The following is a 56,552-nucleotide window of genomic DNA, read 5'->3' on the forward strand; positions in this document are numbered from 1 at the left end:
TGGGCGTCGAGATCAACGAGGCGGCGATCCAGGCGCAGAGCTTCCGCTTCTGGGAAGCGCCTCACCTCAAGCGCCGCGATGGTTCAGTTACGAACTGGTAGTTCAATTCCAACCGGAGTCCATTATGACGCATACTCCCGATATCACGCTGCGGCCGCCAAAAGACCTGATCGACGCGCTAAGGGAGATTGGCGCCGCGACGGTTGCCGGCACGCTTGGCCACATGGGCTTCCGCAATCCGCACATGGTCGGTCCGGTGGCGCAGAACCACGGCAAGTCGATCGTCGGGCCGGCGCTGACGCTGCAATTCCTGCCACAGCGGCCCGACCTCTTCAGCGAGGGAGAATACGCCGACCCGGAAACGCAATTGCACCGGCACGTGCTCTATCACGCTCAGGAGGGCGATGTGGTGGTGGTCGACGCGCGCGGCGACATGAGCTCCGGCGTCTTCGGCGATATGATGTCGACTTATTTCAAGGGCAGAGGTGGCGCGGGCATCGTCATCGACGGGTGCATGCGCGACCGGCCCAATGTCGAGAAGCTCGACCTCCCCCTTTGGCTGCGCGGCTGGACACCAAATTATCATGTGCAGACCAGCATCTACCCCAATGCCGTCAACGTGCCGATCGCCTGTGGCGGTGTCACGGTGATCCCCGGCGACATCATCGTGGCCGACGACGACGGGGTGGTGGTGCTTCCGCTCGCAATGGCCGCAAAGGTGATCGAAGAATCACAGAAGCATCACGAGTGGGAGGAGTTCTCGCGCATGAAGCTGATGCAGGGCGCGCCGCTGCAGCGCTACTATCCGCTGCATGACGATGCCCGCGGCGAGTATGAGGAGTGGCGCAAAGCCAATCGCCCGGCGGATTGACGTGGGACCACGCGGCGTAGGTCGACTACCCACTCCGGCGTGACAGCATTCGGCACCCGAGCCGTTCAAGAGGCTATTGCGGCCTCGCAAGCAAGGGACCGGCTTGGCCGGCGGCCCCCGCCAAGCGCAAATGCGCTCTTACTGATCCGTCTCAGCCGGGACCGCGTCGCCGACGAGCTTCCCGTTCAAGGAAGGCGCTTTCTTCGGGCGTGGCAGCAGCACCGACACGGAAGGCGAAGGACGTGACCCGCGTCGCATTGGTGTCGATTCCGCACCGGAAGCTCAGATGGTACCATGTCGTTGCCGTGCGGAATGCGGTGTCGGGGGCGTCAAGAATATCGCCGACTTTCAGCGGGATAACTGGGATCAATTGGGGAAAATTGGACGCGTCCTTCAGCTCCTGCTCCAGAACGCTGGCGCAAAGTTTGGCCGCTCGCTGGTCGCGAGGCACGTCGGCCATCGAGTTCGTTGCGAACACATCACCGGTAGCGCCTTGTGAAAAGAGCTTGCGGACGCCCGGAAGGCCCGAATACGCCCGTGATGTGGCTGCGGCCACCTCCGTGGAGCTTGGCTCTCCGGTGCTTCCGCGTCCTGACTTCGCAGCCTTGGAAGGGCGGGGTTTCGGCACATTTTCGGGTCTGGTTTGAGGCGCCTGAGCCGACGCTGGAAGCTCGATCTCACCGTCGTCACCGGGGTTGGTCAAAGGCATTGCTGCCACGGATGCCTGCTTGTCCGCGTATGGAGCCCCCGCCTCCTGTTTGTCTGCTTCCGGCTTCTCGTCAACCTTAGCTGACTCTGCCGGCCCTCCGGCGTCTGGCGCCGGAGCGGGTTTGCTCTCTCCATCCTTTGGAGCGGCAGCCGGCTTTGGCTCGTTATCCTTGGCGGGCGATGGGGCATTAGCGCTGCCTCCATCCAGGGATTTCCGGGGGCCGGTATCCTTATCACCGAACTGGAAAACGGGCTTCAGCACCTCGATTGGCGGCAGCTTTTCAGGCGCCGGCTTTTCAACCTTCTGTTCGGGAGGCTTTTCCGCCTCGGGTTTCGGTGCAGGCGGTGTGGGAGCAGGTTTCGGCTTTGGCGGATCGGGCGGAGGTACGAGCGCGACGTTAACCGGTTGCTCCTCCTGCGGCTGTTCCGGAGACGTAGGCAGGCCGTAAATAAGGAACGCGGCGATGAGCGCGTGCAGGATCAGCGATGCGGGCAAGGCCCACAGCAAAGTCCGACGCCGCTCAAATGTCTCGTCCTTCATGCCTCACGATGTGGAGCGAAACTGCGGCCGCATCAAGCGTTGCCGCCGCATTGGCGCATTTTAGCCGCAGCCCCAGCGCGCTCGTGCTGGGGCTGCGGCCGTTCCGCATCGTGCGATGCTGACGGCCTTTGAGCGCCCACGCGTGGCAAGAGCGCGCACTGGCTGGTTGCTGTCAAAAGACACCACGACCACGCGACCAGCATTGCTACGGGGCTCGCCAATCCCAAAAGATTGAGCTGGGACACGTTCAAGAGTTGCAGGCGTATATGGTACGAGCGCCACATCTTGTCTTGCCGCAAAGTTCACCCTCTGATTCCCTGCGCCAAGGCTGTAAAAGCTGATTCTTGCACCTGGCGTGTTCAAACGGCGCGTTCCGGGATGAATCTTTTGTCGATCAATTCCAAGGAGACAAGACGATGAGCACCGCGGCAAGGCCCATCATCTCTGAAATGCGGCCGAAGATAACCGTTGTCGGCGTCGGCGGTGGTGGCGGCAACGCGGTCAACAACATGATTGCGGAAAATCTGCAGGGGGCGGAATTCATCGTCGCCAACACCGATGCCCAGGCTCTCACCATGTCGAAGGCATCGCGGCTGATCCAGTTGGGAGCCCATGTCACGGAAGGCCTGGGCGCCGGATCCCTGCCCGCGGTCGGCCGTGCCGCCGCCGAGGAATCGATCGACGAGATCAGGGACCACCTTGCGGGAACCCATATGTGCTTCGTGACCGCCGGCATGGGAGGCGGCACTGGAACCGGTGCCGCGCCCGTCATAGCGAACGCTGCGCGGACAGCCGGTATCCTGACGGTGGCGGTCGTCACCAAGCCATTCACCTTCGAAGGAAAACGCCGCATGCAAGCCGCCGAAGAGGGCATCGAGCGGCTTCGCGAATGCGCCGATACCGTGATCGTTATTCCGAACCAGAACCTGTTCAGGATCGCCGACGCGAAGACGACTTTCGCGGACGCCTTCGCCATGGCCGATCGCGTCCTTTATTCCGGCGTAGGCTGCATCACCGACCTCATCGTCAAGGAGGGGCTGATCAATCTCGACTTCGCCGATGTGAAGTCGGTGATGCGCGACATGGGCCGCGCGATGATGGGTACCGGGGAAGCCACGGGCGAGGACCGCGCCAAGAAGGCCGCCGAAGCGGCTATCGCAAACCCGCTTCTCGACGAAGCCTCGATGATCGGCGCCAAGGGCGTCCTGGTCTCGATCTCGGGCGGCATGGACATGACGCTGTTCGAAGTCGACGAGGCCGCCACCCGTATCCGCGAGGAGGTCGACGCCGACGCCGACATCATCGTCGGCGCCATATTCGACCGGGCACTTGCCGGAAAATTCAGGGTCTCAGTCGTCGCCACAGGATTGCGGCCGGGACTTGAGATGCCACAGTAAGCAAGGGTCCGGTAGCTCACCTAACGGAGCTACCGAGGCGGAAGCCGCTGCGACGAGGCCGATCAGGGGCGAAGGCTCCTGCTCGAACGCGCAAGATGACGTCCTTCATTCCACGCTTCGCTGGTCGGGAAAACCCGAACAGGCACGAGGCGTGCTATTCGCTCTGGCGTTGAGCCTGACAACGTCGCTGTCGGCCACCGCGGAGCAGGTTTCCTCGGTGGATATCGAGCTGCAGCGGGAGGATATGTCAACGCACTGCTCGATGCCGCAGTGTTGCAGTCCATTGTGTCCGGCCGGCGTGGCAATGCCCATATCTGTCTCCTTCGACCAATATGAAAATCATGGGCCGTCGTTCAAAGGAATCCTGAATCCTTTAAATCGCTGGCACTAGCCAGATGGCGGGGCAACCACAGGGTGGACATTTCAGCCCACATGGAAAATGATCATGTTGCCATGCACAATACTGCAGGGCTCTGATATCGACGAGAAGCCTGAGCGTAGAAGCGGATCAATCGACCCTCCGGGTCCAGCGAGTGGGGACGCAAATGGACACCCCCGAGAATGGGCAATTGCATCGCGACGCGGGCGGGCGACCCCGTCAATCGGCCGGCTGGCTTGCCCGCGCCATCCTGTCGGCGACATTCCTGCTCGGCATGGCTTTCGGCAGCACTGCGTTTGCGCAGGACCAGCAGCTACCCGTGGTGACGGCGGCCAAGCCGGTGGTCCGTGACATCGTCGAAGACGACGAGTTCGTCGGGCGCTTCGAAGCCGTTGACCAGGTCGCCATCCGTTCGCGCGTCAGCGGCTATCTGGACAAGGTCAGCTTCCAGGATGGCGCACTGGTCAACAAGGGCGACCTGCTCTTCACCATCGACCAGCGTCCGTACCAGGCGGCTTATGAAGCCGCCAAATCGCAAGTGGACGTCGCCAAGTCCCTGCTCGAATTCTCCAAGATGCAGCTGGATCGCGCCGACGAACTCGCCAAGACCGGCAATATCTCAACCGCGACGGTCGACGACCGCCGGCGGGAATACCTTTCGGCAATGGCGCAGATGCAGGGCGCAACGGCTGCGCTGACGTCGGCCAGCCTGAATCTGGAATTCACCGAGATCAAGGCGCCCTTGTCCGGCCGCATCGACCGCCGGCTGGTGTCGGTCGGCAACCTCGTACAGCCGGATTCCACCTTGCTGACGACCATCGTTACCCGCGATCCGATCGATTTCTATTTCGACGTCGATGAGCGCCTGTATTTCAGCTACGCCCGCGACGCGAAGGAGCGCGGCGGCTCGATGCAGGAAGGCGCCGGCGGGCTCGAGGTGGTGGTTCGCGTCGCCGACCGCGCGGAGGCGGTCTTCAAGGGCAAGCTGGATTTTGCCGAGAACCGGATCGACAACGCGACCGGCACCATGCGGGTGCGTGCAACGTTTCCCAACGCCGACGGCGTTCTCCAGCCAGGCATGTTCGGGCGCATCAACGTGCCGGGGTCGCTGCCGCATAGCGGCGTGCTGGTGCCCGACGAGGCGATCGGCGCCGATCAGGATCGCCGCATCGTGTTCCTGGTGGATGAGGCCGGGATGGTATCGGCGAAGCCCGTGCGCACCGGCCCGCTTCTCGACGGCTACCGGGTGATCCGCCAGGGCCTGACCGGCAACGAGACGATCATCGTCAACGGGCTGATGCACGCCAGGCCCGGCACCAAGGTGAAGGTCGAGATGGTGACATTGCCACCCAAGGTCGAAACCGCCGGGTTGCAGCAATGAGGTTCGCACATTTCTTCGTCGACCGTCCGATCTTCGCATCGGTCGTTTCGATCGTTCTGCTCATTCTCGGCGGGATTGCTTATACCCAGCTGCCGGTCGCGCAATATCCCGAGATCGCGCCGCCGACCATCGTCGTTCGCGCGCAGTATCCGGGCGCCGACGCCGAGACGGTCGCAGCGACGGTGGCAACGCCGATCGAGCAGGAGATCAACGGCGTCGAGGGCATGCTCTACATGTCGTCCTATTCGTCGGGCGACGGGGCGATGGCGCTGACCATCACCTTCAAGCTGGGCACCGATCTCGACCAGGCGCAGGTGCTGGTGCAAAACCGCGTGTCGGTCGCCGAGCCGCGCCTGCCCGAAGAAGTCCGCCGCCTCGGCATCACCACCACCAAGAGCTCGCCCGACCTGATGATGGTCGTGCACATGCTGTCGCCCGACAATACCTACGACCAGCTCTACGTCTCGAACTACGCCCGCTCGCGGGTGCGTGACATACTGCTCAGGTTGGACGGCGTCGGCGACCTTATCATCTTCGGCGAACGCGAATATTCGCTGCGCATCTGGCTCGATCCGGAAAAACTGTCGGCCCTGGGGATGACCTCGGGCGATGTGGTGCAGGCGCTGCGCGACCAGAACGTCCAGGTGTCGGGCGGATCGATCGGCGCGCCGCCGACCAACATGGGCACGGCGTTCCAGTACACGGTCACCACGCAAGGCCGCTTCAACGACGCGCGCGACTTCCGATACGTGATCGTCAAATCGACCGAAGACGGCCGCCTGATCCAGCTGCAGGACGTGGCGCGCATCGAGCTCGGCGCCAAGGATTACGTCACCAACTCCTATCTCAACGGCAAACCGGCGGTGGCGCTCGCCATCTTCCAGCGGCCGGGCACCAATGCGCTCGCCGCAGCCGCGGAGATCCAGGACAAGATGAAGGAGCTTTCCCGGGACTTCCCGAAAGGGTTGAGCTACGACATCGTCTACAATCCGACCGAGTTCGTCGCCGAGTCGATCCACGAGGTCTACAAGACGATCCTCGAGGCGATGGTGCTGGTCATCATCGTCATCATCGTCTTCCTGCAATCGTGGCGCATGGCGATCGTGCCGATCGTGGCGATCCCCGTGTCGCTGATCGGCACGCTGGCGGTGCTTTACGCCGCCGGCTTCTCGCTCAATATGCTGACGCTGTTCGGCCTCGTTCTGGCGATCGGCATCGTCGTCGACGATGCGATCGTCGTGGTCGAAAACGTCGAGCGCAATATCGCCAGAGGGCTGGCGCCCAATCCGGCGTCGCACCTGACCATGGACGAAGTCGGAACGGCCGTCATCGCGATCTCGCTGGTGCTGATAGCCGTGTTCGTACCGACAGCCTTCATCCCCGGCATTTCCGGGCAGTTCTACCTGCAGTTTGCGATCACCATCGCGGTGTCGACGGCGATCTCGGCATTCAATTCGCTGACGCTTTCGCCGGCGCTGGCCGCACTGCTGTTCAAGCCGCACCACGCTGCTGCGGCGCCGCCACGCTTTTTCCTGGCGCGGTTCGGTCAGGCGCTCGCCGACGGCTTCAATCGCGGCTTCGACAGGCTCGCCCATTGGTATTCGAGCATCATCCGCGTGCTGGTCGGCTCGCGGATAGCGATCGGCGCCATGCTGGCCGTTTTTGCGGCCCTCATCTACGCCACGGTCTATATGGCGCAGACGGTGCCGCGCGGTTTCATTCCGTCGCTCGACCAGGGCTACGCGATCGTCGTCGTCCAGTTGCCGGACGGCGCCTCACTGTCGAGGACCGATGCTGTCATCCAGCAGGCGTCGCAGATCATCCAGAAAACCCCAGGCGTCGACTACGCAGTCGCCTTCGCCGGCTTCTCCGGCGCGACCTTCACCAACGCCAGCAACGCGGGCGTGATCTTCGCCAGGTTCAAGCCGTTTGACGAGCGACTGAAAGCTGGCCAGTCCGCGACCCAGGTCATCGGCAATCTGTTCGGCAGCCTGCAAAGCATCAAGGAGGCCTTCATTATCGCACTGCCGCCGCCGCCGATCCGCGGCGTCGGCAATGCCGGCGGCTTCAAGCTGCAGATCCAGGAGCGCAACAGCGCCGACATGCGGCAGATCCTGGCGCTTGCCTACGAAATCGCCGGCAAGGCCAACAAGACGCCGGGGCTGACGGGCGTGTTCACCACCTTCTCCGCGTCGAGCCCGCAATTCTTCCTGGCGATCGATCGCGACAAGGCGCGCATCCTGAACGTGCCGATCCCCAACATCTTCGAGACGCTGTCGATCAATTTGGGCACCGCCTACGTCAACGACTTCAACGCTTTCGGGCGCGTGTACCAGGTGCGGGCGCAGGCCGACCAGGCGTTCCGCCTCGATCGCGCCGACATTTTGAAACTGAAGGTGCGCTCGGCGACCGGCGCGCTGGTTCCGCTAGGCACGTTGATCGAGATCCGCGACGTCACCGGCCCGGCGCTGGTCCAGCGCTACAACATGTACGTTTCGGTGCCGCTGCAGGGCAACGCCGCGCCCGGCGTTTCCACGGGCGACGCGCTGGCATTGATGGAAGGGATCACCGCAAAGACGCTGCCGGCCGGTACCTCCTATGAATGGACCGAGCTCGCCTATCAGGAGCGCAACACCGGCAATGCCGCTGTCTATATTTTCGCACTGTCGGTGTTGTTCGTGTTCCTGGCGCTGGCGGCGCAATATGAAAGCTGGGTGCTGCCGTTCGCCATTGTGCTGGTGGTGCCGCTGGGCGTGCTCGCGGCGTTGCTCGGCGTGTCGTTCCGAGGGCTGGACAACAACATCCTCGTGCAGATCGGCCTCATCGTGCTGATCGGGCTTGCCGCCAAGAACGCCATCCTGATCGTTGAATTCGCGCGGCAGGCACAGGAACGCGGCCTGTCGGTCGCCGAGGCTGCCGTCGAAGCCTGCCGGCTCAGGCTGCGACCGATCCTGATGACCGCCTTCGCGTTCATCCTCGGCGTCGTGCCGCTGATGATCGCAACGGGCCCGGGCGCAGAAATGCGCCAGTCGCTCGGCACCGCGGTGTTCTCCGGCATGCTCGGCGTCACCTTCGTCGGCCTGTTCCTGACGCCGGTGTTCTACGTCACGCTCAGGTCGCTGTTTTCACGGCGCAAGCCGCGTGCCGAGGCCGAGCCTTCGACGCCGGCAGAGGCGCCCTCGGAGACGGCCGCCGAATAGGGTTACGAATTCGCCGCGTCGGGCGCGGCTTATCACTCCAGAAAATCGGCGCGGCAACGGCCACGATCTACGCGACCGCGGCGTCGAGGTGCGGCGGAGACCCTGGTTTGCCTGCTGTGAGCCGCCAATGTCGCTGCTCCGTTGCGAGCTGTTCATAGGCGCCGCGAGCGGTGGCGTCTCTGCCGTGTCGGCTCGGATAGGCAATCTGGAACGAGCGCCACATCCAAGAGCCGGCCGCATCTACTCCGCGGCCTGAAACCGATTGACCTGGATGATCGCCCTGATCTCGGCCCGGCAGGAGCCGCAATTGGTGCCGGCCTTCAGGGCGCCGCCGATGGCATCGACGGTCGCGCAGCCGGCCGTCACTGCCGCCACGATCTGGTTGACCCCAACGCCGAAACAGGAACAGACGATCGCACCGGCATCTGGCCGTTCGGCTCCAGCGCGGCCGGCGACGATGCGGAAGCGTTCGCGCTGGCTGGCGTGCACCTCCTCGAGCTGTTGCGCTGCCCAGCCGCGTGATACCGCGACCGGGCCGGACGCAACGAACAAGGCCCCGGCGAGGTGCTTGCCATCGAAGGCGGCGATACGGTGCTGGCCCGCGTCGCGGTCGTGATAGGCGAGCATTTCGGTTTCCGGCGGCGCGCCGAACAGGGACTGGGCAAAGCCTGTCCAGTCGATCTCCGCCTCGGCGAAAGCGAGTTCGATGCGCCAGCCACCCCGGCAGCGGGCTGCTGCCCAGTAGTCGGCGTCGATCGCCTCGGGACGTCGCCGCGTCACGGCGAAGCCAAAAGCTTTTGCGGCGAATTTCTCAAGCCGAACCGCGACGTGTTTCAAGGCGGGCTGACCGGAAACGGGGTCGGTGAGCGACGCGGTCAACGCGTCGAGCCGGCCCTTGGCGGCGAACTGATCGGTCCAGTGCATCGGTGCAAACAGACTGCCACGGCGCTGGCGGGACGTGATCATTGCGCGCACGAGCACCTCGCCGCGCGGGCTGGAGATACGCACGATGTCGGCGTCGCCGATGCCGTAGCGCTGCGCATCCGTCGGGTGAATCTCGACGAAGGGCTCCGCGATGTGCTGGGACAGACGGGAGCTTTTGCCGGTCCGCGTCATGGTGTGCCAGTGGTCGCGGACCCGGCCGGTGTTGAGGATGAGCGGATAGTCCGGATTGGTGCGGCTTTCCGTGGCGGCCCGAATGGCGACGAACCGCGCCTTGCGGTCGGCTGTGTAGAAATTGCCGTCGGCGAAGAAACGGGTGATGGAGGGACCAGGTGCGGTCTTCTGGGAGCTCGACGCTGGCCACTGGAAAGGCGCCAGCGCGTGATAGTCTTCTTCATCGACAGCTGAATAGGCACCGATATCGAAATCGCGCGCGCCGTCATTCTCGAAGCCCGACAGCGCGGCGTGTTCGGCGAAGATTTTCGCCAGCGACGAATAGGAAAATGCTTCGCCAAAACCCATCCGCTTGCCAACCTCGGCGACAATCCACCAGTCGGGTCGCGCCTCGTCGGGTGCTGGCAGAAAGGAGCGCTGGCGCGAGATCCGGCGCTCTGAATTGGTGACGGTGCCGTCCTTCTCGCCCCATGCGGCGGCGGGCAACCGGACATGGGCATGGCGGACCGTGTCGGTCTTGGCCAATACGTCCGACACCACGACGAAGGGGCAGACCTTGATTGCCGCTTCGACGGCGTCGGCATCCGGCATGGAATCGACCGGGTTGGTGGCCATGATCCACAGCGCCTTGATGCGCCCGTCGGCGAGCGCCTGAAACATCTCCACCGCCTTCAGGCCAGGCTTTTGCGCAACGGCCGGCGCGTTCCAGAAGCGCTGCAGGCGGTCGCGATGCTCAGGGTTTTCGATCTCCATATGGGCGGCCAACATATTGGCCATGCCGCCGACCTCGCGGCCACCCATGGCGTTTGGCTGGCCGGTCACCGAAAACGGCCCTGCCCCGGGTTTGCCGATCCGGCCAGTGGCGAGATGGCAGTTGATGATGGCATTGACCTTGTCGGTGCCCGACGAAGACTGATTCACGCCCTGGCTGTAGACGGTGACGGTCTTCGCGGTGGCCGCGAACAGGCTGTAGAACCGGGTGAGCTCATCCTCGCTGAGGGCGGTTGCGGCTGCGACACCGGCAAGGTCGAGTTTCGAGGCGGCAAAAAGGGCCTGGCCGAAACCCGCAGTGTGCGCAGAGATGTAACCGCGGTCGACCGCGTTGTGCTGGCCGAGATAAGCGAGCAGCCCCGTGAACAAAGCAACGTCGCCATCCGGCGCGATCGCCAGATGCATGTCGGCGATGTCAGCAGTCATGGTACGCCGCGGGTCGACCAGCACGATCTTCATGTCGGGCCGCTTTTCGCGGGCCGCGGCGATGCGCTGGTAGAGCACGGGGTGGCACCAGGCGAGGTTGGAGCCGACCAGCACGATCAGGTCGGCGAGCTCGAGATCCTCATAGGCGCCCGGCACGGTGTCGGAGCCGAAGGCACGGCGGTGGCCGGCCACCGATGAGGCCATACACAGCCGCGAATTGGTGTCGATGTTGGCCGAGCCGACAAAACCTTTCATCAGCTTGTTGGCGACATAGTAGTCTTCGGTCAGCAACTGTCCGGAAACATAGAAGGCGACCGAGTCCGGGCCGTGCTCGGTGATGGTTTTTGAGAAGGTCGAGGCGACGCGGTCGAGCGCTTCGTCCCAGCCGGCGCGGCGCCCGTCGATTTCGGGGTGGAGCAGCCTGCCGTCGAGGTCGATGGTTTCGGCCAGGGCCGAGCCCTTGGAGCAAAGCCGGCCGAAATTGGCAGGATGGTCGGGATCGCCGCGGACCGACACTTGCCCGTCCGCGGCGACCTTCGCCAGCACGCCGCAACCCACCCCACAATAGGGGCAGGTGGTCCTCACCTCGCGCGCTGCGTCGATTTCCATGATTCAGGCCGCGCGGCTGGCCAGCGCTTCCAGCGCAATGAACAGATGTTCGCCATCGATGCGCACCGGAATGGTGCGCACCACACCCTCATCGGCGCCGAGCGCCTTGCCCGTCTCCAGCGAGATCACCCAATTGTGCAACGGACAGGTGACCGCGGTGCCATGGACAATGCCTTGGCTCAGCGGTCCGCCTTTGTGCGGGCAGTGGTCGTCGATTGCATAGACCTGATCGTCCTGGGTGCGGAAGACCGCGACCTTGCCTTCCGGCGTGGCGACGCAGCGCGCCCCACGGCGCGGAATGTCCGAGAGCGAGCCAATGGCGATCCAATTCATCATGCTCACTCCGCCGCCTGCGCAAACCCGACCGAAGCCATCGGCCTGAACTCGTGCTTGTCCTTGCCGGAGACGCGCTCCGACCACGGGTCGACCTGGGCGAATTTCTGGCTGAAGACGAAGCGGTCGTAATAGGCTTTGCGCTTGTCGCCATCGTCCATGATCTGGCGCTTGATCTCCGGGATGCCGATGCGCTTGGCCCATTTGTAGATGCGTTCGAGATAGCGGCCCTGCTCGCGATACATCTGCGTCAGCGCCACGATATGTTCGAGCGCCTCGTCTTCTGTCTTCACAAGGCCGAGCACCTCGGTGCCCTTGATGTCGAGGCCGGCCGCGCCGGCAAAATGGATCTCGTAGCCACTATCGACGCAGATCACGCCAACATCCTTGCAGGTTGCCTCGGCGCAGTTCCTCGGGCAGCCCGACACCGCCATCTTGACCTTGGCAGGGGTCCACGAGCCCCACATGAACTTTTCGATGCGGATGCCGAGGCCCGTCGAATCCTGCGTGCCGAAACGGCACCAGTCCGAACCGACGCAGGTCTTCACCGTGCGCAACCCCTTGGCGTAGGCATGGCCGGAGACAAAGCCGGCCTGGCCGAGATCGGCCCACACCGCCGGCAGGTCTTCCTTGCGGATACCGAGCATATCGATGCGCTGGCCGCCGGTGACCTTGACCATGGGGATCTCGAACTTGTCGACGACATCGGCGATGGCGCGGAGTTCCGCGGCGTTTGTCACGCCGCCCCACATGCGCGGCACCACCGAATAGGTGCCGTCCTTCTGGATGTTGGCGTGGACGCGCTCGTTGATGAAACGCGACTGATAGTCGTCGGCATAGTCGTCCGGCCAGTCGCAGACGAGATAGTAGTTGAGCGCCGGCCGGCATTTGGCGCAGCCGCAAGAAGTTGTCCATTCCAGCTCCTGCATGACGGCCGGAATGGTCTTCAGGCTCTTGGCGATGATCAGCCGGCGCACCTCGTCATGGCCGAGCGTGGTGCAGCCGCACATAGGCTGTACTGCTGCCGGGTTGTACTTGTCGCCGATGGTCAGCACCATCAGCTTCTCGACCAGCCCGGTGCAAGAGCCGCAAGAGGCCGACGCCTTGGTGTGGGCGCGCACGTCGTCGAGCGAGGTCAGGGCCTTGGCCGTGATCGCGCCTGTGATCTTGCCCTTGCAAACGCCGTTGCAGCCGCAGATTTCCGCATCATCCGGCAAGGCTGCAACGGCCGCCATAGGGTCCAGCGGGGCACCCCCCTGGTACGACTGGCCGAAGATCAGTGTGTCGCGCATCTCCGATATGTCGGTCTGCTTCTTCTTGAGATCGTTGAACCAGGCCCCGTCCGCCGTCTCGCCATAGAGCACGGTGCCGATGATGCGATCGTCCTTCAGCACCAGGCGCTTGTAGACGCCGGCCGCGGCATCGCGCAGCACGATCTCCTGGCGGTCCTCGCCCTCGGCGAAGTCGCCGAGCGAGAACAGGTCGATGCCGGTGACCTTGAGCTTGGTCGGCGTGTCCATATGGACGAAAGCGGCTGCCTCGTCGCCGGCAAGCTGGCGGGCCGCTACGCGCGCCATCTCGTAGAGCGGCGCTACCAGGCCATAGACCTGTCCGTTGACCTCGGCGCATTCGCCGACTGCGTAGATATCAGGATCGTTGCTGCGCATGCCGGCATCAACGACGATGCCGCGGTTGACGGCGATGCCAGCCTCTTTGGCCAACGCCGAATTCGGCCTGATACCGACGGCCATCACCACCAGCGTCGCCGGAATGACGGTGCCGTCGGCAAGTTCGACCTGCGCGACCTTGCCGTTGCCTGTGATCGCCTTTGTGTTGGCCTTTGTGATAACCTTGATGCCGCGCTGTTCGACGGCGCGCTGCAGGAGATAGCCGGCGGCGGGATCGAGCTGGCGCTCCATCAGCGTCGGCATGACATGCAGCACGGTGACGTCCATGCCTTGGGCGTTGAGACCGGCCGCAGCCTCGAGCCCGAGCAGGCCGCCGCCGATGACCACGGCCTTGGCACGCGACTGTGCGGCGAGCATCATCGCCTGCACGTCGTCTAGGTCGCGATAGGTCAGCACGCCCGGCAGATCATGACCGGGAACCGGAATGATGAACGGCACCGAGCCGGTGGCGATGACGAGCTTGTCGTAAGGCTCGGTGACGCCATGATCGGACGTGACGGTCTTCGCCGTCCGGTCGATCGCGATGATCTTGTGACCCTTGTAGAGGGTGATGTTGTTGGCGATGTACCAGCCGTCGCCGTGGATGATGATTTCCTCATAGGCCTTTTCGCCCGACAGAACCGGCGACAGCATGATGCGGTCGTAGTTCACGCGCGGCTCGGCGTTGAAGATGGTGACGGTGTAGCGACCGGGAGCTTGCTCAAGCAGATGCTCAAGCATGCGCCCTGGGGCCATGCCATTGCCGATGATGACGAGTTTTTCGCTCATGGCGTTACTCCGCGGCTTCGACAAAGCGGTGGCGTTCGTAGAGGAACTTCAGCACCGCCTCGCGGCAGCGCAGGAAGGTGCGGTCCGAAGAGAGTTCGATGCGCCGGCGCGGACGCGCCAGCGGCACCGCAAGCACCTCGCCGATGGTCGCCGCCGGGCCGTTGGTCATCATGACGATACGATCGGACAACAGCACTGCCTCGTCGACATCGTGGGTGATCATGATCGTCGTCGAGCCGAGCCTGGAATGGATGTCCATCACCGCATCCTGCAGATGGGCGCGCGTCAGCGCGTCCAGCGCGCCGAACGGCTCGTCGAGCAGCAGGATCTTCGGTTCCATGGCCAGAGCCCTGGCGATGCCGACGCGCTGCTTCATGCCGCCCGATATTTCGGCTGGCCGCTTGTCCTTGGCATGCGCCATCTGGACGAGATCGAGATTGCCCATGATCCAGTCATGCCTCTCGGCCCTGCTCTTCGAACGTCCGAGGACTTTCGATACCGCCAGGTTGATGTTTTCGTAGACGGTGAGCCACGGCAGCAGCGAATGGTTCTGGAACACCACGGCGCGTTCGGGTCCGGGGCTGTCGACTTCCTTGTCTTCGAGCAGCACGGCACCGGCGGAAACCTTGGTCAGCCCGGCGATCAGGTTGAGCAAGGTCGACTTGCCGCAGCCGGAATGACCGATGACTGAGACGAACTCGCCCTTGTCGATAGTCAGCCTGATGTCCTTCAGCACCTCGCTGACCTGATTGCCGCGGGCAAAGGATTTGTCGATATGATCGAGTTTCAGATAGGCTTTCATCACCCTCTCCTCACTTTGCCGTTGTGCCGCGGGTGACGAAGGCGCCGACCGCCGCGACCAGACGGTCGAGGCAGAAGCCGGTGACGCCGATATAGGCGAGCGCGACGATGATGTCGGGCAGCCGCGACGAGTTCCAGGCATCCCAGATGAAGAAGCCGATGCCGACGCCGCCGGTCAGCATTTCGGCGGCGACGATGGCGAGCCAGGACAGGCCGATTCCGATCCTGAGACCGGTGAAGATGTAGGGGGCCGCGGCCGGCACCATGATCTTGACGAAGAATTCGAACTGGTTGAGCCGCAGGATGCGCGAGACGTTGCGGTAGTCCTCGGGAATGTTGCGCACGCCGACTGCGGTGTTGATGATGATCGGCCAGATCGAGGTGATGAAGATGACGAAGATCGCCGACGGGCTGGAATCGCGGAACGCTGCCAGCGACAGCGGCAACCAGGCCAGCGGCGGCACGGTGCGCAGGATCTGGAACACCGGATCGAGACCGCGCATTGCCCAGATCGACTGGCCGACCAATGCTCCAAGCGCGACGCCGACGACCGCCGCCAGGCCAAAGCCGATGGCGACGCGCTGCAGCGAAATCAGCACCCGCCACGCCAGCCCGATATCTTGCGGACCGTTGTTGAAGAACGGATGGGCGATCAGGTCATAAGCCTCGTTCCAGACCTGGCTCGGCGGCGGCAGGCTGGCGGTGGGCGACGAGCAGGCGATCTGCCAGACGACCAACATAAGGGCGATGACGATCGCTGGCGGCACCAGCGCACTGGCCAGTTTGCCGGCGATCACAATCGGATCAATGCGGCGCCGCGCCTTGGCGGTGAAGGCGATGACCTCCGCCGGCTTCGCGGGGAACGCCTTCACTGTTGTGTCCTCGATAGTCTGAATCGACATGTCTGGGAAAAACTCCTTGGGGCACTGGCGCCGACGATTAGGCGGAGGCCTTGATCTTCAGGCTGTCGAGATAGGCGGACGGGTTGGCAGGATCGAAGACCTTGCCGTCGAAGAAGGTCTCGACGCCGCGCGATGAAGACGCCGGGATGTCGGCCGCCGCAACGCCGAGATCCTTGGCCGCCTCGCGCCACAGATCCTCGCGGTTGACCTGATCGACGAGTGCCTTGATGTCGGTGGTCGGCGCGAATTTTCCCCAACGGATGTTTTCTGCGAGGAACCAGCTGTCGTGGCTCTTGAAGGGATAGGAGACGCCGCCGTTCCAGAATTTCATGTAGAGATCGGTGCCGGAGGCGACGCGGCCATTGCCGTAATTGATGTCGCCCTTGAGGCGGCCGATGATGTCGGCGACAGGGACGTTCATCCATTGCCGCTTGCCGATGATGGCGGCCATCTCGTCCTTGTTCTCCATGGCCTCGCACCATTGCTGCGCTTCCATGACGGCCATCAGGATCGCCTTGGTGGCGTTCGGGTATTTGTCGATGAATTCGGCGCGCAGGCCGAGCGCCTTTTCGGGATGGCCCTTCCACAACTCGCCTGTCGTGGCAGCGGTAAAGCCGACACCCTGATGGACGAGTTGCTCGTTCCACGGTTCGCCGACGCAGAAGACGTCCATGTTGCCGACCTTCATGTTGGCGACCATCTGCGGCGGCGGCACCACGATGGTCGAAACATCCTTGTCGGGATCGATGCCGCCGGCGGCGAGCCAATAGCGCAGCCAGAGGTCATGCGTGCCGCCCGGGAAAGTCATGGCGGCCTTGATTTCCTTGCCGGCCGCCTTCTTGGCGGCGAAGGCGTCCTTCAGCTTGGAGGCATCGAGGCCGACACCGGTGGCGGCATATTCCTGCGCCACCGAAATGCCCTGGCAGTCGTAATTGAGCCGCGCCACGATCGCCATCGGCATCGGCTGGTTGTTCTGCGTCACCTTGCCGGCGTGCATCAGGTAAGGCAGCGGCGTCAGGATGTGGGCGCCGTCGATGCCGTTGGCGTCGCCGCCGAGCATCAGATTGTCACGCGTCGCGCCCCAGGAGGCCTGCTTCAGCACCTCGACATCGGGCATGCCGTATTTGGCGAACAGCCCCTTCTCCTTGGCGATCATCAGCGGTGCCGCATCGGTCAGCGCGATGAAGCCGAGCTTGGCGCCAGTGACTTCCGGAGCAGTCGTGGCGGCATAGGCGCCCGAGGGGAAGAGCTTGCGAGCTGCTATGAACAGACCTGCGGTCATGGCACTGCTGACAAGAAAATCGCGACGCGTCACATCCTTGAGCGACGTGCCTGTGCCGATCCATTGCTTCATCGTCTTCTTCATCGTCGTCTCCGGTTGAACGCGAGGGCGTTGGCCCAAAACAAAAAAGCCACCGTCCAGGCCTCGCGCGTCCGTACATCCGGGATCGCGTTTTGACCTGAGCGGCAGCCTTGCCTGTGGCGCCCGCCATTGGACGCCTGTTCCGTGACCCGCGAAGGGCCTGATCATTACAAAGCAGGAACCGTGCCAGTTTTGGATTGAAGGAAAAACATCAATGAAATCAGTAGTCCGAAGCAATTCCCATTGCGCCGGCGCATAGGCTGGGAGGCCAAAGATTGTTCATTAGAGCAATTGCAACGCACAATTTTTGTGCAATGCACAAGAACGGCGCAGAATTGATCAGGCGGGATGCAGGCCTGATTTTTGACTGGCGACATAGGCGTCGATCTCATCGGGATCGAATATCTGGCCATCGAAGAAGCCGTCCGGGCCGAGCACAAGACTGGCACCCGCCGAACCGACAGGGGTTGCCGCCTTCAGCGCGCCTTCGACCTTGGCATTGGCGCCGGGCAGCGCCACGCCGAGCGGCTTCAACGCCGCGCGGTAGAGGTCGGGCCGGTAGCAATCCCTGGCGATGGCGAGATTTTCCGGCGTGTGCGCGACGTCGCCCCAGCGCACCATCTGCGTGTAGAACCACAGCGCATGGCTCTTCCACGGAAAGTTCGCCGCCTTGTCGAAAGGCACGAAGAAATCCTCGACCGTCCGCTTCGCGCCGCCGCCAAGGTGGAGATGTCCGGTGAGGACAGGCATCTGGATCGCCGATGGCTGGCCCAGGAAGCGAGGCTCCGCCATCAGCGAGGCCAGATCCCCTCGGTTTGCCGCATCCTGACACCAGCGAGCGGAATGATGCAGCGCTCTCAAAAGCGCCGCCAGCGCCTGCGGGTTTTCCTCGGCCCAGGCCTTGCGGGCGCCGATCACCTTCTCCGGGCTGTTCTTCCACAGCAGCGCCTTGACGGTGACGATATGGCCGGTGCCGGCAGCCACCGCGGCGCTGTTCCAGGGCTCTCCGACGCAATAGCCGTCGATACGCCCGGTGGCCAGCGCGTCGGCCATGAAGGGCGGCGGCACGATGACGATCTCGATCTCGCGCTCTGGATCGATACCGCAAGCAGCAAGCCAGTAGCGCAGTTCGTAATTGTGCCCGGAATGCGGGTGCACGACGGCGAAACGCAGCAGCTCTCGTCCCGCTGCCGCCCGCTCGCGGATAAATGCGCCAAGTGCTGCCCCGGCGCGCGCCGGGTCGAGATCCGGCTCGGCGCCATGTGCTGCCATGCCGCCCCAGACGGCGTTGGAGACGGTGACGCAGTTGCCGCCCAGGCCCAATGAGAACGGCACGACGGTGTCGGATGCGAGCGGCGTCAGGCCAAGACTGCAGGCGAGCGGCATCGGCCCCAGCATGTGGGCGACGTCGAAATGGCCAATGGCGATGCGGTCGCGGATGTTGGCCCAGGATGTCTCGCGCTGCAGCTTGAGTTCAACCCCTTCGCGGGCGGCAAAACCCAACTCGCGGGCAGCGACCAACACGGCGCTGTCGAAAAGCGGCATGAAGCCGGCGGTGATCTGGTGCGCAGCAGTCATGCTCATTCGTCCCCCATCGGCCCTAGTAGCCCGGCGGCGGTCACCAGGCTCTGGGCGATGTCGCTGATCTTGCGGTTCTGGTTCATCGCCGTCTTGCGCAGCAGCGCGTAGGCCGCCTCTTCCGTCAGGCCGCGCGACTTCATCAATATGCCCTTGGCGCGATCGATCACCTTGCGGTTCTCGAGCTCACCGCGAACCTCGTCCAATTCGCGCGCCATGCGCGAGAAGGCGTTGAAGCGGCTGACTGCCATGTCGAGGATCGGCTTGACGCGCTCCTGCCTGAGACCGTCGACGACATAGGCCGAGACGCCGGCATCGACTGCTGCTTCGATCGAGGCCTGGTCCGAGCGGTCGACGAACATGGCGATCGGCCGCCTCACCGCGCGCGACAGCTGGAACATGCTTTCCAGCATGTCGCGATTCGGATTTTCGAGGTCGATGACGATGACGTCCGGCTCGATCTCGGCAATGCGGCGTGCGATGCCGATCACGTCATGAATGATAGTGACCCGCTCATGCCCGGCCTCGCGCAAGCCTGCCTCGATGATCGAGGCACGTATGCGGTTTTCGTCGATCACCAGGACGGCGAGTGGGGAGCGGACCATGGCTTCAATATCTCGAAGCGATGGGATTGTGCAATGCGGGATCATCGACCGGTCACAGGCCGATTCCCTGGTGCGTCGAGCTTGCCGCTATACGATCGATCCCATTTATATGAGGAAGGGCACTGACAAGTTTGAAACTTTTCAAAATGGCCGGGAAAATTGCGGGCCAGATACTTTCCGGCTTCGCAACGAAGGTAATCAGAAGTTCAACCTACCTCGGTCGGGGCCCCGGCCCCTCTTGCCTTCGCAAAGTGCGTTGACGAAGTTCAAACGGGAACGCGATCTGACAAAAAGCGGCGCCAGCCGCCGAATGACGAGATGTCGGAAGCGCCGAGCAAGCCCACGGATTCCACCAGAAAGCCTTTGGCGGTGCTGCCGTCATCAAGCTCTATACTGCCAATGCCCAGCGGCGGCGGGATGGCGGCCACAAAGTGGCCGAAAGCGTCGGCAGGCAGCCGCCAGACCTCCACCTCGATCGCAGTGCCGTCATTGCCGACACGGACCAGTCCTGGCTTGGGCGTGGCTTGGCCCGCGAGCTCATAAAGCTTGTATGAAGAGGCCGTCCTCATCGCCCGGCAGAACCGGGCACCAGCCTCCCTGAGCTGGCCATTGAGCGGCATTCCCGAGAGGTGAGCGCCGACCACCACCAATTCGATCGTGCCGTCTTCGGCCGATGCGCCGACAGGCTGCGCGCCCGGCTGCCGCCAGCCAGTCGCGCCGAGGGTGAGGCCGCTCGCGGCATGGAGATCGCGCGCGACGGACGCCACAAGGCCATCCAGCCCGGCGGCCGCAAGCAGCGTCACACTCATCGGCAGGCCGTCATCGCGCGTGCAGGTCGGTACGGCAATGCCGCACATATCGAGCAGGTTGACGAAATTGGTGTAGGTGCCGAGCCGGCTGTTGGTCTCGACCGGATCGGCAACCACGCCGGCAGTGGTGTAATGCGTCGGCGCGGTCGGCGCGCAGAACAGGTCGACCGAGGCGATGACCGGGGCAAGCTTCGCCTTGTAGGCCTGCAAGGCATAGAGGCCGCGAAAGGCGTCCGCCGCCGACAGACTTCTGGCGCCGCCGATGATCTTGCGCGTCACCGGATGCATGGCGGCTTCGTTGGCGTCCATGAAATCGCGGATCGCGGCGTAGCGTTCGGCCACCCAGGCGCCCTCGTAGAGGAGGTTGGCGGTGGCGTAGAAATCGCCGAAGGGAATCTCGACCAGCCGGCAGCCGAGCCGCGACAGCATGGCAAGCGAGGCCTCGAAGCCATCCTGCATCGCCGCATCGCCGAAGAATTTCAGGTCGGCTTTTGCCGGGATGCCGACGTTCAGCACCGGCGGGCGGGCGGCGAGCGGCTGGACGGCGATGTCGCGCGAATAGGGATCGGCCGCATCGCGCGCGGCTGCGACCGCGAACACCCGATAGGCGTCGTCGACGGTCAGCGCGAACACCGAGACGCAGTCGAGCGTGCGGCAGGCCGGCACGACGCCGGCCGTCGACAGCGCACCGACGGTCGGCTTCAGCCCGACGATGTTGTTGAGGCCGGCCGGGATGCGGCCGGAGCCGGCCGTGTCGGTGCCGAGCGCGAAGGAGACGATGCCGCGCGCCGTCGCCACCGCCGACCCCGAGGAGGAGCCGCCCGGCACCAGCTCCGCGTCGATGGCGTTGCGCGGGATCGGCCAGGGCGTGCGCACGCCGACGAGGCCGGTGGCGAACTGGTCGAGATTGGTCTTGCCGACGACCAGCGCGCCGGCGGCCCTGAGCCGCGCCACTACGGTGGCGTCACTGTCGGGCCAGTAGGTGTATTCGGCGCAGGCCGCCGTCGTCGGCATGCCGGCGACGTCGATGTTGTCCTTGACGGCGAAGGGAATGCCCCAGAGCGGTTTTCCCAGCGGGTCGAACGGGCCGAGCGCTTCGGCCGCCGCAAGCAGATCCGCCCGGGCGGCGAGATGGATGAAGATGCCCGGATCGTCAGCCGTCTCGATGCGGGCATAAATCGTCGCGATCACATCGCCAACGCTGACGCCGTCTCGATAGGCCGCGTGCAGGCTCGCTATGTCGAAGTGGATGTCGCTCATCTCGCCTCCCCCAGAATGATCACCGGCAGGTCCCACTGGATCAGCACGACGCAGCCGTCCTTCGTCCACACCGAATGCTCGGTCCCGACCGGATTGAGGATCACGCTGCCGGCAGGATAGTCACCGTTCTCGTCGCTCTGGATGCCTTCCAGCACGACGATGGTCTCCAGCCCGACATGGCGGTGGCGTGGCACGCCGGCGCCAGGCTGGTAGCTGAGGATGGCGACCGAGGGTTCGACCGGTCCGCCCTTGAGCAGCCAGTGCACGCCGATGCCGTCGCGGAAGGGCTCGAACGCCAGATCGCGCCAGCCGCCGTCGAGCAGGCCGGCAAAGGCAAGATTAGGCATTGGCAATTCCCTCGAGCACCTGGTCGGTCGTTGCCGTCCAGCCGACGATGGCGCCCTGCGCCCTGATCATGGCGATTGCCGCCGCCTTGAACTCGGGAAAATAACTTTCCGTCGCGTCCTCGGCGAGCAGGCACTCATAGCCGCGATCGTTGGCCTCGCGCATCGTCGTCTGCACGCAAACTTCGGTCGTCACGCCGGCAAAGACGAGTTGGCGGGCGCCGATCCACTTGAGGTCGTTGCCGAGGCTGGTCGCATAGAAGGCGCCCTTGCCGGGCTTCTCGATGACGATCTCGCCGGGCAAGGGCGCAAGCTCGTCGAGGATCGCGGTGCCGGGTTCGCCCGCGATCAGTAGACGTCCCATCGGGCCCATATCGCCGATGCGGATCGACGGATTGCCGCGGTCGCGCTTGGCCGGCGGCAGGTCCGAAAGGTCGGGCCTATGGCACTCCATGGTGTGGATTACCGGCAGGCCGGCGGCGCGAAAGCCTTCGATCAGCCGCTTCACTGTCGGCACGATCGCGGTCACGCGGCCGACGTCGTTGCCGAGACTGGCGCCGAAGCCGCCGGGCTCGGCGAAGTCTCGCTGCATGTCGATGACCACCAGCGCCATGGTCTGCCGCTTGAAGGTGAAGGAAAACGGCAGCGCATCGATTTCCGCCATCAGTGATGTCCCGCCATGTGTTCGCCGATGGTCTGCACGCTGGCCTGCGCAATCGGCGTCTCATAGACCAGCGCGCCGTCCGACATGACGAAGATGCGGTCGGACAGTTCGAGCAGTTCGTCGAGGTCTTCCGACATCAGAAGCACGGCGGCACCCGCATTGCGCGCTTTCATGATGCGGGCGCGGATTTCGGCCACCGCCGAGAAGTCGAGGCCGAAGCACGGGTTGGAGACGATCAGCAGATCGACCTCGCCGGTGAGTTCGCGGGCAAGCACGGCGCGCTGCACATTGCCGCCCGACAGCGAAGCGATTGGCGAGGCAAGCGAGGCGGTCTTGACCTTGAACTGCTCGACCAGCCTGGCGCTGAATGCCTTGATGGCGCCGGCGCTGATCCAGCTCACCGGCTTGCCGTTGCTGTCGATGTCGAAGGTGCGGAAGGAGATGTTCTCGGCCACCGTCATCTTCGGCGCGCAGGCGTTTTTCAGCGGCTCTTCCGGGATGAGCCGGACGTTGAGCGCACGCGCCTCGGCGCGCGTCGCCGCATAGGCGGTACCGCGCACCATGACTTCGCCGGCATCGCGGGGGCGCTGCCCGGCCAGCACTTCGAGGAATTCCTTCTGGCCGTTGCCGGAAATGCCGGCGATGCCGACGATCTCGCCGGAGCGCACGCCGAGATCCTCGATCCGGATCGACTTCAGCCCGGTGCGGTCAGGCGCCTTCAGCGCCTTGACCTTGAGCACGATCTCGGCGTCCAGCCTGGGCTCGGCGCGGCTGTCGAGCGCGGCGATCGGCTGGTCGCCGATCATCATCGCCGCCATGGCTTTGCGGTCTAGGTCGACGACGCGGCCGGTGCCGGTCAGCCTGCCCTTGCGCAGCACGCTGACGTCGTCGGCGAACGCCGTCACCTCGTGGAATTTGTGCGAGATCATCAGCACGGTGAGGTCGCCGGCTTTTGTCATGTCGCGCACAAGGCCCAGCACTTCCTGCGCCTCGCCGGGGGTGAGCACGGAGGTCGGCTCGTCCAGCACCAGGAAGGAGCGGCCAAGATAGAGCTGCTTGATGATCTCCAGCTTCTGCTTCTCGCCGGCCGCCAGTTCGGCCACCTTGACGTCGAGCGGCAGCTTGAACGGCATGCGATCCATGAACACGGCAAGGTCGCCGCGCTCCTTGCGCCAGTCGATCACGCCGGGAACCTTCTCGCGCGAAATGACCAGGTTTTCGGCGCCGGTCAGCGACGGGACAAGCGTAAAATGCTGGTAGACCATGCCGAGGCCGAGCGCCGATGCGTCCCTGGGGCTGGCGATCGCCACCTCGTGGCCGTCGACCAGAATGTCGCCGGCGGTCGGGTGATAGAAACCCATCATGCATTTGACCAGCGTCGACTTGCCGGCGCCGTTTTCGCCGAGCAGGGCGTGGAAAGAGCCGGCCGGCACCTTGATCGAGACATCGCCCAGCGCCGTGAAGGCGCCGAAGCGCATGGTCATGCCGATGGTCTCGACGCCGACGGCCTTGCCGGTGATCGCGCTCATCCTGATTTCCTCACGGCAGTTGGGCGACGAAGGACGCCGCGTTCGACACCGCGCCGAAGACGCCGCCCTGCATCTTGATCATCTTGATCGCGGCGAGATGATTGCCGTAGTCGGTCGCCCCGCAACAATCCTCCAGCATGACGCATTCGAAGCCGCGGTCGTTGGCCTCGCGCATGGTGGTGTGGACGCAGACATCGGTGGTGATGCCGGTGAGCACGATGTTTTCGATGCCGCGCTGGTTGAGGATCAGTTCCAGGTCGGTGGCGCAGAACGAGCCCTTGCCCGGCTTGTCGATGATCGGCTCGCCCTCGATCGGGTAAAGGTCGGGAATGATGTCCCAACCCGGCTCGCCGCGCACCAGGATGCGCCCGCAGGGGCCAAGGTCGCCAATGCCGGCATTGATGCGGCGCGAGCGCCAGCGCTTGTTGGCGGGCAGGTCGGCGAGGTCGGGCCGGTGGCCCTCGCGGGTGTGGATGATGGTGTAACCTTTCGCGCGCATGGCCGACAGCACCGACTTGATCGGCTCGATCGGCGCGCGCACCAGCGAGAGGTCGTAGCCCATATGGTCGACATAGCCGCCCGGTCCGCAGAAATCGGTCTGCATGTCGATGATGATCAACGCCGTGTTGTCGGGGCGAAGTTCGCCATTGTAGGGCCATGGATAGGGATCCGCGTCGATGTAGCGCTGGGTGATCTCGGCTCTGGCGTTCATGGCAAAAAACTCCAGTTATTTGGTGATCGACAATTCCCCCGGCGCGCCGGCAAGCGAACGGGTCGGCGACGAGGTGGCGATCATGATGATCAAGGTGAGGATGTAGGGGGCGGCGTAGAACAGGTAGTATCCTTGCGTGACGCCGACCGACTGCAGCGCCGGTCCGAGCGCTCCGGCGCCGCCGAACAGAAGGGCGGCGGCAAAGCAGCCGAGCGGATTCCAGCGCGCGAAAATGACCAGTGCCACCGCCATCAGCCCCTGGCCAGACGAGATGCGCTCCGTCCAGCTGCCGGGATAGTAGAGCGACAGATAGGCGCCGCCGATACCGGCCAGCGCGCCGCCGAGACCGGTGGCGACGAGGCGCACCGTGTTCGGGTTGAGGCCCATGGCGCGCGCTGCGTCGGAACTGTCGCCGACGACGCGCACGATGAGGCCGGCGCGAGTGTTGCGGAAGGCCCACCACAGGACGAGCGAAAGTGCCGCCCCGATCAGGAACAGGACGTTGACGTCGAGCGCCGCCTGCACCTGCGGAATGTCGGACCATGCGCCGAACGGAATGGCCGGAAGGTTGGGCGCCTTCGGCTTGATGAACGGCTTGCCGAAGAAGAAGGCGAGCCCCGAGCCGAACAGCATCAGCGCGATGCCGATTGCGATGTCATTGACTTTCGGGAATTTGCAGATCCAGCCATGGAACAGGCCGAAGCAAAGGCCGGCGGCCGCGGCGGCCAGCAAGCCGAGCCATGGCGAGTCGGTCATCACCGCGACCGCATAGGCGGTCATGGCGCCGAAGACGAGCGTACCTTCGAGGCCAAGGTTGATGCGACCGGAGCGCTCGGTGATGGCCTCGCCCAGCGAGACGAAGATGAAGGGCGTCGACACGCGGATGGCACCGCCGAGGATGGCGAGCGGCACGCCCCAGAGACCGATCTCGGTTGCGTCCATCAGGCGGCCCTCTGCCACAGGTCGGGATTGAAGGCCTTGAAGCGGCCGTACAAGGTCTCGCTGAACAGGATGACGATGAACAGCATGCCTTGCAGCACCAGCACGGTGGCGTCGGGCAGGTCCATGCGGCGCTGGATCAGCCCGCCGGACGCGTCGATGCCGCCAAGCAGGATGGCGACCGGGATGATGGCCAGCGGGTTGTGGCGAGCGAGGAAGGCGACGAGTATGCCGGTGTAACCATAGCTGGCGGCGAGCGAGCCGTTGGCGCTGCCTTGCACGGCCGCGACTTCCAGCATGCCGGCAAGGCCGGCAAAGCCGCCGGCAAGCGCGGTAAAGCCGACGATGAGCGGTCCGACGGCCAGCCCCTGCACCTGCGCTGCCCTGACATTGCCGCCGGCGATACGGGCGGCGAAGCCCCAGCGGGTCTTTTCGATCAGCACCCAGGAGAGCACGCAGGCGACGATGCCGACGGCAAGCCCCCAATGCACCTCCATGCCCGGAATATTGCCGATGCGGTAGATGTCGGCGAGCGGCTGGGTCGAGGGCTTGTTGAGCGAAGCCGGGTCGCGCAGCGGTCCTTCCACCAGCTGGTTCATCAGGGCGATGGCGATGTAGGCCATCAGCAGGCTGGAGATGGTTTCGTTTACGGCCCGGTAATGGCGGAGCGCGCCGACGGCACCTATCCAGATGCCGCCGGCGGCCATGCCCGCCACGCCCATGGCAAGAATGACGATTGAGGATGGCGCGCCGCCCAGCGCCACGCCGATGGCAGCGGCGGCGACGCCGCCGAGAACGATGGCGCCCTCGCCGCCGATGACGACGAGGCCGAGCCGCGCCGGCAGCGCCACGCAGAGCGCGGCGAGCAGCAGGGGCGCTCCGCGCGACAGCGAGTTCTGGATGGAGAACCACGAGCCGAAGCCGCCGCGCCACATGGTTTCATAGAGCTGGACCGGCGACTTGCCGACCAGCGCAATAAACAGGCTGAACAGGACCATGCCGACGACCAGCGCCGCGAGCGGAATAACGAAGGCTTCCGCCCGCCTGGCGATCCATTCGAGCGCCGCCGGATATCCCCTGGCGCCGAACACTGCCGGCGCCTCCGCACTGCTGGTCGTATCCGTCATGGTCCCCGTCTCCGCGCTCCAGGTTCAGGCGGTCGAGCCGACGACGCCCTCGACGAGATAGTCCATGCTTTCGAGCTCGATGGCGGTCTCGGCGAAGGCCTGGCCTTCCGTCGCCACGACGGCGCCCTTGTTGCTCTTCAGCGGACCCTTGATGACGGAGAAGCCGCCTTTCATCATTTCGGCCAGGGTGGCGTCGAACTGCTTGCGGGCCGCCTCGCCGACGGCGGGACCCAGCGGGCTCATCTTGACGAAGCCGTCGGCCAGTCCGCCGCGGGTGAAATTGGGCAGCGGCGTGCCGGCGATGAGGTCGTCGACGAACATCTTGTAGACCTTGGCCCAGTTCCACTCGGCACCGGTGAGGTATTTTTCCGGCGCCAGCGGGCTCTGGTTGGCGTGATAGCCGCAGACGAAGGCGCCGCGGCCGGCGGCCGTCTCGACCACCACTTTCGGGCTGTCGACATGGCAGGTGATGACGTCGGCGCCCTGGTCGACCAGGGCGTTGGTGGCTTCCGCCTCCTTGACCGCCAGCGACCACTCGCCGGTGAAGATGACCTGGCAGGTGATCGTCGGGTCGACCGAGCGCGCGCCGAGCAGGAAGGAGTTGATGTTGAGCAGCACCTGCGGGATCGGCTTGGCGGCGACGAAGCCGAGCTTTTTGCTCTTCGAGGTGTGGCCGGCGACGACGCCGTTGAGATACTGGCCCATGCCGATATAGCCGAAATAGGAACCGGCATTCATCGGATGCTTGTCCTTGTTCCACATGCCGCCGCAATGGCGGAACTGCACGTCGGGGAATTTCGCGCACATGCCCAGCATGTGCGGATCGAAATAGCCGAAGGAGGTCGGGAAGATCAGCGAGGCGCCATCGAGATTGATCATCGATTCCATCGTCTTCTGGACGTCGACCGTCTCGGGAACGTTTTCCTCCTCGACGATGGAGATGCCTTCGATGCCCTTCAGCGACGCCGCCCCCTCGGCATGCGCCTGGTTGTAGCCGTAGTCGTCCTTCGGGCCGACATAGATGAAGCCGACGGTGGCGGCGGCGGCGAAGGCACGGCTGATCGGAAAGGATGCCGAGGCCAGGCCGAGTGCGGCTCCCGCGGCGGAGGTCTTGAGCAGTTGGCGGCGGTTAAGCATGAATCTGTCGGTCATAGTGAATGCTCCCCTTTGGGACCCTTTTCCGGGTCGGTTAACATGCCGTCAAGAAAGTGCATGCAATCACCGTGCCAGTTTTCAAATTGAAATTTATCCAATAAAATCAGTTATCATATCGAAGGATCGTGCTCACAGCACAGGCAATTGCATGCACTTTTTGCCTTGAAAATAGCCAGTTTGACAGGCAGATTAAAATAGAGGCATAGAGGGCATATCGAGTCGAAGGACCGACGAGTCGGCCGACTCCACGAGAAGACGCGACGGAGGAAACTTGTCGGGGAAGCGCAGCTTGATCAGGTCGGGCACGACCGTGGATCAGATGGTGCGGGCGATCGGCGACCGGATCGTCACCGGCTACCTGCGCCCCGGCGAAAAGCTGGACGAGGCCTCGCTCGCCGCCCGCTTCGACGTATCACGCACCCCGGTCAGGGAGGCGCTCGGCCAGCTCAGCGCCATGGGCCTGGTCGAGAGGCGACCCAACAGGGGCGCTATCGTGGCCGTCGTGACGCAGGAGCATCTCGCCTCGATGTTCGAGAGCATGGCCGAACTGGAGGCGATCTGCGCGCGCTTCTCGGCCGAGCGCATGACCAGCAGCGAGCGCCGCGGGCTCGAGACCGAGCACCAGGCTTCAGCGCGGATGGTTCAGCTGGGCGCCGAGGAGGACTATGAGTATTTCAACACCGAGTTCCATAGCCGGCTTTATCGTGGCGCCCACAATACGCATATCCACGATCTCACCGTGATGACCCGCAGCCGGTTGGCACCCTTCCGCCGCGCGCAGTTCATGCTGCCCGGACGGCTGGCCAAATCCTGGCAGGAACACGACCTAATTGTCACCGCAATCATGCGCGGAGACAGCGTTGCTGCGGGCAAGGCCGCCAGGGACCATGTCTCTATCGTCAGCGAAGCGAGCGCGGTGTTCGCGACTGACGATCGCAAGCCAATTCGGCGGGACGTGGCCTGAAAATTTCCGGACAGCCCGAATGGATGTCGCTTCCAGGCAGTGCAAAGTTTCACTCCAACGACCGTGATGCGACCCAAAGCTGCATCCGGTATAAGGTGACCCTATTGGCGAATGGCTGAACCAGCGTCTTGTCGACCTTGGCGAACCGCTTCGTAACCTATTGGCGGATAACGATTATTTTAGCCGCGGAGGGTCCTCGTTTTCTACACAAGATCAATATGCTAGCGGCTGGTTCGCCAACCCTAGGCAGATGATGGACGTTCTCGGCCACAACGACATCGACCATGCGGAACTCTATCTTGGGAGGCTTTTTCGTGGGCCAAAATCAGAAGTCCTCCCGTCTGGCTTCCGCGACCGAGCTCGTCCAGTCGAATTAAACGGCCTATACGCGCCCAGGAGAAACCCTGAACTGAAGTCAGGGACCGCGCTCAGAAACGCGCAGCTTTTGATCAGCCCCGGCCATTGGCGCAAAATCGTATTTGGCCAGCACCCCAGCTATCCTGGCAAAGCCGACAAATGCCTGCCGCGCCTGATCGGTTGTCATCTGACCAGCAATCGCGGCGTTGCAGCTTCTCACCGCGCAGCTGTATACCGGTCCCCGACGGGCCCTTGGCCATTGATTCAAGAATACCAGCGCCTCCCGCACCGAGTTGATGTCGTGTATCACGTCACTGGTCTTAACCTGCACGGGGGCACGGAAAGCCAGACTGGTCATTTGTTACCTCCCTGGGATTGCAAGGGTTGCTTCAGCATCACATGATGCGGCTCTTTCGTTTGAGGCTGTCGAACGCCATTTGACCATCCTCGCTGTCTGCGGAGGCCAGGACTCGACGAGCCCCGGCCTTCCTTCGCGAACCTCATTTGCTGCCGTTGATTGCAATGCGTTTGGCGCTTGCCTGCGCCTTTTTGGTCTTCGGCAGTGTCACCGTGAGCACACCGTTCTTGAACGTGGCCACCACCTTGTCGTCTTCAACCTCACGGCCGAGACTGAAGCGCCGCTCAAAGCGCCCATAATAGCGTTCGCTGAACTGGCGGTCCTTGTCCTCGGTTTCTGCTTTCTTCTCGCCGCGAAGCGTCAGAACACCATCATCCAGCATGACCTCGACGTCGTTTTCATCGAGGCCCGGGATTTCGGCGGTCACCCGGATTTCCTTATCGGTTTCCGAGAACTCCACGCTTGGCCAAATGCCATTGAGAGAAGGCACGCGGCCAAGAACCGAAGGCGTGTCAAAACCGCGGAACACCTCGTCGAACAGCCGGTTGACATTGCGGTGCAACGACAGGAACGGATCCATGTCGTCACTGCGATAAATGCTCGGTGCCTGGCTGCCGCCACGGCTCCAGGGAATCAAGTCACGTACGCTCATTTGTCCTTCTCCTTTCCGTTTTATGGGTCGCACCCGGACCCCATCCACGACAGGGTGTCTGCTGCAGGCCGACCGCCAAAGATCAGGCCGCCGCGCTTTCAATGCCCTTGGAGGCCGCATTCTTGCCGGTATCGACATTAATCGCGATCCGGCGCGGCTTCATCTCCTCGGGAATTTCCTTCTTGAGGTCGATGATCAGCAGACCGTTTTCGAGCTTTGCCCCGACAATGGTCACATGATCGGCGAGCTCGAAGCGGCGCGCGAACGACCTCAGCGCCAAGCCATGATGGAGGTACTGAACCCCGTCATTCTCTGTCTTGGCGCCCTCGATCACGAGCATATTTGGCTCATGCGTGATCGTAAGCTCGTCTTCACCGAAACCGGCGACCGCGAGGACAATGCGATAGGTGTCTTCGCCGAGCTTGGCGATATCGTATGGCGGCCAGCTATCCGCGTTCTGCGGGGGGCTGGCGTTTTCGAGCAGGTTGAAGATGCGGTCAAAGCCGATGCTCGACCGATAGAAGGGGGAAAAGTCCAGGTTCGTTCTCATAGCTACATCCTCCTTGGAGCAACATAGATACGAGGGAACGCCAAGAAGCTCCGGCGCTCCCTGACACATCGGCCCCTTGCGCGGCGACCGACAAAGATGAGTTGGGAATCGATTTCGGCCGTGTCAAGAGCGACCGCTAAAGCAGTTTCGCGACCGCCTTCGGATGGCAGGGTGGCAAGCTCTCCAGCGAATGCCCCATCTACTTCGCAGGTATTTCGAACGGAGGAAAAGGATGACTATGACAAGCCAAGACGTCTCGGTCCTCGGATTCATGGACGACGTGACGATTGCGGAGATCATCGCGTCCGGTGCCTCGCTCGAGGAATTGAGAAGACTGGGCCTGGGCCTTCCGTGATGAGGCGCTGATGAGCCAGGGACGACCATTGCCGGGACACGGGTGGCAGCGCAAGGGAACCGGGACGAAGCGTGAAGATGCCGGCAGGTCCTGCCATTCAGGCAGACGTGCTTAGTCGTGCGATCCGCTTGGAAAGTTGTCCGTGCTGGAGGCATCTATATGACAGACAACGACAAGGGGCTCGGCTTCCCGCTCCCCTCGCCTCGGTGACGCACCGCTTTGATGCTGCGGAGATTGCCGCCGCAGCACTAGCCCTGACTATCTAAAGATGGTCTATTTTGCTGATCTTCGGCCCTGTCATCCACTGCGGCGCCGCGGGCAGATCCTCGATGACGGCGACCCTGCGTGCCCAGGTCATAAAGGCCCTGTTCGCCGCCTCCACAGGCTTCCGGCCATCGTACGCGGAGTAGCATGCATCCGACGCCGCAGCGTGGAGGAGGCCGCGCCTTTCAACCGGCCATTCTTCCAGAAACTCTATCGCATCCATGACACAGCCGATCTTTTGGACAACATGGCTCTCGTCTCTTACGAAAACCGGTTGTTTGAACGTCGCGCTTTCCATAGTGACCTCCCTTCAAACCGTGGCGCAACTGGATCTTGCCTCCCCGTGCGCGGCTCCCGGCAAACGATGTCGGCTAGCTTGGCGAATGCCACGGCAAACGGCGGAAACCGGATTTTCAAAGAGCATCGTTTCCATGCGATCCTTCGGCTCCTGCTAACCCGATATCCGGCAAGCCGCGCTGGACACATAAAGAGATTGGAAACGCCACTTTCCAGTTCAAGGGGAGCGGACCCGGCTATTGAATTGTGAAGATGCCGTCTACGGCCTGCCATTCGGAAGGCCGGATAAGGCGGTGATGGGCGACTCGCACGGAATGCAGCGCTCCTTCGAGTTCGCGCTCCCAGTAATCCAGAAACCCCTTGAGGGTCGGGAATTCCGGTGCCAGGTCGTATTCCTGCCAAACGTAGAGCTGCAAAAGGCTCGGATGATCGGGAAGGTGGTAGTGAATTTCCGCAGTTGTGAGACCGTAGCCCTCCATCTGCAGCCGGAATTCCCTGCTGACCATGCGTCTCTCCTATCGCGCGCGTTCAGGCATCAAGTCTTTGCGGGCGTTCTCGGGCACGCCGTTCCTCGAGGTCACAGCCTACCTCGGCGCGACTATCGTCCAGTCGGCGAAGTGCATCCATGACGGCGTCAAATGTCACCGGGTTCGCAGCACCCGGTGGCTTTCGCAGCGCAGGCATGGAGTCGACGGCGCAAGCATCAGAAGCCCATGAGGCAAGAATGGCGCGCTTCTCCTGAGTGTCGAGGGTGCGGTCGCCCACCACCTCATCGGGGTGGCTAAAGTGCCGCGCCGGAAACAGCAGGCGGTCAAGCGAAGGATCAGTGGTTTCAGGGGCGATCGAGGGGATGTTTTTTGGGAAAGTTCGTTCCATCGACAGTCTCCGCTTCCTAACAATCTCCTTGGCATTATTGGTGTTGCAGTGACCCTTTTCGGGGTCTCCAACCGCAAAAAATTTCGTGGAATTCGGGCCGAATTTCAAGACCTGAAAATCGCGCGCCCCGCAAAAATAGCTGCATGAATTCATGCGGCTAGCACTCCGGAATGCCGAGTGCCAAATTTTTTTCAGCGACCTCTTGAAACGCAGAAAATGCAAAACTAGTTCGATATGCGCGCGATGCCTGAAAAGGGTCGCGGCGCCCCGCACTGGCCCGATATTGCCGGTCCGGTGTGGAGGAACTCAAAAATCTGTTTGTCCTGAAGGAGAACGATATGACGTTCCGTCCATTGCATGACCGTATCCTGGTCCGCCGCATCGAAGCCGAGGAGAAGACGGCTGGCGGCATCATTATCCCCGACACTGCCAAGGAGAAGCCGCAAGAGGGCGAGGTGATTGCCGTCGGCCCAGGCGCCCGCGACGAGAGTGGCAAGCTCACGCCGCTCGACCTCAAGATCGGCGACCGCATCCTGTTCGGCAAGTGGTCCGGCACGGAGATCAAGCTCAACGGCGAAGATCTGCTCATCATGAAGGAAAGCGATGTGATGGGCGTGATCGAGCAGACCGCGACGGTCAAGAAAGCCGCCTAAGCGAGGCTCTGGTCCAACCGCAATCCAGTCAGTGAACTGCCTAGTGAAGGAGTGATCCAATGGCTGCCAAGGAAGTGAAATTCCATTCCGACGCCCGCGAGCGCATGCTGCGCGGCGTCAACATACTCGCCGACGCGGTGAAGGTGACGCTGGGCCCCAAGGGCCGCAACGTCGTCATCGACAAGTCGTTCGGCGCCCCGCGCATCACCAAGGACGGCGTCACCGTCGCCAAGGAGATCGAGCTTGAAGACAAGTTCGAGAACATGGGCGCGCAGATGGTGCGCGAAGTCGCCTCGAAGACCAGCGACATCGCGGGTGACGGCACTACCACCGCTACGGTGCTCGCCCAGGCGATCGTCCGCGAAGGCGCCAAGGCGGTCGCCTCGGGGATGAACCCGATGGACCTGAAGCGCGGCATCGACAAGGCCGTAGAAGCCATCGTGGCTGAGCTGAAGACCAATGCCCGCAAGGTGACCAAAAATGACGAGATCGCCCAGGTTGGCACCATCTCGGCCAATGGCGACGTCGAGATCGGCCGCTTCCTTGCGGAAGCGATGCAGAAGGTCGGCAATGAGGGCGTCATCACCGTCGAGGAAGCCAAGACCGCCGAGACCGAGCTGGAAGTCGTCGAGGGCATGCAGTTCGACCGCGGCTACCTCAGTCCCTACTTCATCACCAACCAGGACAAGATGCGCGTCGAGCTCGAAGAGCCCTATGTGCTGATCCACGAGAAGAAGCTGTCCAATCTGCAGGCGCTGCTTCCGGTGCTGGAAGCTGTCGTGCAGTCGTCCAAACCGCTGCTGATCATCGCCGAGGATGTCGAGGGCGAAGCGTTGGCGACGCTGGTCGTCAACAAGCTGCGCGGTGGCCTTAAGGTCGCCGCCGTCAAGGCGCCCGGCTTCGGCGACCGCCGCAAGGCAATGCTGGAGGATATTGCCATCCTCACCGGCGGCACCGCGATCTCGGAAGATCTCGGTATCAAGCTGGAGAATGTCACGCTCAACATGCTCGGCCGCGCCAAGAAAGTGGTGATCGAGAAGGAGAACACCACCATCGTCGACGGCGCCGGCTCGAAGAGCGAGATCCAGGGCCGCGTCAGTCAGATCAAGGCGCAGATCGAGGAGACTACCTCCGACTACGACAAGGAAAAGCTGCAGGAGCGGCTGGCCAAGCTCGCCGGCGGTGTCGCCGTCATCCGCGTCGGCGGCTCGACCGAGGTCGAAGTCAAGGAGCGCAAGGACCGTGTCGACGATGCCATGCATGCGACGCGCGCCGCGGTCGAGGAAGGCGTGTTGCCAGGTGGCGGCGTGGCGCTTCTGCGTGCGGCCAAGGCACTGGACGGCGTGCAGGCCGAGAATGAAGACCAGAAGCACGGTATCGAGATCGTGCGCCGCGCGATCGAAGCGCCTGTGCGCCAGATCGCCGAGAACGCCGGCGCGGAAGGCTCGATCATCGTCGGCAAGCTACGCGAGAGGCCGGAATTCGGCTGGGGCTGGAACGCACAGACCAACGCGTTCGGCGACCTCTACAACGAGGGCGTCATCGATCCGGTAAAGGTGGTGCGGACCGCGCTCCAGGATGCGGCATCGGTTGCCGGCCTGCTGGTGACGACGGAAGCGATGGTTGCCGAGAAGCCGAAGAAGGAACCCGCCGTTCCGGCAATGCCGGCTGGTGGCATGGACTTCTGATGGTAACGGCTGTGTCCGCGCCCGGTGGGCGCGGACACCCTGACAAATGGGTAGAGCCATGAACGTGATGAACTTGAACGTAATCCCCCCGCCGTCGCGGGCGGCCACCGATCTGAACTACGAAGCAGACCTGAAGGTTGCGCTTGACCCGATATTGGTCGAGTTGCTCGACAGAGCGGAGGCCGCGGGTTGGGATCGGCGCAAAGCCGCATACACGGTGATGTTTCTGGCCGCGCGGAATCTTACCGACGGCAAAGGCCCACCTGGAAACGGGAGTTCGGCAGGCTAAGGCGCGACGCACGCAACCTATCGCGCACGCGCCGTGGGAAAGGCTTCCGATCGATTGAGCTAACCACGTGAACGGAGGAAAACATGGAACACAGTCAATTTCAGCATCCCGTGAGGGTGCTCGTGGGTCTTGGGTTTCCAACCGACATTCAAAGCGTAAAAGACGCCTTCGTCCTGCTGGATGAATGGCCGCCATCGAAGCGAAACCCTGCTCATGGCGTCGCGCTCAATGCCTGTCGGGCAGCCCTTGCCGGCGAGGTGGATGCCGAAACCGCTCGCAGCACTTTTGTTGCCTTCGCCCGCCGCATGGATTTGCTTGTACAGGCCGCAGGCGACATCGTCGCGGCCAAGGCAGTCGGCACCTTCGGATTAGCTGCGGAAGGCCATTTCAACAAATCGATGTAATCGATCTGTCGGAACGGAGGAAACCATGAGGGATATTCGATTTCCCGAACCAGTGAGACTGCGCGTGAGACCCTCAAGGGAGCGGGTGGTTGCCAGCAGTTGGGAAGCACTTGAGTGCCTTCAAGACCATTGGCCAGAATGGACGAGAGGACCAAGCTATCGAGCAGCCTGCCGCACTTGCCGCGACTCCCTGGACGGATGGCGGGCCCCACAACAAGCAAGAAGGGCATTTTTGAAAGCAGCCCGTCGTGCAGGTTTGGTCCAGGCTTCATAGTGAGCTCAGATGCGCGCGAGCCGTCGCTGGAACAAAGCGGAGAGGCCTCGCGCCAGATCTGCGCAGGCGAGACCTCAACGCCTACTCGGATGAGCACGATCCGCCTGGACGTCGAACTGCGCGTCACCCCGGAGGACTTACTTACCCCCTCGCCTCCTGCCAGTGGGGATAGGTGACATAGGCGGTGACCGCGCCTTGCTCGTGCGAGCGGATCGTGACCTTCTGGCCTTTGGGCATATGGACGATTTCGCCCGGCCCTGCGGTGACGCTGCCTGACTTTCCGGACACCGACAGCCGCCCCTCGAGGACGACCATCACATCATCGACGGCCATCGTCTCCTCCAGTGTCTGGTTCGGCCCATAGCGCCCATACCCTCTGGTGATCGGGGAGGCATGGCGCTGGTCGACCAGATTGCCCACAAATACCTCTCCGCCCTGCCCCGGGGAACGCCAGCACTGCGTCGGTAATGTTGAACTTGCGAACCTTCACGGGAATTTCTCCTTCTAGCTGGTGTGGTTCAGCGCTAGCTGGTGTGGTTGAGCGGTTAGCTTGAACTCCTGAGTCTCAACGCGGAGTCCACAGGGCAGCCTCCTTCATGTCGTCCTTTCCTCCGCGTAAATCGGGTGCGCTTATTCATCAGCCCGACCCTGTCAAGGGCGGGGCTTGGCGCGAAAGGCTGTGTGTGGCGCTCGATGCATTGCCGAGCACGCAATTGGCCTGCTTGCGAGCATCAAGTCTGCTCAGGCGGTTGCGCCACCGTCGGCGGTCAGGATGGCGCCCGTGATCACGCTCGCGGCGGGACTTGCCAGAAAGACCACAGCGTTCGCGATTTCGCGCGGCTCGGCGTAGCGTCCCAGTGACGTCAGGCTTCGCTGGAAATCGGCAGCTTCCCCATCCGCCGGATTTGCATCCGTATTGGTCGCCCCGGGCTGCACAAGATTCACGGTGATGCCGTTCGGGCCGAGTTCACGCGAAAGACCGCGGGTAAAGGAGGTAAGTGCCGCTTTGGACATCGCGTAAACTGTTATGCCTGGGAACGGGACCCGCTCTCCGAGGGCCGAACCGATCGTGATGATGCGTCCCCCTTCGGGGAGATGCGGAATAACTGCCGTCGCAAACAGCACTGGCGCTCGCACGTTGACGTCCATCACGGCCTGATAGTCGTTCACGTCGATCTCGGCGATCGTTCCGGTGTGGCCGATAGCCGCGCTGTTGACGAGGATATCGAGTCCACCGAGCGCCGAGACGGCTTGGCTCACTGAGCGCGTGATGGCCTCCGGGGCGGCGCTGTCGGCTTGGATGGCGACTGCGCGACGCCCCATGCTTTCGATGGACCTGACCACCGCATCAGACTTCTCGGCGGAGCGCCTATAAGTAAATGCAACGTCGGCGCCGTTCTCCGCCAGTGCTAACGCGATCGCGGCCCCGATGCCCCGCGATCCTCCAGTCACCAATGCACGCTTCCCACTCAGATCGATCATGTGTCCGTCCTTTTCTACCAACTTTGTTCAGGCATCCAATTTGGTTCGCGTAGGATGCGACACCCGCTCGACGGCCTGATCCGGGATTTGGTGTTCGACATCGGTCCCGATTAGTGTCGAGAAGTGCCAAACTGTGTTGCGGGGGGAGGAACGCCGCCCGATGGCTCACGAGGCAGCCATGGCAATCATCCTCAGGAGCGATGGCCGCTTCGTCCTGGAGCCTAGGAAGCCACGAGCCCGTTGGGGCTCGGGTAAAGCCAGCCATGTCTGGATCCCGAACAGGCTGTTCGCACCGCCTCGGGCGGCCGCTGACGTGCGCTCCGGATGGGTGACACCGCGCCCGCCCAGGGCCTTGAACGGTTCGCGTATTAGGGGTCGAGACCCCAAATGTCCGGATTCCGTGCGAAATACTCGATCAGCATTTCGGTGAGAACCCGCACTTTCCGCGCGGGATGCTGACCCGGCGGGCGGACGACATACGCGGCCCCCGGAGGCACCGGATAGCGTGTCATGATCGGAACCAATGCACCGGAGGCCACATATCCATATGTGATGCAATCGGGGAGCCAGGCGATACCGAGGCCTGCCGCCGCAGCAGCGGCAAGCGCCGTGGCGCTGTCGGCCTTGAACCTGCCCTGCGGCTGAACCGTGACGATCCTGCCGCCATCCATGAACTGCCAGGCTTCCGTTCCCTGCATGAGGGCCTGATGGGTGACGAGTTCGTCCAGCGTCTGAGGTGACCCATGCGCTTTGATGTAATCCGGGCTTGCGACAAGCTTTCCATGGATCGGCCCAACGCGCTTCGCGATCAAGTTGGAGTCCTGAAGGTAGGCGCCCCGGATCGCGCAATCGAAACCCTCCGCAATGAGATCGACGAAGCGATCGCTGTAGGAGGTATGGATTTGAAGCTTCGGGTGCAGACGCGCCATTTCCGCGATCACCGGGGCGAAGTGGGTTGGGCCGAAAGTAAGCGGCATGGCAACCCTCAGGCGGCCGCGAAGGTCGCCGGTCGGGAGGATCGTTTCCCTGGCGGTGTCGATCTCGGCGCTGGCCCGGGCCGCATGGTCCCTGAACGTGATTCCCGCTTCCGTGAGCGCGGCGCCGCGGGTCGTTCGCGCAAGAAGCTGGACGCCAAGCTCCGCTTCAACCCGAAAGAGCCGTCGACTGACAATTGACTTGGAGACGCCAAGCCGGCGCGCGGCGGCCGATACGCCCCCTGCATCCGCTACTGCGACGAATGTCTGCAGATCTTCGATGTCCAACTCGGTGTTCCTAATTTCGCGACACAGATTGCCTGACTATGGCACTACCGCATCGTCAAAGGGAACAGCAAATTACATCCAGGCAACGTCGCCTGCTGGCGCATGTCTCCCGTCGAACCAATTGCCGTCTATGGCAGCAGAGAAAGGAAGTCTTGATGATCCTTCGTAATGGCCTCGATTCGCTTCTTCGTCCTGAAGACTCGGTCCTCGTTCTGATCGACCACCAGCCTTATCAGCTCGCAAGCCTGAACAGCCACGATCCCCACATGGTGGTCAACAACACGGCCGCGCTGGCGAAGCTGGCAAAAGCTTTCAATGTTCCGACCATTCTCACCAGCGTGATCGCGGCGCGCGGTGGACTTCTCTTCAAGCAGATCACCGACGTATTTCCAGGCCAGGAAGTCATCGATCGCACCTGGGTGAACACCTGGCAGGACGAGAATGTGGTGAACGTCGTCAAGGCGACCGGCCGCAAGCAGTTGATCATCGCCGGCCTGTGGACCGAGGTCTGCGTCGCAATGCCAGTGATTCAGGCCGCCGGCGAAGGCTGGGACGTGACCGTGATCACCGACGCGTCGGGCGGGATTTCGAAGGAGTCTCACGAAGTTGCCATCCAGCGAATGATCGCGGCCGGCGCGAACGTAATGACCGTGATGGCGCTCGCTGGCGAATGGCAACGCGATTGGGCGCGCACCGAGCATGTCGAGGAGTTGACCGAGATTCTCATCCAGCACTTCGGCGGCAGCGGCATCGCATATCTTTGGGAGCAGCAGCTTCTCAACACGTCGGTGCCGAACGCCGCTAGCTGATCTCTGCCGAGGATGACCGGGATTTCGAGCGACGGATCGCTCCTCGTCCGGCGTCATCCCTTTCCAGCAAGGCCGCCGTCCATGTTGGACGGCGGCCTTACCCAAGCACCACTCTCACCGACCGCCAGATGCGGCCACAGCCGGCTTGGCCTGGCCATTTACCGCCTCGGAGAAAGGACTTTGAAGATGTCGATGGAGAATTTCCCTATCGGACAGGAGATGGACGTCACCTATCCGAACTTCAAAGTGAGTTTGACGCTTCTCTCAGGCACGCAACTGAGATCAAGGAAGGATCGTTCGCCCGGACCGAGACCGTCGATATTCAGGTCGTGCCGCTCGGCAACGGTATCTTTGCCGTCAGTTGGCAGGAGATGGACGGTGCGACTGTCATGAATGTTCAAATGGGCCGAGAGCGGAAGGGCAGCTTCGAGTCCGCGGATATCGAAAGCGGACATTCACGTCGATGTGGGCATGACCATGATCTGACCCCGAACAGACTGGGAGCGAGGTGCCAAAAGCTTCAACGCCGAAGAGCGATGTAGGTCAAATCAGACGACCCTCATTATGACATCGATGTTGCCCCGTGTCGCTTTGGAGTAAGGACAAATCTCGCGCGCTTCATCCACCAGAATTTGCACCACATCGCGCTCCAGACTCGGCACGGCAATATCCAGTTGGACGCTAAGAAAGTGGCCGTTTTCCCCGTAGTTCAGATTCACCTCGGCCTCGATGCTCATCCCTGCAGGCAGCGCCATTTTTCGTTCGTGGGCCGCAGATGCGATTGCGCTTGCGAAGCTGGCCGACCAGCCGGCTGCGAGCAACTGCTCCGGATTGGTGCCGATGCGCGCCGATCCAGGCGTCGATAGCCAGATGTCCAGAAGGCCGTCGGAACTGCGCGAGGCGCCATTTTCGCGGCTGCCCGTGGTTGCGGTCCTTGCCGTATAGACAACCCTTGGAATGTGGCTCATGGGCATTCTTTTGCTGGTAGCGGTAACCGCCGCTTGGGCGGTTGCCGCGAACTCGATCAGGCGTCGACTTCGACAACGGCATCGGCAAAGGCCTGCGGCGCTTCCTGGGGCAGGTTGTGCCCGATGCCGCCGGTGACGACCCGATGCGCGTATCTGGCCCGGAACATGGCGGCATACACGCTGGCGTCCGGATGCGGCGCGCCATTGGCGTCGCCTTCGAGGGTGATCGTCGGCACGCCGATGACCGGTGCCTGCGCGAGTCGCTCCTCGAACGTGTCGTATTGCTGCTCGCCGGCGGCGAGTCCGAGCCGCCAGCGATAATTGTGAACCACAATGGCCACGTGATCGGGATTGTCGAAGGCAGCGGCGCTGCGCTCGAATGTGGCATCGTCGAAATTCCACTGCGGCGACGCGAGTTGCCAGATCAGCCTGGCGAAATCCCGTGTGTATTTCTCGTAGCCGGCGCGGCCGCGATCGGTGGCGAAGTAATATTGATACCACCATTGCAGCTCGGCCTTGGGTGGCAGCGGCAGCTTGCCGGCTTGCTGGTTGCCGATGAGGTAGCCGCTCACCGAGACCATCGCCTTGCAGCGTTCAGGCCATAGTGCGGCAATGATGTTCGCGGTGCGGGCGCCCCAGTCGCAGCCGCCAATCGTCGCCTTTTCGATGCCCAGTGCGTTTATCAGGGCGACAATGTCCGCGGCAATCGCAGACTGCTGACCGTTGCGCATCGTGTCATCCGACAGGAACCGGGTCGTGCCGTATCCGCGCAGGTAGGGAACAATCACGCGGTGGCCTTTCGCTGCCAGCAGAGGGGCGACATCGGCATAGGTGTGGATGTCATACGGCCAGCCATGCAGCAGGATGACGGGCGGGCCGTCGGTCGGTCCAAGTTCCGCATAGCCGACGCTCAGCACGCCGGCCTCGATCCGCTTCAAGGGCCCAAAGGACGCCGCAGGCTCTCCAGTCGTCTGCTGCGCTTGCGCCGGGCCGATCAGGCCGAACTGAGTGGCGGCGACGGCTATCGCGGCGGCGCCAAGGAACCGACGGCGATCTTGGTCGATCTCATCTGGGATATTGAGCGAATGCATTTGGGAACCTCTATCCTTGCGCGTGCGATCAGCCGAACGTGAATGCAAAAACCTCCACGCCCGAGTCGAGAAACTCGATCTGGAACTGCCGATCGACGATGGGTTTCGATTGTCGGATCAGTTGGTATAGGCGCTGCTCTGTCACTGCGCCTTCGCCCTTTTCATTGGCGTCGATGCCGTGAGCCGTGCCTGGCGGCTGTCCGTCGATCAGCACGCGAAATCTCACAGACGTTCCCGGCGCTGCCGGACCCATGACCAGATGAAGGTCGCGCGCGTGAAAACGGTACGCGATGCCGCCATCGGACTTGTTCAGTACGGCGGTTTCTTTCCTTACCGTCCACCTGCCAGACAGCCCCCACTCATTCAGGTGTAATCGCGCCGGCACGTCGTAGATGTGCGGCGCGTCCAAGACCGCTTCACCGCCGGAGGCAAAATTCTGGGTGCGTTCGTAGCCGATATAATTTTCCGGAGACTTGAGGGTCTCCCAATCGGCCGCGGCTTCGATGCCGCGGGCATCCACCGACACAGGCTCACGGTCGAATCCGCCGGCGCCAGCCTCAGTCAGCAATTCCTGGATGACCATTTCCGACTGTTGGTATGAGCCCTCGCCAAAGTGGTGATACCGGACGCGTCCCCGCGAATCGACGAAATAGAGTGCCGGCCAGTACTGGTTGTTGAAAGCCCGCCATATGAGATGGTCGTTGTCGACGGCGATCGGGTAATCGATCCCCAGGTCTTTCACCGCCCTGTGCACGTTGTTCAGGTCTTTTTCGAACGCGAACTCCGGCGCGTGGATTCCGATCACCACCAAACCATGCTTCCGGTATTTCTCGTCCCAGGTCTGAACGTAGGGAAGCGTGCGTAGCCAGTTGATGCAGGTGTAGGTCCAGAAATCGATGAGGACGACCTTGCCATGCAAAGCCGACGCCGTCAGCGGCGGCGAATTTATCCACTCGTTCGCCACGCCAAGCGAAGCAAGCTCGGATTGCCCCTCAAACTGGTCGGAGGAAAGTCCGTGAAGAAACGGAACCCTCATCGGTGTGGAGACTATCGGCTGAGCCACATTCGTGTCTCCCAGAAAACTGGTAATCGGAGCCCCGATTGCCATTGCGAGCGCCACGGCGACGAGCAGTTTGGTTGCGTTCATCGACGACGCCTTTTTCAGTTTCGATCGATATCGCCGCGCAGACGGTTCGGCGGCGCGCTGCGCGCTGAATCCTTCAAAGCGGAAGCTCTTTGCCTGCCTGCTCAGCCACCATGTATTCCGCGTACCAGTCCGGCCAGTTCTCATCGCGCTGGCCGCCGTTGCGCTTCTCATGCTCGCCGTGGGCCTCCGACGCGCGTCGCAGCGCGGCAGCAATATCCGCTCCGGAAGCGTAGGTCGTGGTGCCGGAGTCGATGCGACCGGGAAAGCGGGTGGTAATTTCCTGCAGCAGCCATTCGTTGCCGTCCGGGTCCTTGAACGTCGCGAACGAGGAGTAGCTGCGCCGCTCGGGATCGCGCCCCTTGACCGTCGGCTTGCCGGGACCTGTGCGGTGAAACGCTTCGTTGACCTCGACGCCGTGGCCAATGAGCTCGGCGCGCGCCGCCTCGATGTCCGACACGACAAGATAAAGTCCGCTTGCCGAGCCGGGCGCCGACTTCGTGATCCCCTTGCCGAAGTGGATCGAGGCAGGCGAGCCCGGAGGTGTGAACTGCACACCCCGGAACGTATCGCCGACGACGAAATCGCCGTCGAGCCGCCAACCCAGGCCGCTATAAAAGCTCTTGGCGCGATCAACGTCCGAGACGGGGATGACCACGACCTCGAGCTTCATGTCGAGCGCCTGCTTTTTGAGGGTCCCCGTCGCAGTTTCGCGCATTTCGTCACGGGGCGTTTTCATGGTTTGAGACATTTGTCGTTCCTTTCTAGTGAGGTCGTTATTTGGTTTGCCGCAGCGGCCTGAAGGCAGCGCGCAACTCGGCGGAGAAGAGTTCCGGCTGCTCCCACGCGGCGAAGTGGCCGCCTTTGTCGACCTGATGGAAGTAGATCAGGTTGGGATAGGCGCGCCGGGCCCACGTCTCGGGGGCCTGATAGCCTTCCCCTGGAAAGACCGTGATGGCGACCGGCACCGAGATTTCGTTGGTCTTCTCCGGGTCGGCAAAAACGGGACTGCGCCCGCCGCCGTACTCCCAGTAAATGCGCCCCGACGAGGTGGCGGTGTTCGTCAGCCAGTACAGAGTTATGTCGTCCAGCACCTCGTCCAGCGACTTTTCAGGGTCGCTTTTGTCGTAGGTCCAGCCCGAAAAGCCCGGATGCCCGAGCATCCAAGCGGCCAGCCCTGCGGGGGAGTCATTGATGGCGTAACCGATCGTCTGGGGCCGGGTGCCCATCATCGTGGCGTAGGATCTGTTCCCCATCTTGGCCGCCATGCTGAGCGCATCGAACGCCGCGCGCTCCTTGTCCATGAGCCTCGCCGGCGCCGGTCCGCCGGCGGCGAGCACCGCGGCAATCTCTGGGGGTACGACAGCCGGCAGGTTGACATGAATGCCGAGCAGGCCTGCCGGGGCCAGACGTCCCATCGCATTCGAAACGGGAGAGCCCCAGTCGCCGCCCTGGGCGACATACTCTGTGTAGCCAAGGCGCTTCATCAGCTCTGCCCAGGCTCGTGCAATGCGGTCTGTATCCCAGCCGGTATCTGTGGGTTTGCCGGAGAAGCCGAAACCCGGCAACGAAGGCAGTACGAGGTCGAATGCGTCCTCAGGGCTGCCGCCATGCGCCGTGGGATCGGTGAGCGGGCCGACCGTTTTGAGCAGTTCCAGCACCGAGCCAGGCCAGCCATGCGTCATGATCAGCGGCAGGGCATGGGGATGTTTCGAGCGAACGTGGATGAAGTAAATGTCCACGCCGTCGATCGTGGTCATGAACTGAGGCAGGGAATTCAGCCTCGCTTCTGCTGTCCGCCAGTCGTAGGCCGTGCCCCAATACTCGACGAGCGGCCTGATCTTCGCGAGCTGTATGCCCTGCGACTGGTCATCGACCGTCTCCCGGTCGGGCCACCGTGTCTGCGCAATGCGACTGCGAAGATCATCGAGCGGCGCTTGCGGCACATAGACTTTGAAGGGCCGGATCGAGCGATCCTCAACCGGGTTGGCGGTGGCGGGCGCGGAAAGGATGCAAAGCCCGAATGCCAGCACGGCCGCCAGTTGGTCGAGCCTCATAGCTGCACCTTCTTGTCCGGAGTATGGAACGTCACCGTTTGTTTGGTGAAGACTTTGCCTTCGGGATCCACCACCTCGATCAGCACCTTGTGCTGGCCGCTTGGCATGCCGACCAGGATGATGGTGTTGCTCTGACCGTAGTCCGCCCACGCCCAAGGCAGGTCGTCGATGGTGACATGCAGATGCCCGACCCGCGGAGATACGTTGCGCGCGGCCGCCCCGCCCACAGGCAGGATGCGCAAGTTCTCCACCCGGTACGGGATGAACACGACGCCGCCGGCCAGCGGACCCGGAAGCGGCGGCTCCACGATCAGCTTGGGTGCGGGCTCGTTGTCGATGGGAACGACGGTGCTCTGGGCAAAAGCGCCCGTGGCGAGCACGGTGCAAGCCGCGAATGCGGCGAGCGTCTTGATGAGGGGGTTCATTGCAGTCGCTCCCTTCGGAGGTTCGCTACGCAGCTATCGCTGGGCGGAAGATGACGCGCGTCCGGTGCGCCATCCCCCCGGCAACACGTCATGTCTGCAACGTCTTGAATGTTGCGCGCACCTCTTCGGTGAAACTCTTCGGCTGCTCCCAGGCGGCGAAATGGCAGCCCTTGTCCGTGCGGCCATAGTGCAGGAGCTTCGGGAACGCGCGTTCGGTCCAACTCTTCGGTGCGGTGTAGATTTCGCTGGGGTTCGCAGTCGCACCGACGGGTATGGTGATGCCCTTGGCGTCGAAGAAGCCGGCCTTCGCCGTTTGCGTATGTTCCCAATAGAGACGTGCCGACGAGATCGCCGTGTTCGTCAGCCAGTAGAACGTGATGTTGTCGAGGATGTCGTCGCGGGTAAGGCCCTCCGGCTCTCCATCGAAGGAGCGGGCGATCAGCGCATAACTGTCCGCATCGTGATCGAGGATCCACGCCGCCAGGCCGGCCGGTGAATCGACGATCCCGTAGAGCGTTTGCGGACGAAGAGCCATCTCGTTGGCGTAGCCCAGGCCGTTTTTGTAGAAGAACGCTACCTGCTCGTAGGCACGCTTCTCGTCGGGGCCAAGATCAGCGGGGGGCGGACCGCCGGAGGCCAGCGCCTTCACGATCTCCGGCGGAATGGTCCCAGGCATGTTCGTGTGGATGGCGACCAGCTCAGGAGGTGCGATCAGGGCCATCTGTTCCGTGATGAGTGCTCCCCAATCGCCGCCCTGCGCGACGTAGCGGTCGTAGCCGAGGCGTTTCATCAGCACGATCCACGCCCGCGCGATGCGCCCCGGATCCCAACCGGTTTCGGTGGGTTTGCCGGAAAAGCCGTAACCCGGCATCGACGGGATCACCACGTCGAACGCCTCCGCCTCCGTGCCTCCGTGTGCGGTGGGATTGGTGAACGGGTCGATGATCTTCAACAGTTCGATGACCGAACCGGGCCAGCCGTGCGTGATGATGACAGGCAGGGCGCCCTGATGCTTTGACTTCACATGGATGAAGTGGATGTCGAGCCCATCGATCTCAGTGACGAAATTCGGCAGCGCCTTCAACTGCGTCTCGCACTTGCTCCAATCGTATTCCGTTCCCCAGTACTGCATGAGCTTCTGCATTGTGGCGAGTTGCACGCCCTGCGTTGGCCCTACAGTTGCTGGGGTCGACCAGATCCGCCGGGACGCCTCGTCGGAGACGAGTTCGCGCTCGGGCCAGCGCGTGGCGGCGATGCGCCGGCGAAGCTCATTGATCTCCTCCTGCGGAAAACTGACAGTGAAAGGGCGGATGGCATCGCTCGTGGATGCGGCGGCCAATTGCGACGGGAGCAGGCTCGCCGCGCCGGCGGCGGCGATGCCGGCCGCCGCAGTGCCCAAAAGTCGCCGGCGATCCTGGTCGATTGCTTCTGAGGTTCTGGTCGTGTCCATGGGTCTCTCCTGGGTTGATGGGTTTGCGATCCAAGGTAACTTGAACTACGCCCAGGAGGCGGGATTAGCCCGTTATGCGTCGTGAGCTTGTGTTAGCCGCTGCCGGCCTGCCGCTTTTTTGAGCAGATAGGAGGCGCCTGGACTCTGAGACTCCCTATGGTGCAGGGGCGCTCCTTGACTTAAACTGCGGCGCGGGTGCAGGCGGCTCCAAAAGAAGACGCCATGACGACAACGGGAATACAAGCCAAAGACAGATTGTCGTTTGGCCCTTTCCATTTGGCTGCGGGTGAAAGGCTCCTGACGAGAGAAGGCGCTCCCGTAGAACTGGGTTCGCGCGCCCTCGACATTCTCGTGGTCCTGACCGCTGCGCCGAATGAAGTCGTCAGCAAGAAGGAACTGATGTCGCGGGTTTGGCCGGATGTCGTCGTCGAGGAAGGCAGCCTGCGGTTCCACATGACCGGACTGCGCAAGGCGCTGGGCGATGGAAAGGGTGGCGCGCGGTACATCACGACGCTTCCGGGGCGGGGCTATTGCTTCGTTGCGCCGGTCTCGCGATTAAACAGCTCACGCGACGAAGTCCCATTCATTGCCGCTGGGTTTCCGCACGCGAATCTTCCAAACCGCTTGAGCAGGGTGGTCGGGCGGGACGAGGATGTTCTTAAGCTGTCGGTGCAGCTGAATGCTTCGCGGTTCGTCACCATCGTTGGCGCCGGTGGCGTAGGCAAAACCACCGTCGCGATCGCAGTGGGGCATCACCTGATCGAAGCATTTTCAGGGGCGGTCTTGTTCGTCGATCTGGGAATGATCGGCGATCCCGGTCTGGTGACGACAGCCGTCGCCTCGATGCTTGGGCTGACGGTTCAAACAGAAGATGCGACGCCCAACCTGATCGCTTACTTGCGCAACAAGCGGATTCTCTTGATCCTCGATACCTGTGAGCATCTCGTGGATGCGGTGGCGCCTCTGGCCTCGAGCATCGTCGATGCGGCGTCACAGATCTACATCCTGGCGACGAGCCGCGAGGCGCTTCGGGTCCAGGGCGAACATATCTACCGGTTGGATGCGCTTGCGTTTCCGCCCGACGAACCGGGGTTAACGGCGGCCATCGTCCAGACATTCCCGGCCACTCAGCTGTTCGTCGAGCGGGCGGTGGCAGGTGGCGCTCGTTTGGACGTCGGCGACGCCGAGGCCTTGGTCATCGCAAGCATCTGCCGAAAGCTTGACGGGGTGGCGCTCTCGATCGAACTGGCGGCCAGACGCGTCGAATCCTATGGGCTGCAGCAGACAGCCGCGCTTCTCGATCAACGCCTGACACTGCTGTGGCTCGGTTCACGGACAGCGCCGCCGCGTCAGCAGACCTTGCAGGCGACACTAGATTGGAGCTTTGGGCTCCTGACCGACCTTGAGCGCGTGGTGCTTCGCAGGCTCGCTGTGTTCGTCGGTCATTTCACGCTCGATGCCGCCCTGGAGGTCGTGACGAGCGCGACCCTCGACCGATCGACCGTCCTTGGCGCCATGGACAGTCTTGTCGCCAAATCGATCGTGGCGACGCGCCCGGTCGGAGCAATGATGCGCTACAGGCTCCTCGATACGACGCGCGCCTACGTTCTCGACATCCGGACAGATGACGCCGAGGCTGCCGATCTGGCAGTGCGCCACGCCGCCTACTATCGGAGATGGCTGGAGCAGACCGGGATCGAGTGGCCAAGCCTGGCGACCGGTGAGGAGCGGGCGCCTCACTTCGCCGCCATCAACAATGTCCGGGCTGCCTTGGAATGGTGCTTCGGCGACAGCGGAAACGCCGACATCGGCGTCGGACTCGCCACCGCTGTCGCGCCGGTTTTCCTGGCAATGTCCTTGTTGCCGGAGTGTCATCGCTGGTCTGAAAGAGCAATACTCGCTTTCGACGATGCCGCCCGTGGCGGACTTGACGAGATGCATCTTCAGGCAGCCCTCGGCGTGTCCTTCATGTTCATGCGGGGAGGACGCGACAGGGCGCGCGTAGCTCTGGAGAGGAGCCTGGCGATCGCCGAGGAGCGCGGCGATCCGCTGGACCGGGTGCGTCTGTTGGGTCCGCTCAACATGTTCCATCTGCGGACGGGCAATTTCGCAACCGCCCTTGAGTTTGCAAGGCGTTGTTCAGCCACAGCCGCGACCTTGGACGACTCGGTCGCCAGCGCGCTGGCACACTCGATCCTGGGCATCTCGCTACACCTGCGAGGCGATCTCGCGGAGGCTCGCGCAGAGCTGGAGGCGGCGCTCGACCGTGGGCCGCGCTCCCAGCGGACCACGACGATCTATCTGGGCTTCGAAGGCAAAATCCTGGCCAGGGCCATCCTGGCGAGGAACCTTTGGCTACAAGGCCATCCGGATCAAGCCATGGCACACGCCCGACAGGCCGTTGAAGAGGCTGCCGCCATGGATCATTCTCTAACATTGGCGATCGCGCTGATCTGGGCGATATCGGTCTTCCTTTGGACCGGCGACCTGAAGAGCGCCGAGGCGTACATAGATATGCTCATCGCCCGCGCGGAATCCCATTCCATGACTCCTTACCTGCTGGTCGGTCGGGGCTTCAAAAGCGAAGTTGCGATCCGTCACGGCGATGCAAAAAGCGGCGTCGAGGGCCTGCGGACATCTCTTCAGAAGCTCCACGCGGCGCCTTATGAATTGCTCACGACGCCGCTCAACCTCTCGCTGGTTGGGGGACTGTCCGCGATCGGTCAGGTTGATGAAGCCATTGCGTTGATCGACGAGGCGCGTGGTCAGGTCGAAAAGAACGGCGATCAATTGTACCTCCCGGAGTTGCTGCGAATGAAAGGAAGCCTCCTTCTCCAGTCGGAGCGCAACCGTGATGAAGCTGCCGCCTACCTCATGCAGGCACTGGAGTTGAGCCGAAGTCAGCGCGCACGGGCATGGGAGTTGCGAACCGCAATCGACATGGCGACGCTGATGGCCCGGCAAAGGGAGGCGGATAGCGCTCGCGAGCTCTTGCAGCCAGTCGTGGAGCATTTCGTTGAGGGCCTGGACACTGCGGATGTTAAGGCTGCCGAGCACCTTCTGGCTACGCTGAGGTAGCAATCGCGTCATTGGCTTCTCCTGTCGGACAAAGAAAGCCTGTGGACTGTCAGCGTTTGGTGTAGCACCTATCGTGGATATCTGGGCTGGCGAATTCACGCCCCGACACTAATACCGCCATGCGCCGACTGCACCTCATGGAAATCCATGAGGGCGCCGAAGTCGATGGGCATGTTCCTGCGTTCCTGCGAGATGGATGTTCGTGTCGGAGGCAGCTACCGTTGGTGTTCGGCCACGATGCCTCAAACCCTGACGAGTTCTTCGGTAGGTACGGGGATTCGGAAGACCAGGACTGTCATCGGTTGGTGTGCGATCAAGGTTGCCCAATCTTCGGGCGCCGCGATGAATTTTTTATCATCGGCGCGGCGGGTCGAGGGGCGGCGCACGCGAATATGTCGTGCAAACCGTGCCATTCGAACCTGGCACACACCTTGCATGTTGTTTCATGTGCAGAGCGTCTAGGGTTCCGACCGCGGTTAGAGCGGTGCTGGTCCAAGAGATGCGACCGCCCGGGATGCATTGAGGCATCCGGCGGAACACGGCGGGCCAAAATCCCGGGAGAACCCTGCACGGGTTTGCTGGCGCGAACCTCTCCCGGATGCGCGCTCTGTAAACCCCAACATAAAGTCCGGACGCAATCCGGATCGCGAACAGGGGTACGCAATGCTTCGCAAGCTGGCCGCAATCATCCTAGCCGCAACACTCAGCCTTCCTATCGTTTCCGCTGCCGGCGCAGCGCCCAAGAAAGATTTCAAGATATGCTGGTCGATCTATGTCGGCTGGATGCCGTGGGGCTATCTTGCCGAAAGCGGCATCATGAAGAAATGGGCGGACAAATACGGCATCAATGTCGAGGTCACCCGCATCAACGACTATGTCGAGAGCATCAACCAGTACACAGCCGGCGGCTTCGATGGCTGTGCGATGACCAACATGGACGCGCTGTCGATCCCTGCGGGCGGCGGCGTAGACAGCACAGCCATGATCATCGGCGACTTCTCCAATGGCAACGACGCCGTCATCCTCAAGGACAAAGCTGCACTCACCGACATTGCCGGCCAGAAGGTCAATCTCGTCGAACTCTCGGTCTCGCATTATCTGCTGGCGCGGGCGCTGGACACGGTCAAGCTCACCGAGAAGGACATCACCGTCGTCAACACCTCGGATGCCGACATGGTTGCCGCCTATGGCACCAGCGACGTCACCTCCGTCGTCACCTGGAACCCGCTGGTTTCCGAGATCGTCGCCATGCCGGGTGCTCACAAGGTGTTCGATTCGTCGCAGATTCCCGGTGAGATCATCGACATGATGGTCGTCAACACCGAGACGCTGAAGGACAACCCCGCGCTGGGCAAGGCGCTTGTTGGCGCATGGTACGAAGCGATGCGTCTGATGACCTCGGGCACGCCGGAAGGCCAAGCAGCCAAGGAGGAGATGGCCAAGGCGTCCGGCACTGATCTCGCCGGCTTCGACGCGCAGCTTGCCTCGACAGCGATGTTCTTCGATCCCGCCAAGGCTGTCGAATTCACCAAGGGCGCCGAACTGCCGAAGACGATGGATCTTGTCCGCAACTTTCTGTTCAGCCACGGCATCCTCGGCACAAACGCGGTGAGTGTCGATGTGGTCGGCATGAGTTTTCCCGACGGATCCACGCTGGGCGACGCCAAAAACGTCAAGCTGCGTTTCGATCCAGCCTTCATGGCTGAGGCTGCAACCGCAACGCCCTGACACATAGGCATGACATGCTAGCCAGGGGCATTGGCATCATGAATGCAGTCTCCGAGGCGGGTGGGGAGGGTACGCGCCCTCCCCAGCCAGGGCCGAAGGTGCGCCTTCGCATGATCAACGCAAGCGTCTCCCGAGGTGGCGCCTTGTTTCTCGGCGCTTTGCCATTTCTGGTCGCAGCGGGCGCCTATCTGATAGCGTCGGGCAAAAGGCTGGACGCCAACCCTGCCGACAAGCTGCTGCCCTCGCCAGCACAGATGTGGTCAGCTTTCCTGGACCTTGCCACGGTTCCGGACAAACGCTCCGGCGATCTCATCCTGTGGGTCGATACCTATGCTAGTCTCGTCAGGCTGTTCGCGGGGGTGGCCGCCGCCACGCTGGTCGCCCTTTCGCTCGGCATCGCCATCGGCTTCATTCCGCGAGTGCGGGCCTTCCTGCTACCCTTCGTCACCGTCATCTGCGTCATCCCACCATTGGCGCTGCTGCCGATCCTGTTCATTGCGCTCGGCCTCGGCGAAACGGCCAAGATCACGCTGATCGCCATCGGCGTGGCGCCGGTGATGGTGCGCGACATCGCCAACCGGGTGATGGAGTTGCCGCCGGAACTGATCGCCAAGGCGCAGACACTCGGCGGCAACAGCTGGACCATGGTTCTAAGGCTCGTGCTGCCGCAGGTCATGCCACGGCTCATCACCTGCGTGCGGCTGGCACTCGGACCAGCCTGGCTGTTCCTGATCGCCGCCGAAGCCATCGCCTCTACAGAAGGACTGGGCTACCGCATCTTCCTCGTCCGTCGCTATCTGTCGATGGACGTCATCCTGCCCTACGTCGCCTGGATTACGCTGCTTGCCGTCATCACCGACTGGCTTCTGGTGCGACTGTCCCGGGCGTTGTCTCCCTGGGCTCATCCGGTGGAGGCCAAATGAGCCGCATCGTCGTCCATGGGCTGGAGAAGAGCTATGGCGATGCCCGGGTGCTCGAGCGGGTCAACGTTACGGCCGAGGCCGGCGAATTCCTGTCACTGGTCGGCGCCAGCGGCTGCGGAAAATCGACGTTCCTGCGCATCCTGCTCGGTCAGGAACAGCAAAGCGGGGGCGTGGTCATCGTCGGCGACAGCCCGATTGTGCCCGAGCCGACACCGCAGCGCGGCATCGTCTTTCAGCGCTATTCGGTGTTTCCGCATCTGACCGCCATTCAGAATCTGCTGCTGGTTGAAGACTTTCGCTCGGGCGGGCCGTTTGGCCGCGTCTTCGGTGTCAGGCGCAGAAGCGCCAGGCAAGAGGCCGAGGCCATGCTGGAACGGGTTGGCCTTGCCCATGCGCGCGACCTTTATCCGGCATCGCTCTCTGGGGGTATGCAGCAGCGGCTTGCGATTGCGCAGACCCTGCTAGGCCGTCCGCAGATCCTGCTTCTCGACGAGCCGTTCGGTGCGCTCGATCCCGGCATCCGCGCCGAGATGCACGAGCTGCTGACCGAGCTCTGGACCGAGCATGGCATGACGGTGGTGATGGTCACCCACGACATCGGCGAGGCCTTCAAGCTCGGCACCCGCGTGCTGGTCTTCGACAAGGTGCGCCACGACCCGCAGTTCCCGTCGGCCTACGGCGCGACGATCACCTACGATCTGAAGCTCGACCGTAAGAACCGGGCTTCCTCACGAGACGTGGCCAAGGTGGCCGCGATGGTCGGGACGGCCCGGCCGGATGCAGCAATGGCGACGACGGCGTCGCAAGGGAGATCTTAGAATGTTTGGAAATATCCCCGAACGCAGCCACCGCCGGGCGGGCGTGGTCGCCCGAGAGCCGTCGCGCCGTTTGCACCATCCTGATTTTGATGCCCGCGGCACGCAGGGCTGGAAGTCGATCGAGGCCGAGGGGAAGCTGCCGGAAAGCGGCTGGCGCAAGGAGCAGCAATGGGCGCTCGACATGGGCCTGCCCGGATCGGACTCGATCATCGACAAGTCGATCCCGACGTTCGCGCGCGGCGAGCTACCGCATTTCGCTGGCATCAACACCTTTCTGAAGGCGCCCTATGTCGAAAACGTCCGCGATGTCGGCAAATATGATGCGGCCGTCATTGGCATTCCCTTTGACAGCGGCACCACCTACCGGCCGGGAACCCGTTTCGGTCCGCAAGGCATCCGCCGTATCTCGGCGCTCTACACGCCTTACAACTACGAACTCGGCGTCGATCTGCGCGAACAGATGACGCTTTGCGACGCCGGCGACGTCTTCACCATTCCGGCCAACCTCGAAAAGAGTTTTGACCAGATCACCAAGGGCGTCAGCCATGTCGCCTCGTCGGGCGCGCTGCCGATCATGCTGGGTGGCGACCATTCGATCGGCTTCCCCTGTGTGCGCGGCATCGCCGACGTCACCTCGAAGCGCATTGGCATCATCCATTTCGATCGGCATATCGACATCCAGGAAAAGGATCTCGACGAGCGCATGCACACCACGCCCTGGTATTGGGCGACCAACCTGCCGAATGTCTCGGCAACCAATCTCGTGCAACTCGGCATCGGCGGCTGGCAGGTTCCCCGCTACGGCGTCGCCGAGGCGAGGAAGCGGGGCACTAACGTGCTCACCATTTCGGATATTGAGCAGATGGGGCTCGAGAAGGCGGCGGAAGTCGCTCTCGAACTCGCCTGGAAGGACACCGATGCCGTCTACATCTCTTTCGACGTCGACAGCCTTGATTGCGGTTTCGTGCCCGGCACGGGATGGCCAGAGCCTGGCGGTTTCCTGCCGCGCGAGGCGCTCAAGCTTCTCGGACTGGTGACGGCGCCGGGCATCTGCGGGCTGGAAGTGGTCGAGGTATCGCCGCCCTACGACACGTCGGACATCACTGCGCTGTTCGGTGTGCGCGTCGTCGTCGAGGCGCTCGGTTCGATGGTCGCCCACGGAAATCTCGGCAAGCACAAATCCATCATCGACAAACCGGTGAGTTTCTGACCATGCACGACGATCATGACCATTCTCATGGCCATCGCGACGGCCACCATCACCATGGGCCGAACGATCATCACACGCTTGGCCACAACGGACCCGCTGGCAAGCCGCTGCAATGGCAGACGCCGCATCTGCCATCTGACCAGGCCCAGGAGTCGCCTGTCGATCCCGCGTCGGCCGATCTCGATCTTGTTGAAACGGCCTTCCTGGAAGGATTTGCGCGAGCACCGGACCCATCCAGCTTTCTGCGTCTCGCCGGCATACCTTTTGTTGGTCAAATGGAGGACGGCGTGAGGCTTCATTTGCTGCGCGTCGAGACCGAGGACCTGGTCGATGTCGGCGCGGTCATGCCGCTCGTCGGCGGTACTGGCGTCGCCTATCATCCGTTGCCGGCGCGCCTGACATCGCACCGCCGCCGCCTTGCTTTCATTTATCACGATGGCACCCAGCAAAAACATCTCGGCTTCGCCGCGGCGCGCGCCCTTGCCGACCGTTCCGCTGCCTCGCAATTCGCCGTTCCCGGACATTGAACTCATTCGCCAACCTCATTCATCGGACAGACCCAACCATGAAAACGCTCCAAAGACTTGGCATGACTATCCTTTCGGCCTTAGCCGTCTTGACGCCCTCGCTGGCGTTCGCCCATCCGGGCGGCTATCACGTCCATGGCTTCCTGGCCGGCGTCGAGCATCCTCTGTTCGGCATCGACCATCTGCTCGCGATGGTAGCTGTCGGCATGATCGCCGCGAGAACCGGCGGGCGCGCCGTTCTTCTCGTTCCGTTGCTCTTCGTCTCCGCTATGGTCGTCGGAGCCCTGTTCGGAGTCGCCGGCATCGGCTTGCCCTCCCTTGAAACCGGCATCGCACTGTCGCTCGTGGTGTTCGGGGCGATGGTCGGTCTGGCGAAGCCTTTGCCGCTGGCCGTCGCCATGTCGCTGACGACCTTGTTCGGATTGTTCCATGGAAACGCCCATGGCCTTGAGATTCCCGAAAGCGACAGTGGCCTCGCTTATGCCGTCGGTTTCGTCCTCGCCACTTCGATCCTGCATGCGGTGGGCGTGTTGTCCGCCACCAAATTCGCCGGTTGGCCGGGAGCCATCCGCACCGCCGGTCTCGCCACTTCGCTGGTCGGGGTGGCCACGGCCGCGCAGTTCATCTGAATCAGTCTGCGAAGCAAGTTGCTTTCAACAGGGACGAAAACGTGATGAGACAGAAGTGGCTAATAGGGCTTCGTCGCCTTCGCGACATGCTATATCAACTGGTGAAGGCCCGCGCCGAGCGACTTTGACTATCGTCGTATAGTGATTGAGGATATGGAACACTGATCAATCGGTTCGCGACGACCGAAGAAGTCGCAAACATGGTCATCTACGTCTGTTCGGAGCAAGCGTCGGCGACTAGCGGCGCTGGTCTGCGCGTCGACGGCGGTGTCCTTTCAATCGTCTAAGGGCGCTGTCGTAGTACGGATGGGGCCGCCTCGTGCTTCAACAATCTTTCCGCGCTGCGGCGTCGCCTCGGGTGCCATCCAGTCCCTTGAACTCAATACGGGCCGAGAGATGCAGTCAAAGTCCTTTGGTGGCTATAAGGCCGCGGCTGAGATACCGCCACACGCTCCGATCGCGCGCCACGAAACCAGAGCCATTGCCGGCTCCTTGCGGCCACTTCAAGCGAACCTACGGGGGGGGAAGTTCTGCTCGGCCGGCTGGCTAAATGTGCCGGCCGACCGATTTTGAGTAGGCTTATTCCGCTGCCTGCAGGTTGATCTTGCTTTCCGCCATTTCGGTGAGCTTGCGATCGGTCGCCTGTTCTTCTTTCAGATTCTTGGCCAGCACGTTGGCGCAGTCGCTGCGGCCAAGCTGCTTGGCCCAAGCGATGAGCGTGCCATAGCGGGTCATTTCGTAGTGCTCGACGGCCTGAGCTGATGCAATCAGCGCCGCATCGAGAACTTCCTTGTCGTCGACGTCGCCACTCACATCGTCGGCTTCCTCAAGGATGCCGTCGATTGCCGGGCAGTTGATCTGCTTGGCCTTGACGCCACGCAACTCGAACACCTGTTCGACACGTTCGATATGACCCTTAGTCTGGTCGAGGTGTTTTTCAAATCCCGCTTTCAATTGCGGGTCGGTTGCCTTGTCGATCATCTTCGGCAGCGCT

Annotated in this window: 53 protein-coding genes, 4 pseudogenes and 1 riboswitch (2 of these 58 cut by a window edge); of the genes and pseudogenes, 22 read left to right on the forward strand and 35 right to left on the reverse strand. The window is 62.7% G+C overall.

Features of this window, described 5'->3' with window-relative positions; genetic code table 11:
• Together AC04SG_RS02045 and AC04SG_RS02050 are read left to right on the forward strand one after the other, a co-directional pair.
• Positions 1–101, forward strand: the final stretch of a protein-coding gene (locus AC04SG_RS02045; protein ID WP_488549719.1) for a mandelate racemase/muconate lactonizing enzyme family protein. The gene continues 1,063 nt to the left of window position 1, outside the view; 101 of the gene's 1,164 nt are visible here — the last part of the coding sequence; the start codon falls outside the window, past its left edge; it ends in the stop codon at positions 99–101.
• Positions 102–124: 23 nt separating this feature from the next.
• Positions 125–871 (forward strand): ribonuclease activity regulator RraA, encoded by a 747-nt coding sequence (locus AC04SG_RS02050; protein WP_488549720.1) that lies wholly within the window; start codon positions 125–127, stop codon positions 869–871.
• A gap of 151 nt (positions 872–1,022) precedes the next feature.
• On the opposite strand, the gene AC04SG_RS02055 is transcribed toward AC04SG_RS02050, so the two are convergent.
• Positions 1,023–2,120, reverse strand: a complete 1,098-nt coding sequence (locus AC04SG_RS02055; protein WP_488549721.1) for a DUF930 domain-containing protein — start codon at positions 2,118–2,120, stop codon at positions 1,023–1,025.
• A 416-nt stretch (positions 2,121–2,536) separates the two neighbouring features.
• Between AC04SG_RS02055 and ftsZ the strand changes: the two genes are divergently transcribed.
• The 3 genes from ftsZ to AC04SG_RS02070 all read left to right on the forward strand — a co-directional run bounded on the left by ftsZ (position 2,537) and on the right by AC04SG_RS02070 (position 8,477).
• Positions 2,537–3,517 (forward strand): cell division protein FtsZ, encoded by a 981-nt coding sequence (gene ftsZ, locus AC04SG_RS02060; RefSeq protein WP_488549722.1) that lies wholly within the window; start codon positions 2,537–2,539, stop codon positions 3,515–3,517.
• A 653-nt stretch (positions 3,518–4,170) separates the two neighbouring features.
• Positions 4,171–5,277, forward strand: coding sequence for an efflux RND transporter periplasmic adaptor subunit (locus AC04SG_RS02065; RefSeq protein WP_488549868.1), 1,107 nt, complete (start codon positions 4,171–4,173; stop codon positions 5,275–5,277).
• Positions 5,274–8,477: an efflux RND transporter permease subunit gene (locus AC04SG_RS02070; protein WP_488549723.1), complete on the forward strand. Its 3,204-nt coding sequence runs from the start codon at positions 5,274–5,276 to the stop codon at positions 8,475–8,477. Before AC04SG_RS02065 ends, AC04SG_RS02070 begins: the two co-directional genes overlap by 4 nt.
• Positions 8,478–8,717: 240 nt before the next feature.
• Here the strand turns inward: AC04SG_RS02070 and AC04SG_RS02075 are convergent, their stop codons facing one another.
• The 16 genes from AC04SG_RS02075 to AC04SG_RS02150 all read right to left on the reverse strand — a co-directional run bounded on the left by AC04SG_RS02075 (position 8,718) and on the right by AC04SG_RS02150 (position 27,973).
• A complete protein-coding gene (locus tag AC04SG_RS02075; protein ID WP_488549724.1) occupies positions 8,718–11,399 on the reverse strand; it encodes a nitrate reductase in 2,682 nt (893 codons plus the stop codon).
• Between the two features lie 3 nt (positions 11,400–11,402).
• Positions 11,403–11,732, reverse strand: coding sequence for a nitrite reductase small subunit NirD (nirD, locus tag AC04SG_RS02080; RefSeq protein ID WP_488549869.1), 330 nt, complete (start codon positions 11,730–11,732; stop codon positions 11,403–11,405).
• Positions 11,733–11,737: 5 nt separating this feature from the next.
• On the reverse strand, positions 11,738–14,188 hold the full coding sequence (nirB, locus tag AC04SG_RS02085) for a nitrite reductase large subunit NirB (RefSeq protein ID WP_488549725.1): 2,451 nt from the start codon (positions 14,186–14,188) through the stop codon (positions 11,738–11,740).
• A 4-nt stretch (positions 14,189–14,192) separates the two neighbouring features.
• Positions 14,193–14,990, reverse strand: coding sequence for an ABC transporter ATP-binding protein (locus tag AC04SG_RS02090; protein ID WP_488549726.1), 798 nt, complete (start codon positions 14,988–14,990; stop codon positions 14,193–14,195).
• A gap of 10 nt (positions 14,991–15,000) precedes the next feature.
• Positions 15,001–15,891: a nitrate ABC transporter permease gene (ntrB, locus tag AC04SG_RS02095; protein ID WP_488549727.1), complete on the reverse strand. Its 891-nt coding sequence runs from the start codon at positions 15,889–15,891 to the stop codon at positions 15,001–15,003.
• Positions 15,892–15,928: 37 nt separating this feature from the next.
• On the reverse strand, positions 15,929–17,257 hold the full coding sequence (locus AC04SG_RS02100) for a CmpA/NrtA family ABC transporter substrate-binding protein (protein ID WP_488549728.1): 1,329 nt from the start codon (positions 17,255–17,257) through the stop codon (positions 15,929–15,931).
• Positions 17,258–17,593: 336 nt separating this feature from the next.
• Positions 17,594–18,832, reverse strand: coding sequence for a CmpA/NrtA family ABC transporter substrate-binding protein (locus AC04SG_RS02105; RefSeq protein WP_488549729.1), 1,239 nt, complete (start codon positions 18,830–18,832; stop codon positions 17,594–17,596).
• A 2-nt stretch (positions 18,833–18,834) separates the two neighbouring features.
• Positions 18,835–19,437 carry an ANTAR domain-containing response regulator gene (locus AC04SG_RS02110; RefSeq protein WP_488549730.1) on the reverse strand — a complete coding sequence of 201 codons (603 nt, stop codon included), beginning with the start codon at positions 19,435–19,437 and terminating at the stop codon, positions 18,835–18,837.
• A gap of 266 nt (positions 19,438–19,703) precedes the next feature.
• Positions 19,704–21,506, reverse strand: coding sequence for an allophanate hydrolase (gene atzF / locus AC04SG_RS02115; RefSeq protein WP_488549731.1), 1,803 nt, complete (start codon positions 21,504–21,506; stop codon positions 19,704–19,706).
• Complete coding sequence (locus AC04SG_RS02120) at positions 21,503–21,853, reverse strand: cupin domain-containing protein (protein WP_488549732.1); 351 nt, start codon at positions 21,851–21,853, stop codon at positions 21,503–21,505. The genes atzF and AC04SG_RS02120 overlap by 4 nt, the downstream gene beginning before the upstream one ends.
• Positions 21,846–22,514 carry a cysteine hydrolase family protein gene (locus AC04SG_RS02125; protein WP_192259595.1) on the reverse strand — a complete coding sequence of 223 codons (669 nt, stop codon included), beginning with the start codon at positions 22,512–22,514 and terminating at the stop codon, positions 21,846–21,848. The genes AC04SG_RS02120 and AC04SG_RS02125 overlap by 8 nt, the downstream gene beginning before the upstream one ends.
• Positions 22,514–24,043, reverse strand: coding sequence for an ABC transporter ATP-binding protein (locus AC04SG_RS02130; RefSeq protein ID WP_488549733.1), 1,530 nt, complete (start codon positions 24,041–24,043; stop codon positions 22,514–22,516). Before AC04SG_RS02130 ends, AC04SG_RS02125 begins: the two co-directional genes overlap by 1 nt.
• A 10-nt stretch (positions 24,044–24,053) precedes the next feature.
• Positions 24,054–24,755, reverse strand: a complete 702-nt coding sequence (biuH, locus tag AC04SG_RS02135) for a biuret amidohydrolase (protein WP_488549734.1) — start codon at positions 24,753–24,755, stop codon at positions 24,054–24,056.
• 15 nt (positions 24,756–24,770) lie between these two features.
• Positions 24,771–25,697, reverse strand: a complete 927-nt coding sequence (locus AC04SG_RS02140; RefSeq protein WP_488549735.1) for an ABC transporter permease — start codon at positions 25,695–25,697, stop codon at positions 24,771–24,773.
• A complete protein-coding gene (locus AC04SG_RS02145) occupies positions 25,697–26,821 on the reverse strand; it encodes an ABC transporter permease (RefSeq protein ID WP_488549736.1) in 1,125 nt (374 codons plus the stop codon). The genes AC04SG_RS02140 and AC04SG_RS02145 overlap by 1 nt, the downstream gene beginning before the upstream one ends.
• A 24-nt stretch (positions 26,822–26,845) precedes the next feature.
• Positions 26,846–27,973, reverse strand: a complete 1,128-nt coding sequence (locus AC04SG_RS02150; protein ID WP_488549737.1) for a BMP family ABC transporter substrate-binding protein — start codon at positions 27,971–27,973, stop codon at positions 26,846–26,848.
• A gap of 322 nt (positions 27,974–28,295) precedes the next feature.
• On the opposite strand from AC04SG_RS02150, the gene AC04SG_RS02155 reads away from it, so the two are divergent.
• The gene (locus AC04SG_RS02155) at positions 28,296–28,940 is read left to right on the forward strand and encodes a GntR family transcriptional regulator (RefSeq protein ID WP_488549870.1); all 645 of its coding nucleotides are present in this window, start codon (positions 28,296–28,298) and stop codon (positions 28,938–28,940) included.
• A 415-nt stretch (positions 28,941–29,355) separates the two neighbouring features.
• Here the strand turns inward: AC04SG_RS02155 and AC04SG_RS02160 are convergent, their stop codons facing one another.
• The 6 genes from AC04SG_RS02160 to AC04SG_RS02185 form a co-directional block, all read right to left on the reverse strand.
• Positions 29,356–29,655 (reverse strand): DUF982 domain-containing protein, encoded by a 300-nt coding sequence (locus AC04SG_RS02160; protein ID WP_203277327.1) that lies wholly within the window; start codon positions 29,653–29,655, stop codon positions 29,356–29,358.
• Positions 29,656–29,797: 142 nt separating this feature from the next.
• On the reverse strand, positions 29,798–30,307 hold the full coding sequence (locus AC04SG_RS02165) for an Hsp20/alpha crystallin family protein (protein ID WP_488549738.1): 510 nt from the start codon (positions 30,305–30,307) through the stop codon (positions 29,798–29,800).
• 82 nt (positions 30,308–30,389) lie between these two features.
• The gene (locus tag AC04SG_RS02170; RefSeq protein WP_352583526.1) at positions 30,390–30,857 is read right to left on the reverse strand and encodes an Hsp20 family protein; all 468 of its coding nucleotides are present in this window, start codon (positions 30,855–30,857) and stop codon (positions 30,390–30,392) included.
• Between the two features lie 617 nt (positions 30,858–31,474).
• Positions 31,475–31,774, reverse strand: a complete 300-nt coding sequence (locus AC04SG_RS02175; RefSeq protein ID WP_488549739.1) for a DUF982 domain-containing protein — start codon at positions 31,772–31,774, stop codon at positions 31,475–31,477.
• A gap of 235 nt (positions 31,775–32,009) precedes the next feature.
• Positions 32,010–32,279 (reverse strand): usg protein, encoded by a 270-nt coding sequence (locus tag AC04SG_RS02180; protein ID WP_352561483.1) that lies wholly within the window; start codon positions 32,277–32,279, stop codon positions 32,010–32,012.
• A gap of 22 nt (positions 32,280–32,301) precedes the next feature.
• Positions 32,302–32,802: a hypothetical protein gene (locus tag AC04SG_RS02185; RefSeq protein ID WP_488549740.1), complete on the reverse strand. Its 501-nt coding sequence runs from the start codon at positions 32,800–32,802 to the stop codon at positions 32,302–32,304.
• A gap of 185 nt (positions 32,803–32,987) precedes the next feature.
• Here AC04SG_RS02185 and AC04SG_RS02190 point away from each other — a divergent pair, with 185 nt between their 5' ends.
• The 5 genes from AC04SG_RS02190 to AC04SG_RS02210 all read left to right on the forward strand — a co-directional run bounded on the left by AC04SG_RS02190 (position 32,988) and on the right by AC04SG_RS02210 (position 35,957).
• Positions 32,988–33,302 (forward strand): co-chaperone GroES, encoded by a 315-nt coding sequence (locus AC04SG_RS02190; RefSeq protein WP_488549741.1) that lies wholly within the window; start codon positions 32,988–32,990, stop codon positions 33,300–33,302.
• Between the two features lie 59 nt (positions 33,303–33,361).
• Entirely contained in the window at positions 33,362–34,990 is a 1,629-nt protein-coding gene (gene groL, locus AC04SG_RS02195) for a chaperonin GroEL (protein ID WP_488549742.1), read from the forward strand.
• A 58-nt stretch (positions 34,991–35,048) separates the two neighbouring features.
• Entirely contained in the window at positions 35,049–35,279 is a 231-nt protein-coding gene (locus AC04SG_RS02200; protein ID WP_112562129.1) for a hypothetical protein, read from the forward strand.
• A gap of 83 nt (positions 35,280–35,362) precedes the next feature.
• Positions 35,363–35,683, forward strand: coding sequence for a DUF982 domain-containing protein (locus tag AC04SG_RS02205; RefSeq protein WP_488549743.1), 321 nt, complete (start codon positions 35,363–35,365; stop codon positions 35,681–35,683).
• Positions 35,684–35,708: 25 nt separating this feature from the next.
• Positions 35,709–35,957, forward strand: coding sequence for a DUF982 domain-containing protein (locus tag AC04SG_RS02210; RefSeq protein WP_488549744.1), 249 nt, complete (start codon positions 35,709–35,711; stop codon positions 35,955–35,957).
• Between the two features lie 141 nt (positions 35,958–36,098).
• Here the strand turns inward: AC04SG_RS02210 and AC04SG_RS02215 are convergent.
• From AC04SG_RS02215 to AC04SG_RS02230, 4 genes and pseudogenes are all read right to left on the reverse strand, one after another.
• Positions 36,099–36,447, reverse strand: a pseudogene (locus AC04SG_RS02215) (ethanolamine utilization protein).
• A 251-nt stretch (positions 36,448–36,698) separates the two neighbouring features.
• Complete coding sequence (locus AC04SG_RS02220) at positions 36,699–37,439, reverse strand: SDR family NAD(P)-dependent oxidoreductase (RefSeq protein ID WP_203277322.1); 741 nt, start codon at positions 37,437–37,439, stop codon at positions 36,699–36,701.
• 246 nt (positions 37,440–37,685) lie between these two features.
• Positions 37,686–37,787 (reverse strand): annotated as a pseudogene (locus AC04SG_RS02225) (pirin family protein); the annotation flags it as partial.
• 20 nt (positions 37,788–37,807) lie between these two features.
• Complete coding sequence (locus AC04SG_RS02230) at positions 37,808–38,701, reverse strand: LysR family transcriptional regulator (RefSeq protein WP_488549745.1); 894 nt, start codon at positions 38,699–38,701, stop codon at positions 37,808–37,810.
• A gap of 155 nt (positions 38,702–38,856) precedes the next feature.
• Here AC04SG_RS02230 and AC04SG_RS02235 point away from each other — a divergent pair, with 155 nt between their 5' ends.
• Together AC04SG_RS02235 and AC04SG_RS02240 are read left to right on the forward strand one after the other, a co-directional pair.
• Positions 38,857–39,510 carry an isochorismatase family protein gene (locus AC04SG_RS02235; RefSeq protein WP_488549746.1) on the forward strand — a complete coding sequence of 218 codons (654 nt, stop codon included), beginning with the start codon at positions 38,857–38,859 and terminating at the stop codon, positions 39,508–39,510.
• Between the two features lie 128 nt (positions 39,511–39,638).
• Entirely contained in the window at positions 39,639–40,052 is a 414-nt protein-coding gene (locus AC04SG_RS02240; RefSeq protein ID WP_488549747.1) for a MoaF-related domain-containing protein, read from the forward strand.
• A gap of 6 nt (positions 40,053–40,058) precedes the next feature.
• On the opposite strand, the gene AC04SG_RS02245 is transcribed toward AC04SG_RS02240, so the two are convergent.
• The 7 genes from AC04SG_RS02245 to AC04SG_RS02275 all read right to left on the reverse strand — a co-directional run bounded on the left by AC04SG_RS02245 (position 40,059) and on the right by AC04SG_RS02275 (position 46,645).
• Positions 40,059–40,478 (reverse strand): Ohr family peroxiredoxin, encoded by a 420-nt coding sequence (locus AC04SG_RS02245; RefSeq protein WP_488549748.1) that lies wholly within the window; start codon positions 40,476–40,478, stop codon positions 40,059–40,061.
• 56 nt (positions 40,479–40,534) lie between these two features.
• Entirely contained in the window at positions 40,535–41,554 is a 1,020-nt protein-coding gene (locus tag AC04SG_RS02250; RefSeq protein ID WP_488549871.1) for an alpha/beta fold hydrolase, read from the reverse strand.
• A 43-nt stretch (positions 41,555–41,597) separates the two neighbouring features.
• Positions 41,598–42,716: a redoxin domain-containing protein gene (locus AC04SG_RS02255; protein WP_488549749.1), complete on the reverse strand. Its 1,119-nt coding sequence runs from the start codon at positions 42,714–42,716 to the stop codon at positions 41,598–41,600.
• A gap of 73 nt (positions 42,717–42,789) precedes the next feature.
• Positions 42,790–43,452, reverse strand: coding sequence for a VOC family protein (locus AC04SG_RS02260; RefSeq protein ID WP_488549872.1), 663 nt, complete (start codon positions 43,450–43,452; stop codon positions 42,790–42,792).
• A 37-nt stretch (positions 43,453–43,489) separates the two neighbouring features.
• The gene (locus AC04SG_RS02265; RefSeq protein ID WP_488549750.1) at positions 43,490–44,770 is read right to left on the reverse strand and encodes an epoxide hydrolase family protein; all 1,281 of its coding nucleotides are present in this window, start codon (positions 44,768–44,770) and stop codon (positions 43,490–43,492) included.
• On the reverse strand, positions 44,767–45,195 hold the full coding sequence (locus AC04SG_RS02270) for a DUF6130 family protein (protein WP_203277314.1): 429 nt from the start codon (positions 45,193–45,195) through the stop codon (positions 44,767–44,769). The genes AC04SG_RS02265 and AC04SG_RS02270 overlap by 4 nt, the downstream gene beginning before the upstream one ends.
• An 88-nt stretch (positions 45,196–45,283) precedes the next feature.
• Entirely contained in the window at positions 45,284–46,645 is a 1,362-nt protein-coding gene (locus AC04SG_RS02275; protein ID WP_488549751.1) for an epoxide hydrolase family protein, read from the reverse strand.
• 222 nt (positions 46,646–46,867) lie between these two features.
• Between AC04SG_RS02275 and AC04SG_RS02280 the strand changes: the two genes are divergently transcribed.
• The 9 genes and pseudogenes from AC04SG_RS02280 to AC04SG_RS02320 form a co-directional block, all read left to right on the forward strand.
• A complete protein-coding gene (locus AC04SG_RS02280) occupies positions 46,868–49,723 on the forward strand; it encodes an ATP-binding protein (protein WP_488549752.1) in 2,856 nt (951 codons plus the stop codon).
• A 153-nt stretch (positions 49,724–49,876) separates the two neighbouring features.
• Positions 49,877–50,001: pseudogene (locus tag AC04SG_RS02285) on the forward strand (ATPase); the annotation flags it as partial.
• A gap of 169 nt (positions 50,002–50,170) precedes the next feature.
• Positions 50,171–50,286: riboswitch (guanidine-I (ykkC/yxkD leader) on the forward strand.
• A 100-nt stretch (positions 50,287–50,386) separates the two neighbouring features.
• Complete coding sequence (locus AC04SG_RS02290) at positions 50,387–51,451, forward strand: putative urea ABC transporter substrate-binding protein (RefSeq protein WP_488549753.1); 1,065 nt, start codon at positions 50,387–50,389, stop codon at positions 51,449–51,451.
• Between the two features lie 110 nt (positions 51,452–51,561).
• Positions 51,562–52,374, forward strand: a complete 813-nt coding sequence (locus AC04SG_RS02295; RefSeq protein WP_488549754.1) for an ABC transporter permease — start codon at positions 51,562–51,564, stop codon at positions 52,372–52,374.
• Positions 52,371–53,192 (forward strand): ABC transporter ATP-binding protein, encoded by an 822-nt coding sequence (locus tag AC04SG_RS02300; RefSeq protein ID WP_488549755.1) that lies wholly within the window; start codon positions 52,371–52,373, stop codon positions 53,190–53,192. The genes AC04SG_RS02295 and AC04SG_RS02300 overlap by 4 nt, the downstream gene beginning before the upstream one ends.
• Position 53,193: 1 nt before the next feature.
• Positions 53,194–54,402 (forward strand): agmatinase family protein, encoded by a 1,209-nt coding sequence (locus AC04SG_RS02305; protein ID WP_112559951.1) that lies wholly within the window; start codon positions 53,194–53,196, stop codon positions 54,400–54,402.
• 2 nt (positions 54,403–54,404) lie between these two features.
• Entirely contained in the window at positions 54,405–54,929 is a 525-nt protein-coding gene (locus AC04SG_RS02310; protein WP_488549756.1) for a hypothetical protein, read from the forward strand.
• A 62-nt stretch (positions 54,930–54,991) separates the two neighbouring features.
• On the forward strand, positions 54,992–55,558 hold the full coding sequence (locus tag AC04SG_RS02315) for a HupE/UreJ family protein (protein ID WP_436260850.1): 567 nt from the start codon (positions 54,992–54,994) through the stop codon (positions 55,556–55,558).
• 158 nt (positions 55,559–55,716) lie between these two features.
• Positions 55,717–55,845: pseudogene (locus tag AC04SG_RS02320) on the forward strand (SDR family oxidoreductase); the annotation flags it as partial.
• A 292-nt stretch (positions 55,846–56,137) separates the two neighbouring features.
• Here the strand turns inward: AC04SG_RS02320 and AC04SG_RS02325 are convergent.
• Positions 56,138–56,552 carry the 3' portion of a YciE/YciF ferroxidase family protein gene (locus AC04SG_RS02325; protein ID WP_488549757.1) on the reverse strand. It continues 92 nt past the right edge of the window, so 415 of the gene's 507 nt are visible here — the last part of the coding sequence; its start codon lies beyond the right edge, outside the window; it ends in the stop codon at positions 56,138–56,140.

It is taken from the genome of Mesorhizobium sp. CNPSo 4684 (assembly GCF_057784315.1).

Coding starts and splice junctions, on each gene's coding strand:
- AC04SG_RS02200 (WP_112562129.1), top strand. CDS start 35,049: ATGAACGTGATGAACTTGAACGTAATCCCCCCGCCGTCGCGGGCGGCC.
- AC04SG_RS02155 (WP_488549870.1), top strand. CDS start 28,296: ATGGTGCGGGCGATCGGCGACCGGATCGTCACCGGCTACCTGCGCCCC.
- AC04SG_RS02315 (WP_436260850.1), top strand. CDS start 54,992: ATGACTATCCTTTCGGCCTTAGCCGTCTTGACGCCCTCGCTGGCGTTC.
- AC04SG_RS02130 (WP_488549733.1), bottom strand. CDS start 24,043: ATGAGCGCGATCACCGGCAAGGCCGTCGGCGTCGAGACCATCGGCATG.
- nirB (WP_488549725.1), bottom strand. CDS start 14,188: ATGAGCGAAAAACTCGTCATCATCGGCAATGGCATGGCCCCAGGGCGC.
- atzF (WP_488549731.1), bottom strand. CDS start 21,506: ATGAGCGACATCCACTTCGACATAGCGAGCCTGCACGCGGCCTATCGA.
- AC04SG_RS02280 (WP_488549752.1), top strand. CDS start 46,868: ATGACGACAACGGGAATACAAGCCAAAGACAGATTGTCGTTTGGCCCT.
- AC04SG_RS02205 (WP_488549743.1), top strand. CDS start 35,363: ATGGAACACAGTCAATTTCAGCATCCCGTGAGGGTGCTCGTGGGTCTT.
- AC04SG_RS02310 (WP_488549756.1), top strand. CDS start 54,405: ATGCACGACGATCATGACCATTCTCATGGCCATCGCGACGGCCACCAT.
- AC04SG_RS02175 (WP_488549739.1), bottom strand. CDS start 31,774: ATGGAAAGCGCGACGTTCAAACAACCGGTTTTCGTAAGAGACGAGAGC.
- AC04SG_RS02265 (WP_488549750.1), bottom strand. CDS start 44,770: ATGAGGCTCGACCAACTGGCGGCCGTGCTGGCATTCGGGCTTTGCATC.
- ftsZ (WP_488549722.1), top strand. CDS start 2,537: ATGAGCACCGCGGCAAGGCCCATCATCTCTGAAATGCGGCCGAAGATA.
- AC04SG_RS02260 (WP_488549872.1), bottom strand. CDS start 43,452: ATGAAAACGCCCCGTGACGAAATGCGCGAAACTGCGACGGGGACCCTC.
- biuH (WP_488549734.1), bottom strand. CDS start 24,755: ATGAACGCCAGAGCCGAGATCACCCAGCGCTACATCGACGCGGATCCC.
- nirD (WP_488549869.1), bottom strand. CDS start 11,732: ATGAATTGGATCGCCATTGGCTCGCTCTCGGACATTCCGCGCCGTGGG.
- AC04SG_RS02255 (WP_488549749.1), bottom strand. CDS start 42,716: ATGAACGCAACCAAACTGCTCGTCGCCGTGGCGCTCGCAATGGCAATC.
- AC04SG_RS02050 (WP_488549720.1), top strand. CDS start 125: ATGACGCATACTCCCGATATCACGCTGCGGCCGCCAAAAGACCTGATC.
- AC04SG_RS02220 (WP_203277322.1), bottom strand. CDS start 37,439: ATGATCGATCTGAGTGGGAAGCGTGCATTGGTGACTGGAGGATCGCGG.
- AC04SG_RS02165 (WP_488549738.1), bottom strand. CDS start 30,307: ATGAGCGTACGTGACTTGATTCCCTGGAGCCGTGGCGGCAGCCAGGCA.
- AC04SG_RS02105 (WP_488549729.1), bottom strand. CDS start 18,832: ATGACTGCTGCGCACCAGATCACCGCCGGCTTCATGCCGCTTTTCGAC.
- AC04SG_RS02140 (WP_488549735.1), bottom strand. CDS start 25,697: ATGGACGCAACCGAGATCGGTCTCTGGGGCGTGCCGCTCGCCATCCTC.
- AC04SG_RS02170 (WP_352583526.1), bottom strand. CDS start 30,857: ATGAGAACGAACCTGGACTTTTCCCCCTTCTATCGGTCGAGCATCGGC.
- AC04SG_RS02125 (WP_192259595.1), bottom strand. CDS start 22,514: ATGGCGGAAATCGATGCGCTGCCGTTTTCCTTCACCTTCAAGCGGCAG.
- AC04SG_RS02120 (WP_488549732.1), bottom strand. CDS start 21,853: ATGCCTAATCTTGCCTTTGCCGGCCTGCTCGACGGCGGCTGGCGCGAT.
- AC04SG_RS02295 (WP_488549754.1), top strand. CDS start 51,562: ATGATCAACGCAAGCGTCTCCCGAGGTGGCGCCTTGTTTCTCGGCGCT.
- AC04SG_RS02090 (WP_488549726.1), bottom strand. CDS start 14,990: ATGAAAGCCTATCTGAAACTCGATCATATCGACAAATCCTTTGCCCGC.
- AC04SG_RS02275 (WP_488549751.1), bottom strand. CDS start 46,645: ATGGACACGACCAGAACCTCAGAAGCAATCGACCAGGATCGCCGGCGA.
- AC04SG_RS02290 (WP_488549753.1), top strand. CDS start 50,387: ATGCTTCGCAAGCTGGCCGCAATCATCCTAGCCGCAACACTCAGCCTT.
- AC04SG_RS02240 (WP_488549747.1), top strand. CDS start 39,639: ATGCGGCCACAGCCGGCTTGGCCTGGCCATTTACCGCCTCGGAGAAAG.
- AC04SG_RS02065 (WP_488549868.1), top strand. CDS start 4,171: ATGGCTTTCGGCAGCACTGCGTTTGCGCAGGACCAGCAGCTACCCGTG.
- AC04SG_RS02185 (WP_488549740.1), bottom strand. CDS start 32,802: ATGAATTCATGCAGCTATTTTTGCGGGGCGCGCGATTTTCAGGTCTTG.
- AC04SG_RS02180 (WP_352561483.1), bottom strand. CDS start 32,279: ATGGTCAGCAGGGAATTCCGGCTGCAGATGGAGGGCTACGGTCTCACA.
- AC04SG_RS02070 (WP_488549723.1), top strand. CDS start 5,274: ATGAGGTTCGCACATTTCTTCGTCGACCGTCCGATCTTCGCATCGGTC.
- AC04SG_RS02270 (WP_203277314.1), bottom strand. CDS start 45,195: ATGAACCCCCTCATCAAGACGCTCGCCGCATTCGCGGCTTGCACCGTG.
- AC04SG_RS02055 (WP_488549721.1), bottom strand. CDS start 2,120: ATGAAGGACGAGACATTTGAGCGGCGTCGGACTTTGCTGTGGGCCTTG.
- AC04SG_RS02110 (WP_488549730.1), bottom strand. CDS start 19,437: ATGGTCCGCTCCCCACTCGCCGTCCTGGTGATCGACGAAAACCGCATA.
- AC04SG_RS02305 (WP_112559951.1), top strand. CDS start 53,194: ATGTTTGGAAATATCCCCGAACGCAGCCACCGCCGGGCGGGCGTGGTC.
- AC04SG_RS02075 (WP_488549724.1), bottom strand. CDS start 11,399: ATGGAAATCGACGCAGCGCGCGAGGTGAGGACCACCTGCCCCTATTGT.
- groL (WP_488549742.1), top strand. CDS start 33,362: ATGGCTGCCAAGGAAGTGAAATTCCATTCCGACGCCCGCGAGCGCATG.
- AC04SG_RS02235 (WP_488549746.1), top strand. CDS start 38,857: ATGATCCTTCGTAATGGCCTCGATTCGCTTCTTCGTCCTGAAGACTCG.
- AC04SG_RS02145 (WP_488549736.1), bottom strand. CDS start 26,821: ATGACGGATACGACCAGCAGTGCGGAGGCGCCGGCAGTGTTCGGCGCC.
- AC04SG_RS02160 (WP_203277327.1), bottom strand. CDS start 29,655: ATGACCAGTCTGGCTTTCCGTGCCCCCGTGCAGGTTAAGACCAGTGAC.
- AC04SG_RS02100 (WP_488549728.1), bottom strand. CDS start 17,257: ATGAAGAAGACGATGAAGCAATGGATCGGCACAGGCACGTCGCTCAAG.
- AC04SG_RS02300 (WP_488549755.1), top strand. CDS start 52,371: ATGAGCCGCATCGTCGTCCATGGGCTGGAGAAGAGCTATGGCGATGCC.
- AC04SG_RS02210 (WP_488549744.1), top strand. CDS start 35,709: ATGAGGGATATTCGATTTCCCGAACCAGTGAGACTGCGCGTGAGACCC.
- ntrB (WP_488549727.1), bottom strand. CDS start 15,891: ATGTCGATTCAGACTATCGAGGACACAACAGTGAAGGCGTTCCCCGCG.
- AC04SG_RS02150 (WP_488549737.1), bottom strand. CDS start 27,973: ATGACCGACAGATTCATGCTTAACCGCCGCCAACTGCTCAAGACCTCC.
- AC04SG_RS02190 (WP_488549741.1), top strand. CDS start 32,988: ATGACGTTCCGTCCATTGCATGACCGTATCCTGGTCCGCCGCATCGAA.
- AC04SG_RS02245 (WP_488549748.1), bottom strand. CDS start 40,478: ATGAGCCACATTCCAAGGGTTGTCTATACGGCAAGGACCGCAACCACG.